64 protein-coding genes and 1 other annotated feature (1 of these 65 running past the window's edge) are annotated in these 57,449 nt (G+C 40.7%); of the genes, 8 read left to right on the top strand and 56 right to left on the bottom strand.

Going from position 1 to position 57,449, the window contains the following annotated elements:
- The 5 genes from gmk to miaA form a co-directional block, all read right to left on the bottom strand.
- Positions 1–75: the 5' end (the start) of a guanylate kinase gene (gene gmk, locus Q3C15_RS04630; RefSeq protein ID WP_057827918.1), read on the bottom strand. The gene continues 552 nt to the left of window position 1, outside the view; the window shows 75 of its 627 coding nt (coding positions 1–75); it begins with the start codon at positions 73–75; the stop codon falls past the left edge of the window.
- Between the two features lie 197 nt (positions 76–272).
- Positions 273–1,616: a type I glutamate--ammonia ligase gene (glnA, locus tag Q3C15_RS04625; protein ID WP_064213210.1), complete on the bottom strand. Its 1,344-nt coding sequence runs from the start codon at positions 1,614–1,616 to the stop codon at positions 273–275.
- Between the two features lie 30 nt (positions 1,617–1,646).
- Positions 1,647–2,036 (bottom strand): MerR family transcriptional regulator, encoded by a 390-nt coding sequence (locus Q3C15_RS04620; protein WP_057827916.1) that lies wholly within the window; start codon positions 2,034–2,036, stop codon positions 1,647–1,649.
- 79 nt (positions 2,037–2,115) lie between these two features.
- Positions 2,116–3,378 carry a methionine gamma-lyase family protein gene (locus Q3C15_RS04615; protein ID WP_302704394.1) on the bottom strand — a complete coding sequence of 421 codons (1,263 nt, stop codon included), beginning with the start codon at positions 3,376–3,378 and terminating at the stop codon, positions 2,116–2,118.
- On the bottom strand, positions 3,378–4,310 hold the full coding sequence (gene miaA, locus Q3C15_RS04610) for a tRNA (adenosine(37)-N6)-dimethylallyltransferase MiaA (protein ID WP_302704392.1): 933 nt from the start codon (positions 4,308–4,310) through the stop codon (positions 3,378–3,380). Before miaA ends, Q3C15_RS04615 begins: the two co-directional genes overlap by 1 nt.
- Before the next feature lie 129 nt (positions 4,311–4,439).
- Here miaA and Q3C15_RS04605 point away from each other — a divergent pair, with 129 nt between their 5' ends.
- Complete coding sequence (locus Q3C15_RS04605; protein WP_064485250.1) at positions 4,440–4,616, top strand: DUF3042 family protein; 177 nt, start codon at positions 4,440–4,442, stop codon at positions 4,614–4,616.
- A 151-nt stretch (positions 4,617–4,767) separates the two neighbouring features.
- On the opposite strand, the gene Q3C15_RS04600 is transcribed toward Q3C15_RS04605, so the two are convergent.
- From Q3C15_RS04600 to Q3C15_RS04575, 6 genes are all read right to left on the bottom strand, one after another.
- Positions 4,768–5,184, bottom strand: a complete 417-nt coding sequence (locus Q3C15_RS04600) for a rhodanese-like domain-containing protein (protein ID WP_278852210.1) — start codon at positions 5,182–5,184, stop codon at positions 4,768–4,770.
- A gap of 28 nt (positions 5,185–5,212) precedes the next feature.
- On the bottom strand, positions 5,213–6,175 hold the full coding sequence (locus Q3C15_RS04595) for an ROK family glucokinase (RefSeq protein WP_302704390.1): 963 nt from the start codon (positions 6,173–6,175) through the stop codon (positions 5,213–5,215).
- 10 nt (positions 6,176–6,185) lie between these two features.
- Positions 6,186–6,404 (bottom strand): YqgQ family protein, encoded by a 219-nt coding sequence (locus Q3C15_RS04590; protein WP_057827912.1) that lies wholly within the window; start codon positions 6,402–6,404, stop codon positions 6,186–6,188.
- A 15-nt stretch (positions 6,405–6,419) separates the two neighbouring features.
- Positions 6,420–7,079 carry a rhomboid family intramembrane serine protease gene (locus tag Q3C15_RS04585; RefSeq protein WP_278852155.1) on the bottom strand — a complete coding sequence of 220 codons (660 nt, stop codon included), beginning with the start codon at positions 7,077–7,079 and terminating at the stop codon, positions 6,420–6,422.
- A gap of 120 nt (positions 7,080–7,199) precedes the next feature.
- Positions 7,200–7,349: a 50S ribosomal protein L33 gene (gene rpmG, locus Q3C15_RS04580; protein ID WP_057827910.1), complete on the bottom strand. Its 150-nt coding sequence runs from the start codon at positions 7,347–7,349 to the stop codon at positions 7,200–7,202.
- A 187-nt stretch (positions 7,350–7,536) separates the two neighbouring features.
- A complete protein-coding gene (locus Q3C15_RS04575; protein ID WP_302704410.1) occupies positions 7,537–9,609 on the bottom strand; it encodes a penicillin-binding protein 2 in 2,073 nt (690 codons plus the stop codon).
- Between the two features lie 175 nt (positions 9,610–9,784).
- On the opposite strand from Q3C15_RS04575, the gene Q3C15_RS04570 reads away from it, so the two are divergent.
- Positions 9,785–10,342 carry a hypothetical protein gene (locus tag Q3C15_RS04570; protein ID WP_278852153.1) on the top strand — a complete coding sequence of 186 codons (558 nt, stop codon included), beginning with the start codon at positions 9,785–9,787 and terminating at the stop codon, positions 10,340–10,342.
- 13 nt (positions 10,343–10,355) lie between these two features.
- Positions 10,356–11,258 carry an FAD:protein FMN transferase gene (locus Q3C15_RS04565; protein ID WP_283596367.1) on the top strand — a complete coding sequence of 301 codons (903 nt, stop codon included), beginning with the start codon at positions 10,356–10,358 and terminating at the stop codon, positions 11,256–11,258.
- Between the two features lie 179 nt (positions 11,259–11,437).
- Here the strand turns inward: Q3C15_RS04565 and Q3C15_RS04560 are convergent, their stop codons facing one another.
- The 12 genes from Q3C15_RS04560 to Q3C15_RS04505 all read right to left on the bottom strand — a co-directional run bounded on the left by Q3C15_RS04560 (position 11,438) and on the right by Q3C15_RS04505 (position 23,615).
- On the bottom strand, positions 11,438–12,478 hold the full coding sequence (locus tag Q3C15_RS04560; protein WP_302704385.1) for a serine hydrolase: 1,041 nt from the start codon (positions 12,476–12,478) through the stop codon (positions 11,438–11,440).
- Positions 12,479–12,559: 81 nt separating this feature from the next.
- On the bottom strand, positions 12,560–13,846 hold the full coding sequence (gene dltD / locus Q3C15_RS04555) for a D-alanyl-lipoteichoic acid biosynthesis protein DltD (protein ID WP_302704384.1): 1,287 nt from the start codon (positions 13,844–13,846) through the stop codon (positions 12,560–12,562).
- Entirely contained in the window at positions 13,846–14,076 is a 231-nt protein-coding gene (dltC, locus tag Q3C15_RS04550) for a D-alanine--poly(phosphoribitol) ligase subunit 2 (protein WP_057827905.1), read from the bottom strand. Before dltC ends, dltD begins: the two co-directional genes overlap by 1 nt.
- A 28-nt stretch (positions 14,077–14,104) precedes the next feature.
- Complete coding sequence (gene dltB, locus Q3C15_RS04545; RefSeq protein ID WP_283596363.1) at positions 14,105–15,304, bottom strand: D-alanyl-lipoteichoic acid biosynthesis protein DltB; 1,200 nt, start codon at positions 15,302–15,304, stop codon at positions 14,105–14,107.
- Positions 15,301–16,836 (bottom strand): D-alanine--poly(phosphoribitol) ligase subunit DltA, encoded by a 1,536-nt coding sequence (gene dltA, locus Q3C15_RS04540; protein ID WP_302704380.1) that lies wholly within the window; start codon positions 16,834–16,836, stop codon positions 15,301–15,303. The genes dltB and dltA overlap by 4 nt, the downstream gene beginning before the upstream one ends.
- A 17-nt stretch (positions 16,837–16,853) precedes the next feature.
- Positions 16,854–17,003, bottom strand: a complete 150-nt coding sequence (locus Q3C15_RS04535) for a teichoic acid D-Ala incorporation-associated protein DltX (protein ID WP_057827902.1) — start codon at positions 17,001–17,003, stop codon at positions 16,854–16,856.
- 85 nt (positions 17,004–17,088) lie between these two features.
- Entirely contained in the window at positions 17,089–17,607 is a 519-nt protein-coding gene (locus tag Q3C15_RS04530) for an adenine phosphoribosyltransferase (RefSeq protein WP_057827901.1), read from the bottom strand.
- A 25-nt stretch (positions 17,608–17,632) separates the two neighbouring features.
- A complete protein-coding gene (recJ, locus tag Q3C15_RS04525; protein WP_302704378.1) occupies positions 17,633–19,960 on the bottom strand; it encodes a single-stranded-DNA-specific exonuclease RecJ in 2,328 nt (775 codons plus the stop codon).
- A 3-nt stretch (positions 19,961–19,963) separates the two neighbouring features.
- The gene (locus tag Q3C15_RS04520; protein WP_204779089.1) at positions 19,964–20,248 is read right to left on the bottom strand and encodes a lipopolysaccharide assembly protein LapA domain-containing protein; all 285 of its coding nucleotides are present in this window, start codon (positions 20,246–20,248) and stop codon (positions 19,964–19,966) included.
- A gap of 27 nt (positions 20,249–20,275) precedes the next feature.
- Positions 20,276–21,085, bottom strand: coding sequence for an SDR family oxidoreductase (locus Q3C15_RS04515; RefSeq protein WP_302704375.1), 810 nt, complete (start codon positions 21,083–21,085; stop codon positions 20,276–20,278).
- Positions 21,085–22,035, bottom strand: a complete 951-nt coding sequence (rnz, locus tag Q3C15_RS04510; RefSeq protein WP_302704374.1) for a ribonuclease Z — start codon at positions 22,033–22,035, stop codon at positions 21,085–21,087. The genes Q3C15_RS04515 and rnz overlap by 1 nt, the downstream gene beginning before the upstream one ends.
- Positions 22,036–22,157: 122 nt before the next feature.
- Positions 22,158–23,615 (bottom strand): NCS2 family permease, encoded by a 1,458-nt coding sequence (locus tag Q3C15_RS04505; RefSeq protein ID WP_204779092.1) that lies wholly within the window; start codon positions 23,613–23,615, stop codon positions 22,158–22,160.
- A gap of 129 nt (positions 23,616–23,744) precedes the next feature.
- Here Q3C15_RS04505 and Q3C15_RS04500 point away from each other — a divergent pair, with 129 nt between their 5' ends.
- Entirely contained in the window at positions 23,745–24,035 is a 291-nt protein-coding gene (locus Q3C15_RS04500) for a hypothetical protein (RefSeq protein WP_204779093.1), read from the top strand.
- Positions 24,036–24,040: 5 nt separating this feature from the next.
- On the opposite strand, the gene obgE is transcribed toward Q3C15_RS04500, so the two are convergent.
- The 3 genes from obgE to uvrC all read right to left on the bottom strand — a co-directional run bounded on the left by obgE (position 24,041) and on the right by uvrC (position 28,820).
- Positions 24,041–25,354 carry a GTPase ObgE gene (gene obgE / locus Q3C15_RS04495; RefSeq protein WP_302704408.1) on the bottom strand — a complete coding sequence of 438 codons (1,314 nt, stop codon included), beginning with the start codon at positions 25,352–25,354 and terminating at the stop codon, positions 24,041–24,043.
- Between the two features lie 139 nt (positions 25,355–25,493).
- Complete coding sequence (locus Q3C15_RS04490) at positions 25,494–26,942, bottom strand: amino acid permease (RefSeq protein WP_064207715.1); 1,449 nt, start codon at positions 26,940–26,942, stop codon at positions 25,494–25,496.
- Between the two features lie 63 nt (positions 26,943–27,005).
- Entirely contained in the window at positions 27,006–28,820 is a 1,815-nt protein-coding gene (uvrC, locus tag Q3C15_RS04485) for an excinuclease ABC subunit UvrC (protein WP_204779094.1), read from the bottom strand.
- Positions 28,821–28,903: 83 nt separating this feature from the next.
- On the opposite strand from uvrC, the gene Q3C15_RS04480 reads away from it, so the two are divergent.
- Positions 28,904–29,050, top strand: a complete 147-nt coding sequence (locus Q3C15_RS04480; protein ID WP_278852122.1) for an SPJ_0845 family protein — start codon at positions 28,904–28,906, stop codon at positions 29,048–29,050.
- Between the two features lie 55 nt (positions 29,051–29,105).
- On the opposite strand, the gene Q3C15_RS04475 is transcribed toward Q3C15_RS04480, so the two are convergent.
- The 30 genes from Q3C15_RS04475 to Q3C15_RS04330 all read right to left on the bottom strand — a co-directional run bounded on the left by Q3C15_RS04475 (position 29,106) and on the right by Q3C15_RS04330 (position 55,565).
- Complete coding sequence (locus tag Q3C15_RS04475; protein ID WP_057828090.1) at positions 29,106–29,405, bottom strand: nucleoside triphosphate pyrophosphohydrolase family protein; 300 nt, start codon at positions 29,403–29,405, stop codon at positions 29,106–29,108.
- Between the two features lie 14 nt (positions 29,406–29,419).
- Positions 29,420–30,004 carry a ribosome biogenesis GTP-binding protein YihA/YsxC gene (gene yihA / locus Q3C15_RS04470; RefSeq protein ID WP_204779096.1) on the bottom strand — a complete coding sequence of 195 codons (585 nt, stop codon included), beginning with the start codon at positions 30,002–30,004 and terminating at the stop codon, positions 29,420–29,422.
- 155 nt (positions 30,005–30,159) lie between these two features.
- Positions 30,160–30,342, bottom strand: coding sequence for a 50S ribosomal protein L32 (gene rpmF, locus Q3C15_RS04465; protein ID WP_081035587.1), 183 nt, complete (start codon positions 30,340–30,342; stop codon positions 30,160–30,162).
- 65 nt (positions 30,343–30,407) lie between these two features.
- Entirely contained in the window at positions 30,408–30,974 is a 567-nt protein-coding gene (locus tag Q3C15_RS04460; RefSeq protein WP_204779097.1) for a DUF177 domain-containing protein, read from the bottom strand.
- A 62-nt stretch (positions 30,975–31,036) separates the two neighbouring features.
- Entirely contained in the window at positions 31,037–32,188 is a 1,152-nt protein-coding gene (locus Q3C15_RS04455; RefSeq protein ID WP_278852116.1) for a nucleotidyltransferase, read from the bottom strand.
- Positions 32,189–32,191: 3 nt separating this feature from the next.
- The gene (gene rsfS / locus Q3C15_RS04450) at positions 32,192–32,548 is read right to left on the bottom strand and encodes a ribosome silencing factor (RefSeq protein ID WP_064215006.1); all 357 of its coding nucleotides are present in this window, start codon (positions 32,546–32,548) and stop codon (positions 32,192–32,194) included.
- 18 nt (positions 32,549–32,566) lie between these two features.
- Positions 32,567–33,166, bottom strand: coding sequence for a bis(5'-nucleosyl)-tetraphosphatase (symmetrical) YqeK (gene yqeK / locus Q3C15_RS04445; protein WP_283573300.1), 600 nt, complete (start codon positions 33,164–33,166; stop codon positions 32,567–32,569).
- Positions 33,159–33,794, bottom strand: coding sequence for a nicotinate-nucleotide adenylyltransferase (locus Q3C15_RS04440; RefSeq protein ID WP_283573301.1), 636 nt, complete (start codon positions 33,792–33,794; stop codon positions 33,159–33,161). Before Q3C15_RS04440 ends, yqeK begins: the two co-directional genes overlap by 8 nt.
- 15 nt (positions 33,795–33,809) lie before the next feature.
- Positions 33,810–34,121, bottom strand: a complete 312-nt coding sequence (gene yhbY / locus Q3C15_RS04435) for a ribosome assembly RNA-binding protein YhbY (RefSeq protein ID WP_057827888.1) — start codon at positions 34,119–34,121, stop codon at positions 33,810–33,812.
- A 10-nt stretch (positions 34,122–34,131) separates the two neighbouring features.
- Positions 34,132–35,244, bottom strand: a complete 1,113-nt coding sequence (yqeH, locus tag Q3C15_RS04430; RefSeq protein WP_289554806.1) for a ribosome biogenesis GTPase YqeH — start codon at positions 35,242–35,244, stop codon at positions 34,132–34,134.
- Complete coding sequence (locus tag Q3C15_RS04425; RefSeq protein WP_283602073.1) at positions 35,237–35,770, bottom strand: YqeG family HAD IIIA-type phosphatase; 534 nt, start codon at positions 35,768–35,770, stop codon at positions 35,237–35,239. The genes yqeH and Q3C15_RS04425 overlap by 8 nt, the downstream gene beginning before the upstream one ends.
- Positions 35,771–35,865: 95 nt before the next feature.
- Complete coding sequence (rplT, locus tag Q3C15_RS04420; protein ID WP_057827885.1) at positions 35,866–36,225, bottom strand: 50S ribosomal protein L20; 360 nt, start codon at positions 36,223–36,225, stop codon at positions 35,866–35,868.
- A 60-nt stretch (positions 36,226–36,285) separates the two neighbouring features.
- Positions 36,286–36,486 carry a 50S ribosomal protein L35 gene (gene rpmI, locus Q3C15_RS04415; RefSeq protein WP_057827884.1) on the bottom strand — a complete coding sequence of 67 codons (201 nt, stop codon included), beginning with the start codon at positions 36,484–36,486 and terminating at the stop codon, positions 36,286–36,288.
- A 29-nt stretch (positions 36,487–36,515) separates the two neighbouring features.
- Complete coding sequence (gene infC, locus Q3C15_RS04410) at positions 36,516–37,016, bottom strand: translation initiation factor IF-3 (RefSeq protein WP_057827883.1); 501 nt, start codon at positions 37,014–37,016, stop codon at positions 36,516–36,518.
- Positions 37,017–37,066: 50 nt separating this feature from the next.
- Positions 37,067–37,201: a sequence feature (ribosomal protein L20 leader region), on the bottom strand.
- Between the two features lie 47 nt (positions 37,202–37,248).
- Positions 37,249–39,189 (bottom strand): threonine--tRNA ligase, encoded by a 1,941-nt coding sequence (thrS, locus tag Q3C15_RS04405; protein ID WP_278852104.1) that lies wholly within the window; start codon positions 39,187–39,189, stop codon positions 37,249–37,251.
- A gap of 277 nt (positions 39,190–39,466) precedes the next feature.
- The gene (gene dnaI / locus Q3C15_RS04400; RefSeq protein ID WP_204779102.1) at positions 39,467–40,399 is read right to left on the bottom strand and encodes a primosomal protein DnaI; all 933 of its coding nucleotides are present in this window, start codon (positions 40,397–40,399) and stop codon (positions 39,467–39,469) included.
- Positions 40,399–41,751, bottom strand: coding sequence for a DnaD domain protein (locus tag Q3C15_RS04395; RefSeq protein WP_302704359.1), 1,353 nt, complete (start codon positions 41,749–41,751; stop codon positions 40,399–40,401). Before Q3C15_RS04395 ends, dnaI begins: the two co-directional genes overlap by 1 nt.
- Before the next feature lie 17 nt (positions 41,752–41,768).
- Complete coding sequence (gene nrdR / locus Q3C15_RS04390; protein ID WP_057827879.1) at positions 41,769–42,233, bottom strand: transcriptional regulator NrdR; 465 nt, start codon at positions 42,231–42,233, stop codon at positions 41,769–41,771.
- Positions 42,234–42,848 carry a dephospho-CoA kinase gene (coaE, locus tag Q3C15_RS04385; RefSeq protein ID WP_283579907.1) on the bottom strand — a complete coding sequence of 205 codons (615 nt, stop codon included), beginning with the start codon at positions 42,846–42,848 and terminating at the stop codon, positions 42,234–42,236.
- Positions 42,848–43,675, bottom strand: coding sequence for a DNA-formamidopyrimidine glycosylase (gene mutM, locus Q3C15_RS04380; protein ID WP_289554808.1), 828 nt, complete (start codon positions 43,673–43,675; stop codon positions 42,848–42,850). Before mutM ends, coaE begins: the two co-directional genes overlap by 1 nt.
- A gap of 12 nt (positions 43,676–43,687) precedes the next feature.
- The gene (polA, locus tag Q3C15_RS04375; protein WP_289554809.1) at positions 43,688–46,354 is read right to left on the bottom strand and encodes a DNA polymerase I; all 2,667 of its coding nucleotides are present in this window, start codon (positions 46,352–46,354) and stop codon (positions 43,688–43,690) included.
- An 87-nt stretch (positions 46,355–46,441) separates the two neighbouring features.
- On the bottom strand, positions 46,442–47,134 hold the full coding sequence (locus Q3C15_RS04370) for a Bax inhibitor-1/YccA family protein (RefSeq protein WP_204779107.1): 693 nt from the start codon (positions 47,132–47,134) through the stop codon (positions 46,442–46,444).
- Between the two features lie 94 nt (positions 47,135–47,228).
- Positions 47,229–48,560, bottom strand: coding sequence for a UDP-N-acetylmuramate--L-alanine ligase (gene murC / locus Q3C15_RS04365; RefSeq protein ID WP_064207732.1), 1,332 nt, complete (start codon positions 48,558–48,560; stop codon positions 47,229–47,231).
- Positions 48,561–48,622: 62 nt separating this feature from the next.
- Complete coding sequence (locus tag Q3C15_RS04360) at positions 48,623–50,962, bottom strand: DNA translocase FtsK (protein WP_289554810.1); 2,340 nt, start codon at positions 50,960–50,962, stop codon at positions 48,623–48,625.
- A gap of 94 nt (positions 50,963–51,056) precedes the next feature.
- On the bottom strand, positions 51,057–51,701 hold the full coding sequence (ytpR, locus tag Q3C15_RS04355) for a YtpR family tRNA-binding protein (protein ID WP_283602078.1): 645 nt from the start codon (positions 51,699–51,701) through the stop codon (positions 51,057–51,059).
- A 13-nt stretch (positions 51,702–51,714) separates the two neighbouring features.
- The gene (locus Q3C15_RS04350; RefSeq protein ID WP_204779111.1) at positions 51,715–52,035 is read right to left on the bottom strand and encodes a thioredoxin family protein; all 321 of its coding nucleotides are present in this window, start codon (positions 52,033–52,035) and stop codon (positions 51,715–51,717) included.
- Positions 52,035–52,691: a tRNA (guanosine(46)-N7)-methyltransferase TrmB gene (gene trmB, locus Q3C15_RS04345; protein ID WP_289554811.1), complete on the bottom strand. Its 657-nt coding sequence runs from the start codon at positions 52,689–52,691 to the stop codon at positions 52,035–52,037. Before trmB ends, Q3C15_RS04350 begins: the two co-directional genes overlap by 1 nt.
- A gap of 60 nt (positions 52,692–52,751) precedes the next feature.
- Positions 52,752–53,555 (bottom strand): phosphotransferase family protein, encoded by an 804-nt coding sequence (locus Q3C15_RS04340; RefSeq protein WP_283580378.1) that lies wholly within the window; start codon positions 53,553–53,555, stop codon positions 52,752–52,754.
- Between the two features lie 65 nt (positions 53,556–53,620).
- Positions 53,621–54,832 carry an ABC transporter permease gene (locus Q3C15_RS04335; protein ID WP_289554812.1) on the bottom strand — a complete coding sequence of 404 codons (1,212 nt, stop codon included), beginning with the start codon at positions 54,830–54,832 and terminating at the stop codon, positions 53,621–53,623.
- Complete coding sequence (locus Q3C15_RS04330) at positions 54,825–55,565, bottom strand: ABC transporter ATP-binding protein (protein ID WP_204779114.1); 741 nt, start codon at positions 55,563–55,565, stop codon at positions 54,825–54,827. The genes Q3C15_RS04335 and Q3C15_RS04330 overlap by 8 nt, the downstream gene beginning before the upstream one ends.
- Positions 55,566–55,652: 87 nt before the next feature.
- Here Q3C15_RS04330 and Q3C15_RS04325 point away from each other — a divergent pair, with 87 nt between their 5' ends.
- From Q3C15_RS04325 to Q3C15_RS04315, 3 genes are all read left to right on the top strand, one after another.
- Complete coding sequence (locus Q3C15_RS04325; protein WP_204779115.1) at positions 55,653–56,084, top strand: HIT family protein; 432 nt, start codon at positions 55,653–55,655, stop codon at positions 56,082–56,084.
- A gap of 2 nt (positions 56,085–56,086) precedes the next feature.
- Positions 56,087–56,389 carry a hypothetical protein gene (locus Q3C15_RS04320; RefSeq protein WP_302704349.1) on the top strand — a complete coding sequence of 101 codons (303 nt, stop codon included), beginning with the start codon at positions 56,087–56,089 and terminating at the stop codon, positions 56,387–56,389.
- A gap of 123 nt (positions 56,390–56,512) precedes the next feature.
- Entirely contained in the window at positions 56,513–57,418 is a 906-nt protein-coding gene (locus Q3C15_RS04315; protein ID WP_064207757.1) for a peptidylprolyl isomerase PrsA, read from the top strand.
- The last annotated feature ends 31 nt before the right edge of the window (positions 57,419–57,449 follow it).

The raw sequence follows: 57,449 nt of genomic DNA, 5'->3' as shown, positions 1-57,449 counted from the left end.
GATTTCCTTTCGTACAGTTCCCTTTCCAACTCCTGATGGTCCTGAAAGAACAATTAACATTCCGCGTTTTGGCATTTTGAATCTCCTCTAGAAACAATTTTAATAACTATTATCCCCTTTGAACGCCTATTTTTCAAGTGATTTCCAAAGGTTTTCAATTTTCTAATGAAGATTTCATTTATTGCTGATCAAAGAGTTTAAAACACGATCATCTGGAGATAACAAAAAGGCTGTGACATCCGTCACAGTCTTTAATCACTTTCAAATTGATTTTAATACAATTCAAGGTATTGGTCGCGTTCCCATTGTGAAACGTCTTGCCGGTATGAATCCCATTCAAGTGTCTTTGCTTCAACGAAATTGTTGAAGAGGTGTTCCCCAAGAGCGCCTTGAATTACTTCATCATTTTTCAATTCTTTAAGGGCATTGTGCAATGTTGATGGCAAATCTTTAATGCCATTTTCACGCCGTTCTTCTTCATCCATTGCATAGATATTCCGGTCAACGGATGCAGCCGGTTCAATCTTATTCCGTAATCCATCAAGGCCGGCTTCCAAAATCGCAGCAATCGCCATGTATGGGTTAGCTGACGGATCAACTGACCGCAATTCAAACCGGGTGCCTTGTTCACGTGCCATTGGAACCCGGATTAATGGTGAGCGATTCCGACCTGACCATGCAACGTAAACCGGAGCTTCAAATCCAGGAACCAACCGTTTGTATGAGTTAACGGTTGGGTTGGTAATTGCCGTAAAACTCCGGGCGTGCTTCAATAATCCGCCTAAGAAGTAGTATGCTTTTTGAGATAACTTTTGGTCGCCATTCTCATCGTAGAAGACATTGCCGTTCTTATCGAAAAGTGACATGTTGATGTGCATTCCAGAGCCGTTAACTTGAGCTAATGGTTTAGGCATGAATGTTGCATGCAAGCCGTGCTTCCGGGCAACGGTCTTAACAACTAACTTAAAGGTTTGAATATTGTCACAAGCATGCAAAGCATCTTCATACTTAAAGTCAACTTCGTGTTGACCAGGAGCAACTTCGTGGTGCGATGCTTCAACATCAAAGCCCATGCGTTCAAGTTCAAGGACGATTTCCCGCCGGCAGTTTTCCCCCATGTCAACCGGAGCAAAGTCAAAGTAGCTGCCGTTGTCGTTCAAATGCATCGTTGGTTTGCCGGTTTCTGGATCAAGTTTGAAAAGGAAGAATTCAGGTTCCGGACCAATGTTAAAGTCGGTGAACCCTTCTGCTTTCATTTCATCCAAGACGCGCATCAAATTATTCCGCGGATCGCCCATGAATGGCTTGCGGTCAGCTGTGTAAACTTCGCAGATGATCCGGGCAACCTTTCCGTGTTCGCTTCCCCATGGAAAAATCATCCAGGTTGACAAGTCTGGATATAACCACATATCACTTTCTTCAATCCGAACAAAGCCGTCAATTGAAGAACCGTCAAACATTAATTTATTATCAAGCAACTTATCTAATTGGCTAATCGGAACTTCCACGTTTTTGATCGTTCCGTAAAGATCAGTAAACATTAACCGCAAAAATTGAACGTTTTCTTCTTTAGCCATCCGCCGAATATCGGCCTTAGTATAATCATGCTTAACCATTATTAATAGGCTCCTTTTAAAATTGATAAATTAGAGCGTCCGATTGTTACGAATCGAAGGTTTGCTATGCCGGTTAAGTCCACCAGCGTTGACAAAGTCATTGCGCAAAATTTTCCGAACAGCGTCATCTGACAAAGACTGAGCCATTTTTTCGCGCCGCCGTTCTTCTTCGGCTGCCTTTTGAGCATAAACCTTCTTAATTGAAGCCATATTATACCCATCTGCAAGGTAATCCTTAATTTCAAGCAACTTATCAATATCGTTTAATGAATACATCCGGCGGTTCCCTTCATTTCGTTCGGGAATCACCAATTCTTGTTCTTCATAGTACCGAATTTGCCGAGCACTTAAATCCGTAAGCTTCATCACCGTTCCAATTGGAAGAACAGCAAGGGAGCGACGTAGTTCCTTTTCTTTCATAACAACCCTCCTCTCATTGGTTCAATCATATCAATCACCTATCAGTCTGTCAATAACTTATGTCACATTTTATAACATCTTACGCTTTATAGTACGTTTCGTTTACCGCATTGGTAATTGCAACCTTCACGTGAGCGTATGATAATCCCCCTTGAATGTACAATGCATACGGTTCGCGCAACGGCCCATCACTTGATAATTCGATCGTTGAACCTTCAACAAAGCTTCCGGATGCCATAATAATTTCATCTTCGTAATTATCCATTTCACTTGGAATCGGATCAACAAACGCATTTAACGGTGAATTATGCTGAATACTTGCACAGAATTTGATCATCGCTTCCCGTTCATGGAAGATCACCGTTTGAACCAAATCGGTCCGCGGAGCATCCCATTTCGGCGATACTTCTGCCCCCATCTTTTCAAGCAATGCGGCGGTAAAGATTGCCCCCTTAACGGCTTCGCCCGTTGTATGCGGAGCAAGGAAAAAGCCGCGATAAAAATCACGTTGATAACCATACGTTGCGCCTTCGCCCTTCCCTGGACCCGGTGCAAATAAGCGTGATGATGCACGCATGATCAAATCATGCCGGCCAACCAAGAAGGCTCCTGATTTGGCCACTCCCGCACCAGCATTTTTGTACATTGAGCCGGCCATTAAGTCCGCGCCGTAAAATGTCGGTTCGTCCTTTTCAGTGAATTCACCATAACAGTTATCGATGAAAATAATTGCTTCCGGAGCAATCGCCTTTACAAATTCAATCATCTCTTTGATTTCAGCAACCGTAAAACTATCCCGGGTAGCATATCCGCGCGAACGTTGAATGGCAACGACCTTGATCGATTTATCCTGCTTTAACTTTGCCCCTACTACATCATAATCGATCTTCCCGTCTTTAAGCGGGGTATAAGCAAACTTGATCCCGTATTCCTTCATTGATCCTGGGTTGTCGCCGACGATTCCAATTACCTGTTGGATCGTATCATACGGCATCCCCGTCATGTAATATAAAGTATCGCCTGGCATTAACGATGCAAACAATGCCGTTGAAATTGCATGCGTTCCAGAAACCATTTGCGGCCGCACAAGGGCATCATCGCATTTAAAGTAATCGGCGAAAATATCTTCCAGTTTATCCCGGCCAAGATCATCATATCCATACCCCGTTGAACCAACGAGATCTTCTTCAGCCACATGATGCTTACGGTACAAATCCAAAATTCGTTGTTGGTTATACAAAACCGTTTCATCAACTGCTGCCAATTGCGGCGCAATCATTTGATCAACTTCAGCAACCTTTTGTTGTAAATCCTGCGGAAACTTTTCAATCCACTTTTCCATTATTTTTTCTCCTTTAACCATTTTTCAACTAATTCAATAATTCGCAGATAATCCATGTTAAAGTTTTGAACAAGATCAAACCAGTGAACATCCATCTTATTGCGAAACCAAGTTAATTGCCGTTTAGCATAATGCCGCGAATTCTGTTTGACTTTTGCGATACATTCTTCAAGGGAAGCCTGATGTTTAAAATATGGATAAAATTCTTTGTAACCAATTCCTTTTCCAGCCGGTAATTTGCTTCCGCCATTTTCATATAAATAGCGAGCTTCATCAAGTACCCCGTCCTTGACCATCAAATCAACACGGTGGTTAATCCGTTCATACAATACCGCCCGTTCCGTATTTAACCCGATGATCAAAAAGTCATAAGTATCATTGGCGTGATCCCTTTGAACCGAAAACTTCTTACCGGTCTTTTCAAAAACTTCCAATGCCCGAATTACCCGGCGTTCATTGGTAACCGGGATTTTGGCAGCTGCCACCGGATCGATTTGATCAAGCCGGTCCCACAGTGCTTGTTGCCCATGTTCTTCGGCGTACTGATGAAGTTGATTTCGCAAATGGTCATCTTGATATTGATCATTTCCAAAATGAAAGTCATCAATAAGCGACTGTAAATAGAAACCAGTTCCGCCAACTAGCATTGGCAGCGCATCTTGAGCCGCGATTTTTGAAATTGCTTTTTTTGTCCGGTCAATAAAATCGGCAACCGAAAAGCGTTGGTCAATTGAAATCTCATCCAATAAATAATGCGGAATTCCCTGCATTTCTTCAGTAGTGACCTTGGCAGTTCCAATGTCCAGCTTTTGATAAACCTGCATTGAATCTCCTGACACAACCTGGCCGTTAAATTTTTGAGCCAGTTTAATTGATAACGTTGTCTTTCCAACCGCCGTTGGCCCAACGATCATTAAAACCTTCTGCGCCACTTTACCACTCCTTTCTCCTTACTTCTCTTGTAATTGTATCATTCAAGTTAAATTTTAACAGTTTTACCTAGCATTTTTTGGCGATTTAATTCATAATGATAATATACCAATAATTGAGGAGGAATTTCCATGAAATCATTTGGTAAGGGATTCTTTACTGGGATCGTAACAACCGTTGGCGTTGTTGCTGGTGCCGTTTATGCATTTAAGAAAACAGTTGTTGAGCCAATGGAAGAACGTGAAGCAATCTTAGAAGAACACCGTCGTCGTGCTCTTCGGAAGAGTCGTTCAGCTCATCAACGTTAATTAAGGTAATAAAAAAGGCTGGGATTTCAATCTCAGCCTTTTTTTCGGGTTCCAAAACAGACGAGCTGCGACGCGAAGTTAGGAAGTTCAAAAATCTCCGAATCTACGCTGCGCGATTCGCTCGTTTTTATTGTTTTGTCATACCTTCTTTTTAATTTTTCTTCTTTTTTCCGTCCCACTTATTGTATCCGTCTTTAAGAACGAAGATCTTATCAAAGCCTTCCTTTTTCAGTATGATCGCACACCGAAGAGCAAGGGCTTTTCCTTGTTCATACAAGTAAACCGGCATGTCCTTCCGAATACCGCCAATGTACATCTTAAATTGCGAAAATGGAATATTCCGCGCACCTAAGATATGTCCAGCCTTAAATGAATCTTCTTCGCGAACATCAATAACTTGAGCGTGGTGCATTGCCTTCTTGAATTCTTCGTTATCGACGATTTTGGCTGCCCGCCGACTGCGAACAAAAATTACAACTTGATTAATTACCATCCATAACAAAATGATAATTAAAATCATATCGACCCAAAATAAAACAGAGTGGGCTTTTCCTAAAAGCAATTCAATTGGCTCCTTTCAAAATAACCAAATAATCTTAGTCCTTAAACTTCAATGCTAATGAAGCAGCGCCAATTACGCCGGCTTCATTTCCTAATTGAGCTAACTTGATTTCAGTTGAACTCCTAATGGTTGGGAATGCATATTCATTAAAGTAGTTTTGAACTTGATCAAGCAAGAATTGACCAGCAGCTGAAACGCCCCCGCCAATTACGATTGCACTTGGGTTTAAGATACTTGCAAAGTTTGCACAAGCTAAACCTAAGTAGTTACATACCCGGTCAACAACCATTTTAGCCAATGGATCATTTTCCTTAGCTAAATCAAAGACTAATTTTGATGTAACTTCTTCGCCATCATCAGTTAATTGTTTAAGTTTTGAATTGCCAGCATATTCTTCCGCCATATCACGAGCAACCCGAACAACCCCAGTTGCTGATGCATAAGCTTCAAGACAACCACGGTTCCCGCATGTACATAAGTAACCGCCTGGGTGAACGTTCATGTGACCAACTTCGCCGCCGGCACCCATTCCGTGAACAAGCTTTCCGTTGGTAATGATTCCACCACCAACACCGGTTCCTAACGTAATGAAGACAACATCGTCGGCATTTTCGCCGGCACCCTTCCACCGTTCACCAAGGGCTGCAACGTTGGCATCGTTATCAACCGCAAACTTGATGTTTGTGCCTTTTTCGATTTCTTCCTTAACGTTTTGAACAGTCTTCCAGTTTAAATTGTAGGCCCCTACAACTGTTCCCTTTTCAAGGTCAACGGTTCCTGGAGTTCCCATTCCAATTCCGATGAATTGTTCTGGCTTCATTCCATACATCTCAAGGTGATGGTTGATTGATTCAATGATATCAGGAACAATGTGGCTTCCTTCATCTAAAATATTGGTTTCAATACTCCACCGTTGTTGAATTTCACCATCTTCAGTTGTAATTGCAAATTTGATCGTTGTCCCTCCAAGGTCAACCCCAATTAATTTTTTATCCATAATGCTCCTCCTAAATGTCTTTTTTCGCCGCTTCGCGTTTTTCTTCTTCGCGATGCTCTTTGTCCAAAATAAGTTTGGCATTGAGGTACGTCTTTTGATCAACAACACCGGCTTTATACAAGTGGTCCAGTTCAATTGCCGTTAATTCAATATCCCACAACCGCTTGCCGACATAGATAAAAACGCCGAACTGCTTTAAAAATTGCTGAACGTCATAATAGTTTTTCAAAATAACATCCCCATCTTAAGCCGTAGCAGTATGTATTCCTCTGACAAAAATTGCTGCAAACAGAAGAACTAAACCAACTAGGGCCAGCCATCTTTTATGCGTTTCAACTTTTCCAATTTGAGGAGCGCCAACAATGTAACCTAATAAGAAGCCACCCATTAGGCCACCAAGGTGTCCCCAAAGATCAATTGACCCGGTCAAATCACTTAACAGATTCAAAACAACTAAAACTAAAAATTGCTTTGCAATCGTTCGAATATACGGATCATTCCGAAATGATTCGCCAAGCATCAGGTATGCGCCAAACAGGCCAAACAATGCTGTACTTGCGCCCGCTGAAATTGCTGGCGTAAATGCAAAGCTTGCAATGTTACCGCAAATTCCGCTTACCAGATAAATAACTAAGAAACGCCACGGGCCAAATAAATATTCGATCTGCATCCCTAAAAAGTAAAGGGTCACCATATTCAGTACAATATGTTGAAACCCAATATGCAAGAACATCGGCGTAAATAACCGCCAAATTTGTCCCGCCGCAATTAACGCATTATCCTTCGCACCAAATTCAATTAAAATATTCGGATTCGTTGAACCGCCTGCAACTGTCATTAATAAATACATCGCGATATTAATGACAATTAACATAATCGTCATCTTTGGTCTTTTCTTGCTCATGCTTTTTCCTTTCAATCACAGCACTAATGACACCGATTACATCAGGATGTGATAAAAAACATCCCTTTTTTAAGGGGATGAGCGTTTTAAAAGAAAAACAACAGGGTTTAATTCCTGTTGTTATTTTGTTTCACGGTGTAAAGTTGCTTTACGACAACGTGGGCAATACTTCTTAAGTTCTAAGCGATCTGGATTGTGACGCTTATTCTTGTTTGTTAAGTATGTTTGTTCGCCACATTCTGTGCATTCTAATGTAATATTAACACGCATCGAAATACCCTCCAACTCTTCATATTCTGTCTAATAAGGCGTTTAAACCTTCAACGTTAATATAATATCATCTTTTAAAAGATATTGCTACCGTTTTTTACTAATTGTTAAGGAAAATTCCTTGACACGGTTTTTAAGATAAAAAAAGAAGGTGATCAATTTCACCTTCTTTTTACCTAATATTGAATTAAAATCCGTCACTTGACTGAACATCTTTCCAGTAAGCTGCATAAATCTGCTTGATTGCATCCAAGTTAACTTTACTTTCTGTATTAGCTGCCATTCCTGGGAATGCAACTGCCACTACAACTTGCGGATTATTATATGGAGCATAACTTACCCCGCTTAACGTTTCAGTCGGATTATTCTTGTAATATGTCTGGGCTGTCCCAGTCTTCCCGGCAATTTCAGGTTTAACACCATTCAAGTACTTCCCAGTAACATATGGATTATTTCCGTGCATTACAAGGTAAAGTCCCTTCTTAACAACATCCCATTGAGCAGCTGTTCCCGGAACAACATTCAAAATGTTTGGCATAAATTGATAAATCGTCTTGCCCATCTTGCCGTCTTTTCCATTATCATGGATCGAATCTAAGACGTGCGGTTGCAACCGATAACCGCCATTCGCAATGGTTGAGATGTACTGTGCCAGTTGCAATGTTGTATATGAATCATAGTTCCCGAATGAAAGGTCAAGAGCTTTCCCAATATCAGCCTTGGCTGAAGGCCCTTCAAATCCGGCTGATTCGCCCGGAAGATCAATGCCGGTCTTAATCCCTAATCCAAACTGATTAAAGTTATCCCGCATCTTAGTGAAAATCGATGGCGACATACTTGCTAATGACATTCCCGGTGTATATTTGAGTCCGGCTTCAAGCATTGCAAGCTGCATCATATACGTGTTTGATGAAACTTCCAGGGCTTCAGGTGCTGTTAACGGCATGTTAGCTGAACCGCTCTTATTAAACCACGATGTCTTCGGTGCCGTTCCGGCTAATTTAATTGGTTGTTCTTCAAGGGTGTTATTCGTTGGTGTAATTACCCCATCTTGAAGAGCTCCCATTACCATTGCACCCTTTACAACTGATCCCATTACAAAGGTCTGATTAATTGCACCAATCGCGTTATCAGTAATCTTCCCGGTTTGAATATCACGACTCACTCCCGCAAGCGCATAAACCGCACCGGTATGTGGATTCATAACCACGGCATAGGCTCCTGGGACATACGGATTTCCGCCAGCAACACTTTGAAGCGAACTCTTCATGATATTTTGCACATCATTTTGGAACTGAGCGTTAATCGTTAGTTGGATATCGTCCCCTGGCTTTCCGCCGTACTGTTTGATTTCCTTCTTGATCTTATTATTTTGGGTTTCAACTTTAATGATTTCGCTGTCACCCTTCAAGGCATCTTCATATTGCGATTCAATGTAACTTGAACCAACACTGTCATTGCGTGAGTAACCTTCTGCAAGCAAGATATTCAATTTGTCACTTGGCAAGCCTTGCTTTTCAGTTGTTACTGTCCCCGCGATTTCTTTGATCGAATCACCGCCTGGATAACTGCGTGACCAACTGGTTCCAATCTTAACTCCTGGCAACTGAGATAAATGCGCCCCAACCTGAGCCATTTCAACGGCTGAAACACCATTGGCTTTTAACATTACGGTTGAAAGCGAATATGCCCCATCCATCTTATTGTACAAAACGGCAGCTTGTTGCTGTTGCGGACTAAGATTGTTAACCAACCCATGATCCTTAACGTATGCCATTTCTTGTTTATAAAGAGCAGAACCGCTTAATGAGTTGGCATCCTTAATATATTTTTGAACTTTTTCCGCATTTGCCGTGCTTCCAAGATAATATGCCTGCTTCATGTTTTCAGTTAACTGTGACGTATCAACGCTGATATACTTTGTTAAATTATTCGCAACGTCATACATTTCTTGGGATGTAACTGAAAGCGGCTTTGTATACGTAATTGCCGTTGCTGCATCATTTGAAACCAGCAATTTACCTGAAGAATCATAGATCATTCCCCGCGGCATATCTTTGGTTTCGGTTTGCATGTTACTGTTTGAAGCATCATAAACATATTTCTTCCCATCAATGATTTGTAAATGGGCTAATTGAATAATCAAAGCTGCAAAAAGTAAGAACACAATTACGAATAAAAAATTTAACCGAAACGGAATACTGTCAGCTTTATGTCCATTTCGATTACTTTTTGATAATTTATGTTGTTTTTTAAAAATTTTCAAAAGATTTCACCGTCACTTAATTACTAAATCAATTAAAATAACATTGATTGAAATTCCTGCTTAATCAGCATATGATAATGCTGAACTATACCTAATACATGGTATCACAAATTAGCAAATCGAACCATCTAAATAAGGTAATCAAATTATAGATTTTTATGGAGAAATTATGAAGAAGACATTTATTAAAAACGATACCCTTTTTTTTGAAAATGGAAATTTAAAAATCAGCGAACTGGTCAATCTTTTAAAGGCGCTTCCCTTCGAAGTTCTTTTTATTGATTCTGCTGGCCGCATCAAATTGATCATTCATCCGCTCGATCCGGATTTAAAACTTAATCAGCGAATCTCATCCCATTTATTTTTTAAAACCATGCCTGCGACCTTTGATTTTCTTGAAAAATTAAAACACGGAAAAAATTCAAAAATTTCGCGGGCATTAAAGGTCAAGGAAGAATACTATAACCTGACCTTCATTGCAATTTATGATGAAAACCAACAATATCTTGGCTGTTTGCAAATTAGCGAAAACATTACTGAAATCATTAAAAAGTACCGGTATGGCGGTTTTATTGAATCCGAATTTCAAAAATCCACGCAACCAGATCATGATTTCCACTACCATGATCAATCATCTGAAACGTACCGGCAGGAAATTGAACAGGATCTGATCGATATTAATACTGACGACGACAGCGACGCCATTTCTGGCGCATCTGAATTATAAGTAGGTGTTAGTGATGCAAAAGTATCAAACCCACTTTAAAGCTTTAGGAACCAAAATTACACTGACCGTTTTCAGTTCATTTGATCAGCAAGTTTTCGCTCCCAGTAAACAGTTAATTGATTACTATGAGAAATTATTTTCAATCTATCTGCCGGATTCTGAAATCAGCCGGATAAATCGTGCTGCGGGTCAAAAAATGGTTGAAGTTTCAACCCCAACGTTTGATCTCGTCAGCCTTGCAAAAAAAATCAGTCTTAAATCATGGGGATTCAATGCGGCAATTGGGCCGCTAGTTAAAGAATGGAACGTGGGGTTTGAAAACGCCCATCGGCCTGACGAAACCCAAATTCGCCAATTATTACACCAGATTGATCCGCAAAAAATTACAACCCAAACTCCCAACCTAATTGGCCTTCAGCAAGCTGGCATGCAACTTGATCTTGGCGGAATCGCCAAGGGTTACATCGCTGACCGGCTCAAAGATCTTTGGGCAGCCTTCGGAGTTCGAACGGGAATCATTGATCTTGGCGGGAACCTGTTAACAATTGGAAACAGTCCGCTGCACCCTGATCAAAAATGGCGGATTGGAATTCAAGATCCGTGGAATCCACGGGGGAAGGCCCTGCGAGTCGTTCGAATGCCAGCATGTTCCGCGGTCACTTCCGGAATTTATGAACGCAATTTTACGGAAAACCACCACTTTTACCATCATATTCTTGATCCGCGAACTGGGTACCCATTAAAAACACAACTAATGGGAGTAACGGTCTTTACTGATCAATCAGTTTGGGGCGAAATTGAGTCGACCCGTTTGTTTTTTAATCCTGAAATTCCAGTTGACAAGTTAAAAAAAGACCGCCATTTTATGGCAGCCGTTTTTGTGTATCAAAATCATGAAATTCGAATTCTTAAATAAAGAAGGTGTGACAAAACATCAAAACGAGCGAGGTGGAAGCAGAAAAACGAACGAATCGCGCAGCAAAGATTCGGAGATTGTCGAATTAGCTTCGCGTCACCACACAGATCGTTTGTTTTGGAACCCGATTATGCGGATATAGCAAAGAGGTTGCGATTTGTATCACAACCTCTTGCCATTTATAAACAAATATTTGATAACTGTTCCCGCAAATTCAACATCTGCCCGAACGTAATATTATTTGAAAAGAAGATAAATGCCTGATTCGTTCGATAATTAGCAATAAAACAGCTTTGGTAGCCATTAATTGAGCCGTCAGCGTGAATAATTCCATCTCCAAGATAAACCCCATCATAATAATTATATGGATTCGAAATGATATTATTTAACGGCACATATTTTCCCGCAACTAAGCCGCTAATGAAGTTCCAGTAATCTTGCGCGCTGCTAAACACCTCGCCGGCACCAAGTTCGCCAGACATTCCGGTTTTCAATTCTTCGAAATTTAAATGATTATTTTGCGCATTTCCCGATCCCTTCGCGTTCGTAATTTGCGAAGCATTCGTTACCTGATTATAAAACTTGATGTTTTTTAAATTATTCGGCTTGAAAAGATTCGTTGATAAATATTTTTCATAACTTTGTCCCGTAACCTTCGAAATGATGCCGGCAAGCAATGCATAATCACTGTTCGAATAGTTCCAAATCCCAGTCTTCCCCGTTGAATTAAGATTCTTTTGGGCAAATTTCATTTGGGCCTTTTGATTTTTCAATAAATCAGTTGGACCGCTTGTCCGATCTTTAATCCCTGAACGGTGGGTCAACAAATTTTCAATGGTGATTTTTGACGCATTGGGAATAGATGGATAAAATTGACTGATTTTGGTATTCAGTGATAATTTCCTCTCATCGATCAATTTTTGAATTGCAATTCCCGTATAAACCTTTTGCAATGACGCAATTGGATATAGACCCGTAGCCGTGATCACGTCATTTTGCTTCATTCCCGGCTGGTTACATTCGACCACGGTTGGATTCGTTGCCAAATCACCAAATAAAACGACGCCGTTGACCTTATTATTTTCTAAGAGACTGTTTACGGCATCGCGTTTAGCAACCGGTGAATCATTGACCGGGGCCGCATTACAATGACCAAAATTCAAAAATAGAAATGTCAAAAGAATTCCGAAAATTACTTTTACAGAGAATTTACGTTTCAAAGATAATCTTCCTTACCATTATTCTGATAGTTTCTATGTTATAAAAAATGAGGCTGTAACTCAAGTTACAGCCTCACCGTTTTAATTTGCTTGATGCGTTTGCAAATATTGTTTTAATTTCTTTCCTTGCATCATTTGCCAATTCTTATTGTAGAAGTAATTGTCAATATGATATTCTGGCGCTGGTTGATCGTTTGATAAGAATGGATCAACTGCTTGGTCCATCTTCAACCATCCGCGCCATCCAAGGTGAATCGTATCTTGCATAAAGTATGGTTCTTTTCCATCGTTGGTTAAATCAACAATGTTATTGAATCCTTGTTTCTGCAATTGATACTTGATCTTTTGATTAAATTCATTGATCATTGACATTCTTAAACCAGTATACTTTGCCCACCGTGCATTAATTGGCGGAATGACAAATAAAACATTAGTATGATCCTTTGCGAATTGATTTAAGACTAATTGGAAATCACCAAATTCAGGTGATGAAACATAGTCAAATTTGGCCTGTTCGCCATGTAATTTTGGAACCTGGCTCTTTAAACGATTATTCCAAAAGGCATTATCAACCCGGAATGGATTATTTGTCGTATTCTTTGCCCCTAATTGATAAGCAAGTGAATCCAGCTTTTGATAATTATATTGCTGTGGTAATTTACTTGCTTCACGGTCAATTTTGGCAACTCGATCGTTCATCCCAATCGTTGAGAATAACTGATCTTCATGAATCAATTCATTATATTTCAAATCTAAGTATATTTTTTCAGCCTTATTCAACTTTTGACCAGCTGCGACCTGTAATAAGCACTGTTCAATCATCTTATCAGAATGCGATGACGGCATATCAAGCAAACGCCGTGCAGCATAACGATCCATTAAGGTATTCTTGGCTGTCTTCAACCACGTTACGGCTTGTAAATTTGAATAGTACAATGCAAAGGCATTTTTGTTAATTCCGCGTTTAACAAACCATTGCGGCGAAATAATAAAGACAACCTTTTTTCCCTTCAACTGGTTATTGATTCCTTGCATTCCCCAAAATTGTGATAAGGATTGCGAACCCGCAGCTCCCAAAAGGAATGGCCGGTAGTTCCGATCATACTTTTGAGCCAAAACTGACGGGTGCATTGGATCCATCCGTGATAATTCTGATGAACCCATAAATGGAACATAACCTTCTTCAAGCGCCTTTTGCTTAACAACCGTTCCCTTAAAAATATTAGTTGATTGGGAAACAGCTGCCTCACGAATCGTTTTCGAATTAAAGCTTCGGAAATTAAAAGGTGAAACTAAAATCGCAATTAAGATGACCGCTGCACAAACAACTGGTCCAAAAATCTCAAACAGTTTCTTCTTTAATTTCATTATTTCATGCTTTCAACTTTCGCAATAATTTTGTTTGGTGTGTCCCATTCAGAACGATCAAATTCTGAAACTGGAACATCAACTCCAAGTTGGTTTTGGAATTCAAGTAACAATTGAACTGTTCCCATTGAATCTAAAAGTCCTGTTTCAAAAATGTTAACGTCTAAATCTTTCTTAACTTCATCGCTACCTGTAATATCAGCTAAAATATCTAAAATTTGATCTTTCATTGTTAAAACCTCACTTTTTAATTATTGATTAGTGTACAAAAAATATTGTATTTAGGAATCCTGAGAAAATCAAGAGACTGAAGCACATCACGTTAAACGTTAAGAAAACCGCAAATGCTTCGGTAAACTTGTTGTGTGGGATCATCTCCCGGTGTTTCTTCTTGAACCGTTGCCATGCATCACAGACGATCATTGCAATTGCTTGGAATAACCCATATGCAATGTAGTACCATGTTTCACCATGCCAGAAGCCCATGATCAAGAATAATGTTAAGTAACCGATATTTGCCATTGCGATCCGGCTCTTTAACCATTTCTTCTTCATCATAAAGAAAACTAACCGCATGTAGATGTAGTCACGGAACCAGAATGAAAGCGTCATGTGCCATCTATTCCAGAAATCCTTTACGTTGTGTGAAATCCATGGTTTGTTGAAGTTCATTGGGGTTTCGATTCCCATTACGTAACTGGTTGCAACGGCAAACAAACTGTATCCAGCAAAGTCGAAGAACAAGTCCATCGCATAAACGTAACCATGTAAGAATACCCACACTGACCAACCGCCGTGCGCAATTGCCAATGCATCAACTTTTGGCATCAAGTATTGGCCAAAGAAGTATGCAATTACAAACTTGTACAAGAACCCAAGGAAAAGATAGTGGACTGCCTTTTCAAGCATCTTGACGTACTTTTCTCGGTCAGGAACATTGTTATAATCCTTTTCAAACCGACGATAACGATCGATCGGGCCAGATGAAATTGTTGGGAAGAAAATGATAAATTGCAATGTCGTCCACGGATGAAATTCTTTGATCATTCCATCCCGGATTTCCATGATCATCCCAACGACCCGGAACGTTAAGTAACTGATTCCAAGGAACCCAATAATCGATTCTTTGCCAAAGTCAAACAATGGCGTTAATTTAACGATCACTAGCGGAACGATTGCGAGAATCACCGCTAAACAGAAGACCCATGATTTATTATGCTTTTGCCGATAATTGAAATACCATCCGATCAAAAGCAGTTCAAAAATCACGTAACCGATCAGCGCGATTCCTTGATGCCACTTAACTCCACCAAACGTCAAAACTAAGAACGCAATTGAAATCAATGTTTCATAAGTTCTGAAACGCCGGCCATACAATAATCCAATCATAATTGGAAGCAATCCAATTACTAAGAGAATGAAATATTCAGGATTTTGATACGGTTGAATATTGATCATTCGTTATTAACCTCTTTCATTAATGATTTGCGGTCAATTTTTCCATTCGGAGTTAATGGTAATGAATCAACGTAAACAAAACGTTGTGGCATCATATAAGCCATCATAATTTCCTGAAGTTCTTTCTTAATTGCCTGAGTCAACTTAAACTCATCTTCGTAATCATTGTCTTCAGGAACAATGTAAGCAATTAATTGACTGACTTTGTGGTTTTTATCATATTTTGGAACGGTTGTTGCTTGCGAAATCAAGCTAACTTGACCTAAATGGTGATCAACATCTTCCAATTCGATTCGGAAACCGTGAACCTTAACTTGGAAGTCCATCCGTCCTTTATAAAGCAGCTGGCCATTTTCATCAAATTGACCTAAATCACCTGTCCGGTATGCCGGGGTTCCTTCAATTTCCAAGAACGCCTTAGCTGTCTTTTCAGGGTTATTGATATAGCCCTTTGAAACGCTCGGACCAGCAATTACGATTTCACCTTCATCGTGATCGCCAACTTGGTGAACATCATCATCAACTAAAATGATTCGGGTGTCCGCTTTCGGGGTCCCGATTGGAAGCCGCTTATAATTTGCCAAGACTTCATCCGTAATCTCCACTTGAGTAACTGCAACGGTCGTTTCAGTTGGACCATACGTATTGAAGATTCGGGCATGCGGGAACCGTTTCTTTAAGTTGGCTGCCGTAGTGTGAGTTAACTCTTCTCCACAGAATAAGAAATGAGTTAATTCAGGCATATGCTTTTCATCAAATGTTGGTTGAAGCAAGCAAATATCCATAAATGATGGGGTTGAAACCCATTCATTGATGTGAAGTTTCGGTAAAACTTCAAACAATTCCTTAAAGTTATCGGTTGTCTTCTTTGGCAAAACTGCAAGTTTGCCACCCGCTGTCAACGTTGGATATAAGTCCATAACTGAAAGGTCAAACGAGTATGGTGCTTGTGAAAGGCAGATTCCATCGGCTTTGATTCCAAAGTCATCGGAATGCATCCAGTTAACATAACTCTTCAAATTATCGTGGCTAATTTGAACGCCCTTAGGTTTCCCTGTTGTTCCAGACGTAAAGATGATATAGAACGTATCATCCCCATCAACAAACGATGTTGAATTAATTTCATCTGAAAATTCACCGTGAGTATAAATATCATTTAACTCTGCCTTGGTGATTGATTTAACCGCCGGCATATCAGCTGGTAAATCTTCAACTTGAATATACAATGCCGGTTTCCCAATCTCATTGATTGATTCCAACCGTGATAACGATGAATTAACATCGACTGGAACATATGAATGACCTGATTTAACAACTCCTAAAAAAGCTGCGATCATTTCAAAAGTTTGTCCCCCAAATACTACAATCGGTGCTTTTGCTGGCAAATCCATTTTTAAAATATAGTCTGCAAGTGCATCCGAATACTTCTTCAGATCACCATAGGTATTTTCGGTCCCAAGGTAATCGTAAGCAGACTTATCCGGATGGCTAACTGCAAACTGGTCAATTTGAGCAATCAAATTTGCTTCCATCTCAACATCTCTCCTGTTTAAAATTCGTTATAAATAAAGTGTGGCTGTGTAAGTCCACTGTAACTAAACATGTATACTAGAGCAAACAAAACGACAAAGTAAAAGACAGTCCGTGCAATGAAACGGACCCAATCTTTTTGCCAGAATGCACGCAACTTCTCTTTCATCGCAATCCTCCTTGCTTCAACATTGCCACGATTATATCCTAAATGATTTAAAAAATAAAGATATATCAATCAGGATAAATCAATTTTAATATTCCATTAAACTTAACATATCATAACCTTTAATTTTATCGCGGCCATGAAGATCCTTTAACTCAATAATGAATGCACACCCAACAACGATTCCGCCTAATTGTTCAACCAAGTCGATTGTTGCACTGATCGTTCCGCCAGTTGCCAAAAGATCATCGGTAACTAAAACCTTTTGCCCCGGCTTGATTGCATCCTTGTGCATGTAAAGAGCTGATTTTCCATATTCAAGTGAATATTCAGCCTTAACGGTTTCCCGCGGTAATTTACCTTTTTTCCGGGCAGGTGCAAAGCCGACCCCTAATTCGAATGCAACCGGGCAACCGACGATGAATCCCCGGGCTTCAGGTCCAACAATCATTTCAACTCCTTTATCGCGAGCAAACTGAACGATTTGATCAGTTGCTTGATGATAAGCTTCACCATCGGCCATCAATGGTGAAATGTCACGGAATAATACACCCTTTTCAGGGTAATCTGGGATACTTGCCACATAATCATGTAAATCTAATGTCATTATGTTTCTCCTTAAATCAAAATACTTATATTGTTAAATTCAATCGCTTTAGCAAATCCGCTGTTTTTGAATTTAAAAATAATTGTTGTGCCTGTATTTCGGCAACGCGTGCTTGATAACGCTTTGTCTTGGTCAATTCAATTCGTTGATTGGATGGTGTTCCGGTTAACAGACCATTCTTAATTTTAACAAATTTAGCCTCAGAAAACACCTGAATCATGAAAACAAGTGATTCTTTGTCAAAATTCAAATAATTTGCTAACTTTTCTAAATCTTTTCTTAAATCAACATCGTGATGCGTACTTGTAAAACGATATAGTTTTCCAAAATCCTGTCGACTTGGCAACGGCTTGGAAGCAATATTATGTTGCGTATAACATTTTAATACAATCTGCTTGACTTGCAACCGGTCAACTAAACTTTCAAACGCTGAAATCGATGGCGGACAGTCAACAATCACTAATGTGTTACCCACGATTGGCTCCTGATCAGTCAACGAAATCAATTTAATGTTTGAAGCTACCTGAGCTGCAACCCGCTTCAATAATTTCAAATTGAAAAAGCCGTATACAAATTCTGAATTAAATTTATTCGGCGAACTTGTAAAGCGGTGATCGATCACCTTTATCTTTGAGCTGATTTCATTTTCAGCTTCGGTCCTCAAATCACAAATTTGAATTTGTGGAGTCGTCCGGCCTTGCCACCGGTTCACTGTTAATTCACCGGCAATTTCAACTCTATTAAGGGAGGCAGCTTGCAGTTGGTGAACTTCAGCCGGGGAAGCGTTAAATTTTACCCCGGCTAAGCTGCCATGACCGCTTTGAAAGTTAATTCGAAAATGCTGTCCTTGATCCCCCATAACTTTTAACTGGGGATTTTGAATTCCGGTAATCTTAAACACCGGCCGCGGATTATCACATCCAAATGGAGCTAATAAATTCAATTCATTGATCAAATCAAGCGAAATTGAAGCTGCTGGAAGTTCTTCATTGATTTCAAGCACTGGGCACTCATTGCCGTTAAAATGTTGATTTTCTGCTTCTTGATCGGCAATCACTTGAAAACCAGCAAGGTTATCCGGCTTGATCGAAAGACCACACGCTTGTGCATGTCCGCCGAAACTTTCAAACAGTTTCCGGTGCGGATCAAATGCATCAAAAAGATTAAATCCCTCAACTGACCGGCCTGAGCCTTTATACAAATTGTCCTCAGTTAACGTTAAAACGATCGTCGGCCGCTTCGTTTCTTCCGTAATCCGACTTGCAACAATTCCGAGAACACCTTCATGCCAGTTCTGACCAGCAATTACATTTACTAAATGCGGTTGTTCAGTCTGACTTAAAATCTGCTCGGCTTCCTTGGTGATGGTTGCAACCAAATCTTGACGCTGCTGATTTAAATCATGGGTATGCTGTGCCAGTTGGGTAGCTTCATTCTCATTAAGCGTTGTCAGTAATTTTACCCCTTGCGCGGCATTTTCAAGTCTTCCAAGCGAATTGAGCCGGGGCGCAATGGTAAATCCGATCGTATCGCTATCAATTTCATCCGGCTTGGTTTTCGTAACTTCAAGCAATGCGCTTAACCCCGGACGCATTGTTGTTTTCAGTTCTTCAATTCCAAATGAAACCAAATCCCGGTTCTCATCCGTCAGCGACATTACATCCGCAACCGTCCCAATTGCAACCAGGTCAAGCTCTTCTTGCGGAATATCATCAAGAAGGGCACACGCAACCTTGAACGCAACCCCAACGCCGGCAAGACCTTTAAACGGGTAATTACCCTTCGGATGCATTGGATGCACGATTGCATATGCCGGCGGAAGTTTTTCCGGCAATTCATGGTGATCCGTGATGATGACATCAATGCCTTTATCCATCAAATATTGAACTTCATCATATCCAGAAACCCCATTATCAACGGTGATCAGCAACTGCATTCCCTGTTTTTCAAGATTCTGATATTCTGCTAAGTTCGGCCCATATCCATCCTTAAACCGGTCGGGAACAAAATATTGAACATCCGCCCCCAACTGAAGCAGTGTTTCATACATTACAGCCGTACTGGTAATTCCGTCCGCATCATAGTCACCATAAATAAAAATTTTCTGATTTTCAATGATCGCCTGTTGGATCCGGTCAATTGCCTTTTCCATATCACAAAGCAAATACGGATCGTGAACATATTGTCCCTGCGGCTCTAAAAAATCTTTAATTTGATTTGCGTTTTCCATTCCGCGCTGAGCTAAAATTTTAATCAGCAGCGGCGAATGATGCAAGGTTTGAGCAAGCTCATTGATTTGCTGATCATCAAGCTTGGAAACCGCCATTTTCCAATCATAATTTGAAGTAATCAAATCTTATTCCTCTTTATTATCTGACTTTCCTGCAACCTGTTCCTGTAAATCTTTTACTTGACTGTTCAAGTTCTTGATTTGCTTCTTGTGCTTAAATGATGAGGATACTGAGAACAGCATCGCAATGATCACTCCAATTAAAATTGAAATGATGATTAAAATCACAAGGGGAATTTTAACCTTGGCCACAAAAAAGTTTACAGAAACACTTTGCATATTTGAGATTGAAAAAATTGCCACAACTAACAGTAAGACAATAACTCCAATCAAACTTAATTTCTTTTTCAATCTAACCTCTCCTAAATATTAACCGACTTACTTTTGATTAAAGATCCCCGCTGCCAAAAAATCGCCCAGCCGCGGAAACAGGGTATACCCAACATTTGCAATATTAAAGAAAAATGGAAGGTTAAGTTCCCGTTTCGCAGTTCCAATCGAATGAACGATCTTTTCAGCAACCAATTCTGGATTTAAAACAATGCCGTTGATTTTTTCCAAGTAATTGCCACTTTTATCAGCTTTATCGAAGAATTTCGTTCGAATTGGTCCGGGATTAACCGTCATTACGCTAATTCCAAGTGGCTTCAATTCGAGCCGTAAAGCATCTGAATACCCTAAAACTGCGGCCTTTGTTGCCGAGTAAACAGATGATTTCGGAGTTGCAATCTTCCCTGCCATTGAAGCAATGTTAATGATTGCCCCGCGTTTGCGAGCTGCCATCTGTAAAGCGGTAAATTTCGATAAGTAGATTGTTCCTAAAACATTGACCCGGAACATTTTTTCCGCAACTTGCATATCAAAATCAAGGGCATTTTGCATTAAGCCAAAGCCCGCATCGTTTACTAGAACATCAATTGGGCCGACTTCATTTTCAACCTGCTGAACGACCTTTTCAATTCGGTCTGGATCAGCCACATCCATCTGAACGGCATATGCCTTCTTACCACGAAATTCAGCACATGCTTTGGCAACTTCTTTTAATCGATCTAAGTTCCGAGCGCATGCAACCACGATGGCTCCCTTTTGAGCTAACTGGTAAGCGATTTGTTCACCCAGCCCCGATGAAGCTCCGGTCACCAAAACGACCCGGTCCTCTAAATTTTTTAAATCACGATATCCACCCATTATTTTTCCCTTCTTTCTGGAAAAGGAACATTATACGTATCAAAATCCCGGACAACCCGTGTATTCGGGAAAATCTCCCGGGCATCCGTCTGCAATTTCTTAACCATTGGTCCGACATACCGGGCTGAAATATGGGTCAATAATAGCTTCTTAACGTGATCCCGCTGAGCAGTCTGGGCTGCTTGAATACATGTTGAATGGTAATAATTGCGCGCAAGTTTTGCCTCGCCCTTTCCAAAAGTACTTTCATGAACAAGGACATCCGCATTGAGCGCCAGCTTATCAATTCCAGCCGTCTTCCGGGTATCACCTAAGATTGCAACTGTCCGGCCCTTCTTCGGTGCTCCAATAAAATCTTTGCCATTTAACTGCGTTCCATCATCAAGCGTAACAACTTGCCCCGCCTTGATTTGCCCGTAAATCGGTCCTGGTCGAACACCGACTTCCTGTAATTTTTCAACCATCAATTCGCCCGGATAATCTTTCTCTTCGACCCGATAACCGACACATTTGATTCGGTGGTCAAGGCCGGCATAAGAAACCTTAAACCGATCATTTTCAAAAAGGACGCCCTCTTCATCATCGAGTTCAACGTATTTAATTGGATATGCTAAATGAGTTTGCGAAATCCGCATTGAAGTTTCAACAAATTGTTTGATTCCCCGCGGTCCGTAAATCGTTAACGGAGTCGCTGCTTCTGCTCCTTGAAATGAGCGGCTGCTTAAGAATCCCGGAAGCCCGAAAATATGATCACCATGAAGATGGGTAATAAAAATTTTCGTTACTTTCCGGGGACGAATCGTCGTTCGCAAAATTTGGTGCTGGGTGCCTTCGCCGACATCAAAAAGCCAAACTTCATTAATTTCATCAAGCAATTTCAACGCAAGAGCCGTCACATTTCGAAATTTCGACGGTGATCCTGCACTGGTTCCTAAAAATTCAAGTTCCATGAAATCGACCCTATCTATTTTTTATTTCTCTCAAAAAATAATAGTCCACTATAATTAGTGAACTACTATACCATTGTTAATTTTACTATCATTCAATCTAAAATACAAAATGCATTTTAAAGTTAAATGAATGCCAAAACAACAAAATTCAAAATAAAGAGAATCGTGCAGATCACAAGCATTGGATGAATTTCGTTGAATTTCTTCTTGCAGATCTTAACTAACAAGTAGAAGATGAAACCGGCAGCGATTCCGTATGAAATGCTGTAACAAATCGCCATAAAGACGGATGCAAAGAATGCGGGGATCGCATCTTCAAGGTTTGACCAGTTAATATCTTTAAATGAACTCATCATCATGATTCCAACAATGATCAATGCTGGTGCCGTTGCTTGAGTTGGGATAATTGCAATTACCGGTGCTAATAAACTGCTTAAAGCAAACATTACGGCGGCGGTCAAACTTGTTAATCCGGTTCGGCCACCCGCGCCGATTCCAGATGCACTTTCAACAAAGGTCGTAACGTTTGATGTCCCACAAACCGCAGCAACAATTGAGCCGGCAGCATCTGAGAACAATGACCGGTCCATCTTTGATTTGAATCCTTTTCCGTTAAAAAATTCTTTTTCATCGGCTTGAGAGAAAATTCCTGATTTTTTCCCCGTTCCAATAAAGGTTCCAATCGTATCAAAAATATCAGTCAATGAGAACGCAAAGATCGTCATAATAGCTAACAATAGCCGGCCTGGATGGTCAAATAACGCCACCATTCCGTGCGGGCCAAACGCAGCCCCCATCGTTACCCCAAGTTCTTTAAATGATTCAGCTAATGACGGGGCATGGGCAAGGCTTAAATGGGTGACCCCAAATGGAATCCCAATTAACGTTGTTAAAATAATTCCAATCAAAATTCCACCGCGCACATTCTTGATCATCAAGAATGCCATGATCAATAACCCGATCAAAGCGACCAGTGCACCCGCTTGATTAAAATTGATCAATGCCGGAGTAATGCCGCTTCCCGAAACAATTGATTGAATTCCGTGTGAAAAGTGAGTCGTTGCTTGATTAAATGGATGATTGTTAACTGTTAAAATATCGCTTGAATCAGTGGTAAACTTAAGAAAACCTGCATTTTTAATTCCGATATAGGCAACAAACATTCCAATTCCACCACTAATGGCGTGTTGTAAAACTTCAGGAATTGATTTGATGATCATTTTCCGAATCTTGGTTAACGTGATCGTAACGTTGATCACCCCGCAAAGAAAGACCAATGCCAAGGCTTCCTGCCAACTAAATCCAAGTTGTAAAACAACGGTATACGTAAAGAACGTTGCCAATCCCAGCCCAGGAGCTTGAACATATGGAACATTGGCAAACAAGGCCATGATCAAGGTACTAACAACTGACGCAATAATTGTTGCTAAAAAGATTCCTTGAGTCGGCATCCCGGTCTTGCCAAGGATGTTCGGGGCAACAAAAAGAATATACGACATTGCAAAAAAGGTGGTTAACCCTGCAGTAATTTCGGTTGAGACGCTTGTATTATTTTCTTTCAATTTAAAAAAGCGTGTCATCAATCAATCCCTCTTTCAAAATAAATTACCTGCATTATAGCAGAAATTATTCGGAGTTAAAAGATAATCATCAATAAAAAATTATTTTTAATTTAATAATTCATCTTATGACGAACAAAGGAGTTTAAAATGAGAATTCAAACATTTCGCGAAGCAACCCAGGGATTTAATCCTCAATACCAGTGTTACTGGGAAAACGGAACTCATGTAGTCGCAATTTCCGATTTCGATTTTGATAAACAGACCAACGCTCTTTACCTTCTGCCCTATCATGATCATCCGCTTCAATTTAAAGCCTTAGAAGTGATTGCGAATGCCCTGAGTGCCGATGTTAAAATTCAGCTTAAAACAAAAAGCGGGAAAAAGTTCCCGCTCTTTGGCTTTCGGATCGTTGATCAATCCAAAATTCTATTTTCATAAATTTACTATGCATAAAATTCAAATACAAAGTCATCGATCCGGACAAGATCGCCATCTTTGGCTCCCCGTTCTCGCAGGGCATCATCAACGCCCATGCCCCGCAACTGCCGGGTAAACCGCAACAGACTTTCATCGTGATCCAAGTTCGTCATCTTAAAGAGCTTTTCAAGCTTATCACCTGAAAGAACCCAGGTTGCGTCCGGATCACGCGAAATTGTAAATGCAGGGGTATTCTCATCGTCATCAAACCGGTATTCAGATCGGTTAGCAGCCATTTCCTTTTCTGCTTTGGTTTCAAAGTGCGGCGTCTTATCAAGTAAGTCCGCTGTTGCCTGCATCAGATCTTGCAATCCTTCATGGGTAATTGATGAAATTGCCATTACTTGCGGTGCTTGAGCTAACGGAGCGTAGTCCTGTTCAATCCTGGCCTTAAACTTCGCTAAGTTTTCAGCTGCATCCGGCATATCCATTTTCGAACCAACGATAATTTGCGGCCGTTTTAACAGATCTGGATCATACTTCTTTAATTCATCATTGATCTTTAAAAAGTCTTCGTACGGATCCCGTTCTTCGACTCCTGACATATCGATCAGGTGCAAAATAACCCGTGTCCGTTCGACATGGCGCAAGAATTGAATTCCAAGGCCAATTCCTTGTGAAGCCCCTTCAATCAATCCTGGCAAGTCAGCCATTACAAAATCGCGGCCATCATCAAGTTGAACCATTCCCAGGTTCGGAACTAACGTTGTGAAATGGTATTCAGCAATTTTGGGTTTTGCACTTGTAACCGTTGAAAGAAGCGTTGACTTTCCAACCGATGGAAAGCCCACCAATCCAACATCGGCTAAAACCTTTAATTCCAAATTCAAATTCCGTTCTTCACCTGGTTCACCATTTTCGGCAATTTCAGGAGCCGGATTTTTCGGACTGGCAAAGTGGATATTGCCGCGGCCGCCACGACCACCGTGAGCAACAATCAATTCCTGATTGGCCTCCGTTAAATCGCCTAATACTTCGCCGGTATCGGCATCCGTAACCGTTGTTCCTTCAGGGACATCGATATACAAGTTTTCAGCTGCCCGGCCGTATTTTCCCTTGACCATCCCGTTTTGGCCAGCCTTCGCTTTGAAGATCCGGTGATAACGGAAATCCATCAAGGTCCGCAGTCCCTTATTGACCTTTAAAATAATACTTCCGCCGTGACCACCGTCGCCACCGGCCGGACCACCATTCGGAACATATTTTTCACGCCGAAAAGCGACCATTCCGTCGCCGCCTTTTCCAGCTTTAACTTGAATTTTAATTTGATCAACAAACATTGACATTGTCTTTTTGTTCCTCTTTCTACAATTTATTTAATCGATCCAGTCTCTCTAACTGGCATATTTTACTCGCTATAACTATATCAAGTTTTGATTAAAAATAAAAGCACGACCGGTTCGCCGTGCTTCATTGATTTTAATCGTTAATTTTATTTGTCCGTCTTGCAATTGCTGGAAGGATCAATCCTAACGCAATCAAAATGATTGGGGTAACAACGTTCATTGCAATTTGGAACCACCATGAACTTGTTCCGAATGCAGCCATGTTAGCTTTCGGAACCATTCCCATAATACATGCAAATGCAGTAAAGACAAACGTCCAAATTCCAAATGCGTAACCAACTGGTTTACTCTTCACGAAGACATAGTCTGACTTGTACTTGTCCATGTACTTAACAAGCATAATGTATGCTAAGAATACCCAGAGGTAACGCATCGGCATACAAATTGAATTCAAGTTCAAAAGCCAATTGTACAAGTTTGACATTCCCTTAATTCCAAGGGCTGGGACAATGATCAAAATTGAAACTAAAACTGTAACCATCTTGTAACCGTTAATAAAGACTCCGTGCTTGTTCTTCTTTAAAAGAACCTTTGGAATAAAGCGTTCATCGGCTTCATCCAACAACATCCGTAACGGCGCATCGATTGAGACTGCCAAAGCGGTTGCTGAACCTAATGTATTGGTAATTGCAAAGATCCACATAAAGAGATCACCAACATGGTAATACCGTCCAAGAATTTGGAATGCTTCATATGCCCCGTTTGACATCAAGTCATTTGGAATGTGGTGCGCGTTAATTACGATTCCCATTCCAATTGATCCTAAAATTGCTGATAAGGCAACGATGATTGCTAACACAAGCATGCCCTTTGGAAATTCGCGGGATGCGTTGTGCGTTTTATTAACGTATGGTGAAATTTTTTCACAACCACCGACCGCAAAAATCAACATTGAAAGGGTCGTTAAGTATTGGAAACTGAATTTTGGCACATAATCATGCAAGCTGCCCATATTAGGCGTTGCAACGTGCGTATGCAGAATAAACGGTGCACTGATTCCAAGAATAATGAACAGAAATGACATAATCAGCAACAAGATTCCCGCAATGTTCCCTAATTTCTTCAGCGCATTCAATCCTTTAGTTGCAAGCCATACAAATCCTAAGAAGAGAACTAAACTAAGCAATTGAACGACAATCGGCTTGGTATCATTAACAAAGGTCCCATTGCCGCGGAAAAGCCAGCTTAAACTGATCATAATAATTTGTGGTTTTTGAGCTAAATACGGAACGTGAACGACCCAGTAAGTCCAAGCAGCTAAGTAAGCCCACTTACTTCCGAGTAATTCGTTGATCCATGAACTGACCCCTGCTCCTGAATTCTGAAATGCTGATCCTAACTGCCCAACCATTAAGGTATACGGGATAAAGTAAAGGAACATAATCAAAATCCATGAGAAGACAACGGTTAGTCCTTGATTAGCAAAGTTATTGACGACATTTGTGAATCCCCAAACGACGGTAAATGCCAGTAAGGCAATGTTATACCAGCGCAGTTTTGAGGACTGACTTGTATTTTCCAATGAAATTCACTCCGTCCATTGATTAGTTATCAAAATTAACGGTTAAAATTGTAGCATACATTTTTAATTTTTTCTAATCAATCTTGTATCCTGCCGGCCTTCTTCAATCGAACCCGCACTTAAATGAATCGTTTGCGCAACCTTCTTCGAAATTCCCAATTTTTGAATTTCCTCAACCGATGCTTCAGCAATTTTCTTAATTGAGTGGAAATTCCGCAAAAGTTTGGTTCGCGTTTTCGGGCCCACGCCTGGAATTTGTTCAAGCCGGGATGACAGTGAATTCTTTGAGTGCAACTGCCGGTGATAAGTAATCGCAAACCGGTGCACTTCATCTTGAATTCGTTGCAACAAATAGAAACCCTGACTTTTCGGATCAAGTTCAAGTTTGATTCCGTTTTGGTTCATTAAATCCGCTGTTTTGTGATGATCATTTTTAACCATTCCGGCAACGGGAATGTCAATTCCCAATTGATTGTGCAAAACATCAACGGCAGCGTCAATTTGAATTTCCGCCCCATCCATTAAAATCAAGTCTGGAAGTTGGGCATGCTCCTTAAGCAATCGGCTGTACCGGCGATAAATGACCTCTCGGGTACTTGCCGCTTCATCCGCATGATTAACCGTCTTCAATTTATATTTACGATACTCATTTTTATTCGGCTGACCATCAATAAAACAAACCATTGCGGAAACCAGGTCCTGGCCTTGGATATGCGAATGGTCAAACGCTTCGATTCGGTGACCATGTGGCAACTTGAGTGCATCCATAATTTCGTTCATGGCGCCGGTTGTTTTCCGGTTATCAAGTTCAAGCAGCCGGAACTTTTCTTCAAGGACAAGGCGGGAATTCTTTTGAGCCATTTTCAATAAGTCGCGTTTCTGTCCCCGTTGCGGTGTCCGGACTGGAATTCCTAAAATATCACTTAAAATCTGATGATCGATATTTTGCGGAACAAGAACTTCATGCGGTTTAACAACGTTTTTCTGATTATAATATTGCAGAATAAATGAGGTAAACTCGGCTTCGGGTTCGTCAATACATGGGAAAAGCCGTTTGACCCGCTTCATTAACCGGGCTTGACGGATACAAAAGACCTGAATTGAAATCCAGCCTTTATCCATGTAGTACGCAAAAATATCGCGGGTCGTATAATCATTTGAAATAATTTTCTGCTTTTCAACGGTCATTGCAATATAGCGGATCTGATCGCGATATTCCGCCGCCCGTTCAAATTCCATTTTAGCCGAAGCCTCTTCCATCTTCCGTTTCAATTCATTTTTGATTGGGGCAACATTGCCGTTTAAAAACGACTTGATCTTCTCAATTTGAGCATCATATTTTTCCTTAGGAACTTCTTTGAAACATGCTCCTAAACACTGGCCCATATGATAATACAAACACGGTCGTTTTTGCGGGCCGTTACATCTTCGAAGCGGATATACCTTTTGAAGAAGCTGCAACGTTTCTTGAGCAGCGTAAACATTTGGATATGGTCCAAAATAATACCCGCCGTCTTTTTTGACCTTACTTACAAGCTTCAATTGCGGATCGCGTTCATTCGTAATCTTGATGTACGGATAGCCCGTTCCACGTTTTAATTTTGTATTGTAATACGGTTGATGCTTTTGAATCAACGTAATTTCCAACAAGAAAGCTTCCTTATCGGTTGACGTGATGATCGTTTCAAAATCCCGAATTTCCGCAACCAGTTGAGCCCGCTTTCCGACCTGCTTGCTTTTGAAATATGACCGCACCCGGTTCTTCAAATTTTTAGCTTTTCCAACGTAAATAATATGACCGTTAACATCTTTCATCAGGTAACACCCCGGTAAATCCGGAAGTAATTTTAATTTTCGTTCAATGTGTTCCGTTGCCATTTTGATGGTCCCCCTTTCTTAGAATTGAAAACTTAAATAAAAACTGGTACGCTAAAAGAAAAATAGCAGAAGGAAGTCGAATTATGAGTTTAAAGATCAACCGGCAAACAAATCTTGAAAAATTATTTGATGAATTTGCAATCGACCCGACTAACACATCAAATAATAAACCAAAGGATCCCGAAAAGGACTCCTCAAAGAAAAACGATTCCCAAAAGAAAGAAAAATAATATTTAAATGAGGCTGCGATTCAATCACAGCCTCATTTTTCCTTCTCGCATTTCACTAATTTTCGCTCTTAAATCCATTTGGATAACGTTTATTCAACGTTTCAATGTTTTCCTTCGCAACTTCATCAAACGGAATTCCTGCCCATTCAGCGATTTGAGACAAGTACCAAAGAACATCTCCCATTTCATGAGTTAATTGCTTTTTATCTAATTTTTGGCCTTTAAACGTATATGCCTTTACAAGGTCGATTACTTGGCCGCTTTCACCTGCTAACCCTAACGCACAGTTAGTTAAAACCTGTTCTGTTCCGTAAAGGGTCCGGTTTGCTGCTTCTTGATACTCATTAAATTCCATTTGATTTTCCTTCCTTACATTGTATGCTTTTCGATCCAATCCCAAACCTCTTCTTTACCGTAGCGGGTTTGAGATGAGAATAATTGTAATTGATCATCGCCGCTTAAATGCAATCCTTTACGAATTTGGCTTTCGGCTTTATTCCATTTACTTTTCGGAACTTTATCGATTTTTGTTCCAACAACTAATAACGGCAATTCGTAATAATGGATAAAGTTGATCATCTGTTGATCAAGCTTCGTTGGCGCATGCCGCGCATCAACAAGTGAAACAACCCCACATGTTTCTTCGCGTTGAGCAAAGTAGGTTTCAATCATTTCAGCCCACTTTTCACGGTTCTTTTGTGAAACCTTGGCGTATCCGTATCCCGGAACATCAACAAAATACATTGCATCTTCGATCCGGTAGAAATTCAACGTTTGTGTTTTCCCAGGCTGGCTTGACGTATGGGCGAGCTTCTTCCGATTGATCAACGTATTGATCAACGATGATTTGCCGACATTTGACCGGCCGGTTAACGTGATTTCCGGTAATCCATCTTTTGGATATTGATCTGGGCGAACTGCACTGATCGTGAGTTCAACGTTATGCACATCCATGTGTTAATTCCTTTCTTCTGATAATATCTGTTTTCCATTCTAGCATAGGAATTTAATCAATGGTAAAAAAATAGCACTTCAGTTCACACTGATGTGCCGCAAAAAGATTGAGGGCCATGGTCCCATCGATCTTTTTATTCTTCAATTTTAAAAAATTAGTTGTTCTTTACTTTAACAACTTCGCGATCACCATAGTAACCACAACTTGGGCATACACGGTGTGAACGACGTAATTCACCACAATTTGGGCATGCGCTCATACCAGGTACTGACAATTTGTAGTTTGTCCGACGTAATCTCTTACGTGTCTTTGATGTTTTACGTGCTGGTACTGCCATTGAGAGCCACCTCCTTCAAAATAATCGACAAGAACAATTATACTTGCAAATCTTAAATTTGACAACTACTCATCCGAATTCTTCTGATCGTCGTTTTTGAAAAAATCTTTTAATTTTGCCATCCGCGGATCAATTTGATCTTTTCGGTGAGCGTTATTTTTCAACTGATCTTCAGTCAAAACACCCCAGCTCTTCCCTTGCGGCATCTCGCTGAATTCTGCATGTTGTTCTTTTTCACTCAGAACTTGCATTGGAATTTGAACAAGAATATTGTCAATAATCACATCTTCAAGTGCTAACACATCATTTTCAAGCACAATTACCACGTCTAAGTCATCAAATTGCGATAGATCATTTTGATGATGGCTGACATAGTATTCTGAAAAGTCAAAGTCGAGTGGAATTGTTACCGGTTCAAACGTCCGAGTTGATGGAACCTGAATTTTAGTTTTCACATTAAAACTTCCTAAAATTCCCCGTTGATCAACCGTAAAGACGCCTTCAACTTGGACCGGAGTAGCCGAAATCAAATCATTCCGCCGCTCCTTTAATGCTGCTTCCAGATCAAGGGTTGTATCAAACTCAATGGGCGTTTCCTTTGCCTGACGCAATTCGTTTAATGACCACTTCATTTTCTTGCCTCCTAATGCAACACGTCGATTATACTTGGAATCCAAATCACTGTCAAGCTGATTTACTTGACAGTCATAATCGGAGCATGTTTTAAATCCTGTTCATTCCCGCACACTGCCTGGTAAACCTTTCCGGCGCGGTAATCAATTCTTAAAATTCCCTTTTTCTCATCTTGAGAAACGTTTGTAATAATCGGATAATCGCAACTCTTTTTGGCAGCATGTAAAACTGCCTGTCCCTTCTTGGAAAACCCTAGTACCCGCAAATATGGCTGGGCTTCAAATGAAGCAACATCGTCCCAGGTAATGTGCAACAGCGTCATCGTTGCCAGCCGGCTTAACCTGGTGTATGTGAACCGTTTATTTTTAACCGCTTTGATCCATGAATCAAAGTCCCCAGCAAATTCACTTCGCTGAGCCATCGCAATCATCCGATATTGAATTCCTTCAGCCATTCCGTAAATTTTTTCCAATTCTTGCGGTAAATGGGTCAATAATTCCATCTTAAGATGGATCCAAAAATCATCCCATGATACTAATGGTTGTTTTTTTAAATCTTGAGCGGTTTGGTGCGGCACAAATTTTTCAAAATCCTGATTTTGATGATGCAAGGCTTCGCGAATCGCCGATGCACTTGCAATCGTTCCCGCATCGTTCAACTCAATATCATGGTAATTGGCATTTTTCCGCTGAATCGGATGAAGGCTAATACCAGCCTTCAGCTTTAAATTGGCCTTCGCATATGCCAATCCCAGCAGGTCATTCGGCTGATCGACTTGATGACCAACCTTTTCGGTAATTACCTGTTGATAAGTCTTCGCAAACGACTCATGGTACTTGTTAAAGTTTCCGGTAATTTCCATTGCTTTTTGGGCATCATGCATAAAGTCAAACGTGGCATGCTCCGCACCGAAAAACAAGTCCGTCACGCCCATCTGAGCAAGCGTCCACACCCCATAATATGCAAACCGGTCTGCAGGTTGAACGGCCGCCATTAACGGCAGTTCCATTACTAAATCTGCGCCATTCGCCAAACATTCAGCCGCCCGGTGCCACTTATCAATGATTGCCGGTTCCCCGCGCTGTAAAAAATTTCCGCTCATTGCAATTACTAACGGGGCATCCGGAAATTGCTTTTTAACCTGCTGGATCTGATAAAGGTGACCGTTATGAAACGGGTTATACTCAGTAATTATTCCTATGATTTGTTGCATTGACTACTTGATCCATGCTGAAATATCAACGTCATCGGCATCTGCCCATAACTTTTCAAGGTTATAGAATTTCCGGGTTTCAGCTTTAAATACGTGGGCAACAACATCGCCAAGGTCGATCAAAACCCAGTTCGCACCGCTCTTTCCTTCAACATCAAGCACATCATAGCCTTTTTCTTCGGCTTGTTCTTCAATATTTTCGGCGATCGCCTTTACTTGCCGGTCTGAGTCAGCTTGCATGATTACAAAATAATCCGCTAATAAACTGATATTTTGAACATCTAATGCAATAATATCTTCTGCCCGCTTATTGTCGGCCGCTTCAACAACTGTTTTTAATAATTCTTTACTTTCGTTCATTTAAATTCCACCTCTTCATCAATTTTCAGCGTTCCACTGGTTATACGTTAAAATTGCAGCCGGGTAAATCTTTTGATTATTCTCTAACAAATACTGCAACGTATGCTGGGTTTCATAACGTACCCCATCATCCAAATCAGCAAACGCTACTTCGCGTGCATAATTTGCTCCTGGAAAATCACGCCCGGGTTCAACGTAATCGGCAACGTAAACGATCTTGTCAAGCGTTGTCATTTGAACTGCACCAATCGTATGGCGCCGCACCGCATTTAAAATCTCTTCATCCGTAATTTTTAATTCATCCTGAATGATTTCAGCACCAACTTCACCGTGCCAAATGAAATTACCCCAGTTTAATAAATCTGGGTCCATCTTTTTGGCAATGATCACCCGTTTGAATTCTTCCGCTGAGCGTTCCTTGGCATAATCATGAATCAGCCCGGCAACCGCCGCCTTTTCAACGTCTTCATGGTTTAGTTTTGCAAGCTGGATTGCCGTTTGTTCGACCCGTAAACAATGTTCAAATCGCGATTGCTTATTTAACGAGTCTTTTAGTTTCTTAACTAATTCGGAACGCGAACCAGGATAATAATGTTTTTGATACTCAATTTCAGTCACGATATAGGTTCTCCTCGTTAATGTACTGTTCAACTGCATCCGGGACAAGATATTTGATCGAACATCCGTTTTTGACCTTTTGCCGAATCAACGTTGAACTGATCTCTGTTTCCGGAACATCGACCCACAGAATTGGATATTGACTGCGTTTATGAAATCCTGGACGGCCAACGCCGACAAACTGAACAAGCTTGACTAACTCGTCAATTTCCCGCCATTTCGGTAAATATTCTACCATATCGCCGCCAATTATAAAGTAATATTGATTTTCAGGATGTTGCTTGGTCAATGCTTTCATCGTATCAATGCTATAACTGACCCCACCGCGCTTGATCTCATAATCTTCAATTCCAAATTTGGGATTATCATCAACACATAAATGCAACATCTTAAGCCGATGGCGGGCATCAATTGCATCTTTATGATCAACATGCGGCGGAATGTTATCCGGCATAAATAACACCTGATCAAGCCCCAGCTGACTTTGAACCTGATCAGCAATCATCAAATGACCAAAATGCGGTGGATTAAACGTTCCGCCCAAAATGCCAACTCTTTTTTGCGGAGTATCAAATTCAACCTTGCTAAAAACTTGAACTTCAGGCGTGATCACCCGTTGTTTCTCCATTCCAAAGCATCCTTTCTAAATCCGCGCAACTTCTTCGGAATAGTGACGGTGCTCCGGTTTTTGAGCGCGTTTAAATAAAACAAGGGTATGCCCAATGACTTGAACTACTTGAATATCAGAATTTTGTTCAATGTATTCCTGAACTTCATCAGTTTCTAACAATGAATTATTTAAAATGTTAACTTTGATCAATTCACGCTTTTCGAGGGCATTTTTAACCTGTTTAAGCCATTCTTTATCAATTCCGTCCTTTCCGATTTGGAAAAGCGGCCGCATTGAATGGGCTTGACTTCTTAAATACCGTTTTTGTTTTCCACGTAATTTCATTTTTTCACCTCTAAATCATTGCTTTGCGAATCGTGACGCCAACTCCATCTGGGGCCCAGCCGGCAATAATACTGTTCTTCGGCACCGTAACCCAACCAAGGCCAGCAAAAACAAGGTCGCTTTTTTCCGTTGTCTTAAATTCATACCGAACAAGTTTCGGGAAAGTCGTTTCCAACTCTTTCTTAGTTGGCGGTTGCAATATCTCACCAGCATGGTTGACATAAAACTGATCAGCGTTGGTCAATTTTGTCCGGTGCACCTTTAAATTATTATCAAGGTAAATTGCAATTCCATTTCGTTCTTTAGGTCCTTTTATAAAATCAAACCGTGCTAAAGCACTCAAAAAGAGGGTTTGCCCTGCTTGCAACTGGTATGTCTTCGGCTTGATTTCCTTTTGCGGCGTCGCAAGCCTTAATTCCTTTGGTGAAAGGTAGTGTGCCATTTGATTCCGGTGAATAATCCCTGGGGTATCAATTAAGAAATGCCCATCATCCAATGGAATTTCAATTCGATCCAAGGTTGTTCCGGGAAACTTCGACGTGGTGATCAATTCCTGAACTCCCGTTAACTGGCTGATGATTCGATTGATCAACGTTGACTTTCCAACATTCGTAACCCCAACCATATAAACATCGCGGCCTTCACGGTATTTTTCAATTGCAGCCAATAATTCGTTAACTTGACCACCCTTCTTGGCACTCGTCAAGAAAACATCGATTGGACGCAATCCTGCCTTGTTAGCTGATTGCCGCATCCAATCCTTGATCTTTGAGCGCTTTAATGACCGCGGAAGCAGGTCTTCCTTATTTCCAACCAGTAAGATTGGGTTATTGCCGACAAACCGTTGCAATCCTGGAATCAATGAACCGGTAAAATCAAAGATATCGATCACGTTAACGATCAATGCTTCCTTATCGCTTAATTGATTCAAGAAACGCAAAAAGTCATCATCACTATAATCAACATCCGCGATTTCATTATAGTGTCTCAGCCGGAAACAACGTTGGCAATATACCTCATCTTTTTGTTTGTTTAACGCAGATTGCGGTGTATATCCAGCCTTATCCGGATCAGTCGTTTGAATCACCGCACCGCATCCAATGCATCTTAATTCATCAGTCATCGAGATGGTTCCTCCATTGAATTTCAAAATTTTCTTTTTTTGCTAATTGAGTTTGAATTTTGCGTTCCATTAACCGGTTGATCCGGGTATTCCAAGCATCCGTCTGCATTAACGGCTTAACTAAAATACTGCGAATGTTCATCCGGTTGGCTGCGAGGACATCCGTCAGCATTTGATCGCCAACCATTACCACTTCATCTGGTTGAAGCTGATATTCCTTCAAAGCCTTTTTGATTCCCGTTTTAAACGGCTTTAATGCCCGGGCAACAAACGGTAAATCAAAGCGCTGAACCGCTTTTTCCACCCGTTCATGGTTATTATTTGAAACCACGATCACCGGGATTTGATTTGTTTTCATTTGATTTAACCATTGTCGGAGTTCTTGGGTTCCGCTCGGATTATTCCAGGCAATCAACGTATTATCCAAATCCGTTAAAATCGCCTTAATGCCATTTGCTTTAAGTTCATCTGGCGTAAGATTATAAATCGATTCGATCATCCATGTAGGTTTAAATTGATTTAACATTCAACTGCTCCTATTTTTAATAATTCGATATTAAAAATTATAAAATAACAAAGAGGCTGCGACAAGCGTCACAGCCTCTATCATTTAAAGATCAATTATTTTGCTAAAGCTTTCTTAGCTTCGTCAACAAGTGCCTTGAATGCATCTGCATCGCTAACGGCTAAGTCAGCAAGCATCTTGCGGTTAACTTCGATTTCAGCTAACTTCAAACCGTGCATTAACTTGCTGTAGCTGATTCCGTTCATCCGGGCTGCAGCATTGATCCGTGCGATCCATAATTTACGGAAGTTTGATTTTGTCTTCCGACGATCACGGAATGCATATTGGTATGACTTCATTACTTGTTGCTTAGCAACTTTAAATTGAATGTGCTTTGAACCGCGGTAACCCTTGGCTAATTTGATCATTTTTTTACGACGTTGGCGTGTAACTGTTCCACCTTTAACACGTGGCATGAAAATTCCTCCTCTAAGTTAGAACCGATTTGGTCCTGTCAAAAATTTAATTCGTAATAATTATTTCATTTGTGAAAGCATTTGCTTGATTCGCTTCATATCTGATGAAGATACCATGCCTGCTTTCCGTAATTGACGACGTTGCTTGATCGTCTTACCGTGGAAACGGTGTGATGTATATGCGTGATGACGCTTTAAACCGCCCTTTCCTGTACGCTTAAAACGTTTTGCTGATGCGCGGTGTGTTTTCATTTTTGGCATAATCAAAATCCTCCTATTAATCTACTCACCTATTTTTCAGTTTTAGGTGCAAGCATTAAAAACATGCTTCTTCCATCCATCTTTGCCTTTGATTCAACGGATGCAACATCCTTTGTTTCTTCAGCAAAGCGACTCAGAACTTCACGTCCGATGTCTTTATGTGTAATGGCACGTCCTCTGAAGCGAATTGAAACCTTAACTTTGTCTCCCTTCGCAAGGAACTTCCGTGCGTTCTTCATCTTAGTATTAAAGTCATTCGTGTCAATCGTTGGACTTAACCGAACTTCCTTAACATTAACGGTCTTTTGTTTCTTCCGGGCTTCGCGTTGCTTCTTTTGTAATTCAAAACGGTATTTCCCGTAATCCATTACCTTTGCAACCGGCGGCTTTGCCTTCGGAGCAACTAAAACCAAGTCAAGATTTTCCTGTTCAGCGATTTGTAAAGCTTCGCGCTTTGATTTAACTCCAAGCTGATCACCATTACTGCTGATCAAACGAACTTCACGAGCACGAATGCCGTCATTAACCATCTTGTCTACTGCTATGATACTTCACCTCCAAATAAATTCAGAGAGAAAATGCAGATAAAAAAACCTCCGTTTGAATACTTCAAACAGAGGTCATTAAAGCCGCTTTTAACGGAATTAATTTCTTAATTTCTGCCCGGAGACTTTCTTGTCTGCTAGGCGAGAAGCTTTTGCCTCTGCTTTTTTCTCAACTTTAAGTAGTTTACCAGTTTAAAACTACCCTGTCAAGCTTAAATTAATCTTCGCGACTGTATGTTTCAATATCATGATTGATCATTGTTACAAATTCATCAAACGCCATGGTTGTTTGTTCGTCTTCACCGTATTTCCGAACCGTAACCGTGCCGTTTGCCTTTTCATTATCACCAACAACCAATGTGTATGGAATCTTGTTGACTTGGGCTTGACGAATCTTGTAGCCCATCTTTTCGTTTCGGTCATCCATCTTAATCCGAATGTTGTGGGCAACTAACTTGCTAGCCAATTCCTTCGCATAGTCAAGGTGAAGGTCGTTCTTAACCGGAATAATTGCAACTTGTTCCGGAGCAAGCCATGTTGGGAATGCTCCCTTGTAAATTTCAGTTAAGTAGGCAGTGAACCGTTCCATTGTTCCGACAACTCCACGGTGGATCATGATCGGCCGGTGTTCTTCACCGTCAGTTCCCGTGTACTTCAGGTCAAAGCGTTCTGGAAGTAAGAAGTCAAGTTGGATCGTTGACATTGTTTCTTCCGTTCCAAGGGCCGTCTTCGTTTGAATATCCAATTTAGGACCATAGAATGCAGCTTCGCCTTCTGCTTCATAGTATTCCAAACCAAGGTCATCCATGGCACCCTTCAACATCTTTTGTGACTTTTCCCACATTTCATCGTCATCGAAGTACTTTTCAGTGTTCTTCGGATCACGGTAACTCAACCGGAATGAGTAATCTGTAATGTTAAAGTCTTTGTAAACATCCATGATCAACCGCAAAATCTTTGCAAATTCATCTTGAATTTGATCCAATGCAACGAATGTGTGTCCATCGTTTAATTCCATTTCACGAACCCGTTGTAAACCTGAAAGAGCTCCTGATTTTTCATAACGGTGCATCATTCCGATTTCAGCGATCCGCAATGGTAATTCACGGTATGAACGCTTGTGGTGCTTGTAAATTTGAATATGTGACGGGCAGTTCATTGGCCGTAATTCAAGGAATTCGCCATCGCCCATGTCCATTGGTGGGAACATGTCATCATGATAGTGATCCCAGTGACCTGATTGCTTGTAAGCATTCAAGTTCATCAAAACTGGAGTATAAACGTGTTGGTATCCATCGGCAACTTCCTTGTCAATGATGTACCGTTCGATCGTCCGCCGAATCGTAGCACCCTTTGGCATCCAGTATGGTAAGCCGGCACCGACTTTAGGATCAACAAAGAATAAGTCTAACTTGTTTCCGATTACCCGGTGATCCCGTTCTTGAGCTTCTTTCCGCCGTTCCAATTCAGCATCCAAATCTTTTTGCTTGTAAAAGGCTGTTCCGTATACCCGTTGAAGCATTGGGTTGCTTGAAGCGCCTTTCCAGTATGCTCCGGCAACTGATAAGATTTGGAAGACCTTAACTGCTCCGGTTGCTGGTAATTGAACGCCACCTAAGTACTTGAAATCGCCTTGTTGATACATTTCAACTTGACCGTCAACGTCATTTTCATTGATCAAGGCTGTTTGATATTCATCGCCTTCAGCCATTGATAATGCTTCATCAACTGGAACCATAATCTTTTCAATTGCAATGTTTTGCTTGATCAACTTGTTCATTTCAGCAGTGATCTTGTCGAATTCATCTTCTGAAATTTGGCCGTCAGCATTATCTGTATCTAAACAGAAACCATGTTCAGTTGCTGAACTTTCACCGAACTTCATCTTTGGATACATGTTATGTAATGCGTGTTTCAAAATTTGAGCAACGGTATTCCAAAGAACAACCAATCCATCTTCGCTGTCTTTCGTAATGATTTCAATTGAACCGTCTTGTTCAAGAGCATCGTGATAACCAACCAACTTGCCGTCAAATTTACCGGCAACGGCCTTTTTAGCCAAGCTGATGCTGATTGACTTGGCAATTTCTTCAACCGTTACGCCCTTTTCAAATTGTTTAACCGTTCCGTCTGGGAACTGAATGTTGACTTCTGCCATTTTTCTTCCTCCTTCAAAGTCGGACAAACAAAAAAACGCCCCAATACTGACTTTTCAGTATTGGGACGTTCGTTAACGTGGTTCCACCCAGTTTTAGGTATTAAAAATACCCCTCATTTTGCTTTAACGCGCAACACGCTCACGATTAAGTGAGAAAACTGAAAGTGGTAAGCTCGTTAGTTAGGAGACTTTCAGTCACGATCTCCTTCCCTGAAGTTAACGATCCGTTTGTCTTTCTTGACTACATTGAACCATAAATCTTTTCATTTGGCAATAGTTATTCTGGATTTCTTCGGTTTGGACCGACCATTTGATATTCAGTTGCCAAAAACTTAATGCGTTCCATGATCCGCATTGCCTTCAACGGTTCGCTGTCCCCGCGATTGTTGTACGTTAAATATTGTTCTTGTAAGTCTTTCATCGAAAGATTAGAACTAAATAACGTCGGCAATTCGTTTTGCATTCGATATTCTAAAATGATTCCCAAAACGTCGTCCCGCATCCAGCTTGTCAGCCGGGTTGCTCCAATATCATCAAGCATCAAAACCGGAACCTGTTTAATCTGATTCAAAATCTGATTTGGATTTCCATTTTGGATTGCGCCCGTCATCTCGACACTAAATGACGGGAAATGAATCATCATTGATTGAATTCCATTTTCAGCTAACTTATTCGCAATTGCAGCTAATAAATAGGTTTTCCCAACCCCTAGACTGCCAGATAAATAAAGGCCTTTTGGAAAATTACCATTTTTTTGATAATCAATGCACTCGTCAATGAACGTTAATGCTGCCCGCAACGGTTCCTCACGGCCGCTAATATCATAATCTTCAATCCGGGCATTTCGTAACCCCTTTGGCAGGTTGATCATTCCAACCATTTTTTGCCGTTGTTGCGCCTGTTGCTGTTCAACCATTTTGGCCGTTGGATGATACACAACTTCGATATGGTGGTCGCTGACAATCAGTTGCGGCTCATATCCTGGAGCAAAGGTCTGTTTACCTGCAGCAAGTTCTTTGCGTAAATTTACAAATTCATACAATTTGCTGAAACCCGTAATGATGTCCTGCTTTGATAACCGTTCCTGATTATCTTTCAGAAACTGAGCAACCGCTGGATCCTTAACGACATCATCAAACAGCTTAAGGTATTGTTCCCGCATCTTCGGGTCGCGAAAGCGGCGTTTTAATCCATCACTGATATTATCCATTAACGTTCATCTCCTTTCGGGGTCTTCTGATTGATCCGTTGCATTAACCGGGAAATGTCCTGATTAACATTTGCAGATTGACCTTTAGTTTGATTTTGATTTTTAATCGTTGATTGATTCTTTTTCTTTTGCGCCCATGCCGGCAATTTTTCTGCATACTGAGAGCGGCGCGCATACCGGGAAGCTTGCTGTGGTTGCTGCCGTTTCTTTTGCCATTCACGCACATAAGCGATTGCCTTTTCCGGCGTATTCACCTTATTTTTCAACCAATTATTCGCTGTGCGTTCAAAATATTTCTGATTTAACGAATCCATATTTTCATTAACCAGCATATAATGGGTCAACACGTTAATGACCGCGGGGGCAAGCCGTTGCGCTTCAACTGCTCGTTGAATCGTGATCTGTTCTTCATGCGTTACCGTTTGCCCCTGCTCGTCCTTCAACGCCGTTAAAAACTCCATCGGGGCATACTGTTCACAAGCCGCAATCAGGTCTTGATCAGCAGTCCTTACCGGCTGACTTGGTTGTTGAATTTCCACATTCGAATCAGAATCATCACTTTTACCCGGCTTCATTGTAAATTCATACTGCTGGCTTGCCAATGCGCGGAATCGATTCCAATTGACATCATCTTGATGATTAACATCAACCGCTTCTTCCAGCAAACGAACAAGCTGGACTTCATCAAGGCCATACATTACGGCAACCGTGTTCACCGTTTGTAAATTCTGCGCAACTGATTGCTGGTTAACAAAGGTCTTTGTCAGCAACTGTTTTAACAGTTGAACATTGATCTTCATCTTCAAATCGGCCACCGGCGTTGATTGAACCGGCACATCAGTTATTGAAGCGGAGCCCTTTATCCGGAAAACATCCGTCAATTTTTTCGAAACATCTTGAAACGCATGCCGATTCCAATGGTTGCCTTCAAAGAAGTTCAACAATTGAGCAAACTGCTGCTCCCCGACATATTCCATCAGCAACCCGCTTAAAACCGGATCTTCAAAGAATGCACTTCCGCTTTTTGCCGGAAGCATTTCATACAAAAAACAATGCTTTTGCGCGTTAAACTGCGTGCGCATCAAGCCGACCGCTTCAAGCTTTTCTTTGGCAGCCGTAAATTGCTGCATGCTAATTCCAAGGCGAACCAAAAGCTGTTCGTGATTCCATTCCGGAAGCTGATCCCAGTCGCCCGTTTGAACCTCAGCAATCAGCGACATGTAAAGAGCGACCGCCGTTTCGCCGATAAATGGCTGGTATAATTTCGTAAGCGTTTGAAATTGAAATTCTTGAGGAAGTGCCTTGGAAACAACCTTAAATTTATCAGTTGCTAAAATATGAATTTGATTCAAGTTCCTTCCTCCTTAATTTATTTCTGCTTATTCCGTTTCATTAATTCCTGCAATTCATCTGCAAATGATTGCATATCCTTGAATTCATGGTAAACACTTGCAAAACGGATGTAGGTAACATCATCAACATCCGCCAAAATGTTCATCACGTATTCGCCAATCAATTGACTTGAAACTTCGGTCCCGCCGACTGCGCGGATTTTGCGTTCAACTTCATCAACGATATCGGTAATTTTATCCATACTAACGGGACGCTTTTCTGCCGCGCGCATAATTCCGTGTAAAATCTTATCGCGGTTAAACTCTTCCCGATTTCCGTTTTTCTTAATTACTAATAATGGAGTTGCTTCGATCCGTTCAAACGTTGTGAACCGGTAGCCGCATTTTTCACATTCCCGCCGCCGTCGAATGGCATTTCCGTTGTCAGCAGGACGACTATCAACAACCCGTGAACTATTATTGTGACATTGCGGACATAACATTTACTCCACCTCGCTTCCCAATAAATGCTTTGATGTCAACCATTTTATCATTTTTAGCTTTAATTCTTCAACTGACCCGTTATTGGTAATCACTTCATCAACATACTTTGCCCGTTCACAGTTGCTCATTTGAGCATTGATCCGCGCTTGCGCCTGGGCTTTTGATAAATGATTCCGATTCATTAAATTCGAAAGCTGCTTTGCGCTTGTCGTTTCGATCATCATCGTACTGGTACACAAATCTAAGTAATGCCCTTCAATGAGCAGTGCAATATCGATGACTGCCAATTTGACCTTGGCTTTCTTGGCCTGGTTCACCCGTTCAATAATTTGCTGATGAATCAGCGGCCGCATAATGTGATTTAATTTTGCCAATTCTGCAGGGTCATTAAATACTAAATCACCAAGTTTCGTTCGGTTAAGACTACCATCTGCATTCAAATACTCTTTGCCAAATTGAAGTTCGATTTGACGTAATCCTTCTTCGCCCGGTTGCTGTAACCGGCGGGCAATTACGTCGCCGTCAATGATTTCGGCTCCATATGATGCCAAAATCTTGCTGACCGTCGACTTTCCAGAAGCAATTCCGCCAGTCAATCCTAAAACATATGTCATTATTTGATTTTCTGCTCCTTTGGACAAATATGGGTCCCCCGTTGACCAACAACTAACCGTTCAATTGGCGTGTGGCACCGTTCACACGGTTCGCCTGTCTTCCGGTATACGTGTAATTGATCCTGGAATTGTCCTGCGTGATTGTACGCGTTTTTAAATGAGAAAACCGTTGTTCCTTGAGCATCAATTGCGAGATTTAATTCCTTGATGATGTTATCATGCAATTTTTGCACATCACTCCGGGTCAAATGATTAGCCGGCGTTTGCGGGTGAATTTTACTCATCCATAGAACCTCATCAACATAAATATTTCCCAACCCCGTAACGACCGTTTGATCAAGGAGGGCCGGTTTGATCATTTTTTTCTTTTTCTGGAGGCGCTCGTAAAAATCATCAACCGTAAAATCAGCACTTAACGGTTCCGGACCGAGTTTTTTAATTCCCGGAAATTCAAGTTCTTCGCCCGTTTGCATAAGTTGCATCCGGCCAAATTTGCGGGAATCGTTATAGCGCAAATCACGTCCATCCGCGAGCTCAAAAATTACATGACTATGTTTTTCCATTGGTGCATTGTGATTTTCAATGATGTATTTGCCTTCCATCCGAAGATGGGAAACCATCGTTAAGTTTCCGGTAAACCGAAAAAGCAAATACTTCCCCCGCCGGTCGATCCGGGTAATCTTTTGCCCCGTTAATTTCTTTTTAAAATCATCAACATCGTTATTGATCATTTTTTCGTAATTAACATCAATTTTCTTAATCGGAACGTTTAAAACCTGGGATGAAACTCCCCGACGAACCGTTTCAACTTCTGGTAATTCCGGCATTTCTCTCACCTCTTATTTTTTTGCATCAAACCACGTATCGCCTGAAGCACTTTCAACTTTCAACGGAACGGCCAAATCAACTGCTGAATCCATCACTTTCGGAACGAGTTCTTTAAGCACCGGAATCTCTTCTTTCGGCGCTTCAAAAATCAGTTCATCATGAACCTGAAGCAGCATTTGAGCCTTTAATCCCTTTTCACGTAACATTTTTTGCATCCGAATCATCGCAATCTTAATAATGTCCGCTGCACTGCCTTGAATTGGCGAATTCATTGCCGTCCGTTCAGCGAATGACCGCAAATTATAATTTTTACTATTGATTTCTGGTAAATAACGACGCCGGTGGAACAAGGTTTCAACGTAACCCTGCTTCTTTGCAAGCTCGACAATCCCCGTCATGTACTTATGAACTCCTGGGAATGATTCAAAATACGTTTCAATAAATTTCTTGGCTGCTTTGCGGGTAATTCCAATATTTTGGGCTAAGCCAAAATCGCTGATTCCGTAAACAATTCCGAAGTTTACGGCTTTGGCTTGGCGCCGCATATTCGGTGTAACCTCATCTGGACTATCCAAATTAAAAATCTTCATCGCGGTACTTGCGTGAATATCTGCCCCGGTTTTGAACGCTTCCTGCATGTTTTCGTCACCTGAAATGTGAGCTAAGACCCGCAATTCAATTTGGGAATAATCCGATGAAAAAATCTGCCATCCTGAATGACTTGGAACAAATGCTTGGCGAATTTTCCGTCCTTCTTCAAGGCGAACCGGAATATTTTGCAAGTTCGGGTCAACCGATGACAACCGTCCCGTTGATGTCAACGTTTGGGTATACCGGGTGTGGACCTTGCTATCTTCCTTAAAGACAACTTTTAATAAGCCTTCAACATAGGTTGATTGAAGCTTTGAAAGCTGCCGGTACAGCAAAATATTGTCAATAATCGGATTTAATCCTTGCAATTTCTCAAGAACGCTGACTGCCGTTGAATACCCGGTCTTGGTTTTCTTAATAACTGGTAATTTTAACTTTTCAAACAAAATTACTCCTAATTGTTTAGGTGACCCGATATTAAATTCTTCGCCGGCTTCTTGATAAATCTGCTGCTCGATTTCAGCTAACCGTTCTTTAAACTCGCTGCGCATCTGCATTAACCGGTCAATGTCGACCTTAATTCCCGCAATTTCCATTTGAGCAAGAACAATCGACAATGGCCGTTCAATCGTTTCATATAATTCAGTCTGTTCATGGGCATCCAGTTCATCCATTAATTGGGATTTCAAATCATGAATTGCTTGGACTTTATGAGCCAAATGTTGCAAGAATTCTGGTTGATCAACTGGAACTGACCGCTTGGCGCCTTTACCGTACACATCTTCATCGCTTTGAACCTGATAATATTGATGCTCATGGGCAAGTTTTCCAAGATCATCACTGTTATCAGTATTATTTAACAAGTATGAAACTAACAATAAATCAAAATCAACGGGAGCCATTTGAATCCCAAGGCGATTTAATCCAACGTAATTTCGTTTGGCGTTAAAGACATCCATGGTTGTCTTTTCAAGCAGTTCTTTCAGAACGGGTTCTTTTAATAATTGGGGCTGATTTGAAACAAAGTATTTGTCGTCCTTCAAAATTGCAAACCCAATGATCGGCGCTTTATGATAATTTTCCCCGTCCATTTCAAGATGGAACGTGATTGAAGAATCATCTGGCTTTCCTAATTTCTTAAGGTTAGCCGCAGTTAATTCAGTATAATCGATTGCCGCGCTTTCTGAATTTGCCGCTCCCTGATTTTGATGAAGTTCACTCAAGAAACGGTTAAAGTCCATCTGTTGATAGAAACTTTCTAATTTTTCGTAATCAATTCCAGACCATTCAGTATCCTTAATGCCCACTTCGATTGGAGCATCTTGCCGAATTCGAGCAAGGTCCTTACTCATAAAGGCTTGTTCCTTATCCTCGATCAAATGTTCCTTCATCTTCGATTGCCGCATCTCGTCAATTTGGTCATAAATGCCCTCAATTGAACCATACTTTTTCAGCAACTTAATTGCGGTCTTTTCACCGACCTTCGTTACTCCGGGATAATTATCAGAAGTATCCCCCACAAGTCCTTTCATATCAATAATTTGCCGCGGATTTAATCCAAATTTTTCTTCAATGTGTTCCGGAGTGTACTCTTCAATTTCAGAAACCCCTTTTTTGGTAATTGCAACCGTTGTTTGATCCGTTGCAAGCTGAGTCAAATCCCGATCCCCAGTTACGATCGTAATTTGAAAGCCTTCACCCTCAGCTTCTTTAGCAAGGGTCCCAATAATATCATCGGCTTCATAATTCTTTAGATCATAACTTTTGATTCCGTAGTCTGTGAGCATTTCACGCAAAAACGGAAATTGTTCTGAAAGTTCTTGGGGCGTTTTACTTCGCTGGCCCTTATAGTCAGCATACTTTTCAGTTCGAAACGTTGTTCTTCCGGCATCGAACGCAACCAAAATATTTGTTGGATCAATTTGTTTCAGTAACTTATCCAACATAATTTTAAAACTGTAAATTGCATTTGTATGCAAGCCGTCATGGTTCGTAAACTTTTCAACTTGATTATAAAGTGCATAGAATGCGCGAAAAGCAACACTATTTCCATCAATTAATAATAATTTTTTCGTTGAATCTGTCATTAACCTTTTCCTCGTTCTTATTATTACCCTTATTCTACCAAATCATTCGTGCAAAATAAAAATCGCGGAAATTCCGCGACTTTCATTTTAGTTTTGATTATCGTTGTGGCCAAAGATCTGAACAAGGTAGATAAACATGTTGATGAAGTCAAGGTAAAGTTGCAAAGCACCATTGACTGCCAAACCGTTAACTTCATACTGATCACCATATTGAAGATAAATGTTCTTCATGTTTTGCGTATCCCATGCAGTTAAAATCGTAAAGATCACAACCCCAACATATGAGAAGATGTATTCAATCGCTGCACTGTGCAAGAACAGGTTGATCACTGAAACAATTAACAAGGCGATCAATGCAGCAAATGCCTGGCGTCCAAAACGGGATAAGTCTTTCTTAGTATTTAACCCGAACAGACTTAAAACAACAAAGACAACGGCTGCCGAAACAAATGCCATTGTAATGTTCTTCATTGTATAAACCGCCAAAATCGATGAGAAGAAAATTCCTTCAATTGCCGCATATCCAAAAAGCATTAAGATACTTGCAGCCGCCGACCGGTTAGGATTATATGACAATGAGAACACCATCACGATCGAAACGATTCCTAAAACAATCATCATTACTGGGCTGCTGAAAATCGTATATTGTAAATATTTAACCGTAATAAATGCCATAATGGCCGAAATTGCGATTGCCCCTGCCATGTAGCCATACATCCGTGACAGGAACCGGTTCAAGCCCTGCATGTTGACTGAGCTTTGTTGATCAAAATTATCCATAAAAACTCTCCTTCTAATTCATTGTAGGGAAGATTATAGCACACAAAAAAGGCTTTTTCCTAACATAATCCATTAGAAAAAGCCTTGTTTAACCTTAATTTTTGTTTAAGCTTAATTCACTAAGCAATTGTTCATAAACGCGTTCATACTTTTGAATATCGCCGGCTCCCATGAAAATCACAACGGCATCATGATAATCCAAAAGTGGTGACATGTTGTCAAGTTTCAAAACTTCGCCACCCTTAGTGATCTTCTTCCCAAGGTCAGCTGATGAAACATTGCCGCTATTTTCACGAATCGAACCAAAAATATCAGTTAAGTATACTTGATCAGCGATGTTCAGGCTCTTAGCAAAGTCATCCATCAATGCGATCGTCCGCGTAAAGGTATGCGGTTGGAAAACAGCAATTAACTTTTTATTCGGATATTGCTGCCGGGCTGCATCCAATGTTGCCCGAATTTCATGTGGGTGGTGGGCATAATCGTCAATGATGACCATATCAGCAACCGTTTTTTCAGTAAAGCGACGTTTAACCCCTTTAAAGGTCAATAATTCTTGTTTGACCTTGCCGAGGTCGATCTTTTCAAAGTAGCTGACCGCAATCACTGCCAACGTATTCAAAACGTTGTGTTCACCGAACAAGTGAGTTTCAAAGTTCCCTAAGAATTGATCGTGGAAGTAAACATCAAAACTTGAGCCGGTTGTTGTCCGTTTAATATTTTTGGCAACGAAATCATCGTTATCTTCTGTCCCGTAATAATAAATCGGAACATTGGCATTTAATTTCCGTAAGTTCTTGTCTTCGCCCCATGCAAAGATTCCCTTCTTAGTTTGCCGTGCAAGGGTTTCAAAGGCATCACACACATCATCGATTCCCGTAAAGTAATCCGGGTGATCAAAATCGATGTTCGTCATGATCGTATAATCTGGGTGATATGCAACAAAGTGCCGCCGGTACTCATCAGCTTCAAAAACAAAGAAGCGGGCATCCGGCGTCCCCTTTCCAGAACCATCCCCAACTAAGTAGCTTGTTGGTGAAACCCCACTCATTACATGTGCAAGGAGGCCGGTTGTACTTGTCTTTCCGTGAGCACCAGCAACGCCGATACTTGTTGTTTCTTCAATGATCATTTCGACAACTTCAGGGTAACGCATTACCTTTAAGCCCATTTCCTTTGCCTTCGCAATTTCTTCTTGATCATCGTTAAATGCGTTGCCGGCAACAATGATCATTCCTGGTTTAATATTGTCAGCATTGAAAGGTAAAATTTTGATTCCTGCTTGTTCAAGTCCACGTTGAGTAAAAGTATACTTGTCAATGTCTGAACCCATCACTTTACATCCCTTGTCATGTAAGATCAATGCAAGCGAACTCATTCCTGTTCCTTTAATTCCCACAAAAAAGTATGTTGCATCCATGTCCATTAGAAAAAATCCTCTCTTATCATGTCTTATCCATAGTCTATCATATGTTCAGTTAAAATTATTTATTCATTTTGCATTTTGTCTAATTCTTCTTCAGTTAAAAAGACTTTCCGCGGCTTTGAACCATGCGCTGGTGAAATGTACTGCTTTTTCTCCAACTCTTCAATGATCCGCGCAGCCCGGTTATAACCAATTGAAAATACCCGTTGAAGTTTTGAAGTTGACGTTGTTTCTTCGTTAACGATGTATTCGAGAACCCGTGGAAGCAACTCATCTTCGTTTTCGTGATTCAATTCTTTTTTCTTCAGGTTATCCGGATCAAATGCATAATGCGGCTTACCCTGCTTCTTAACAAAATCAACGATTTCATCAATTTTATCGTCATTGATATATGTTCCTTGAAGCCGAACTGGTTGGCTCTTCCCATTTCCAAGATAAAGCATATCACCTCGGCCAAGAAGCTTTTCAGCACCGGCAGAATCAATAATCGTGCGCGAATCAACTTGACTTGAAACCATAAATGCGATCCGAGTCGGAATGTTATTCTTCATCGTTCCGGTAATCACATCAACACTTGGCCGTTGAGTAGCGACCAGCAAATGAATTCCACATGCCCGTGCCTTCGCTGTAATTTGACCAATATAATCGGCAATTTCTGCCGAAGCGGTCATCATCAAATCGGCTAATTCGTCGATGATAATCACAATATATGGCATGTGAAGGCCGTATTCGCCGGTTTCCTCAACTTTCGCGTTAAAACTATCAATATCGCGAACCCCGGCAGCTGCTAACTTTTCATACCGGTTATTCATTTCTTCAACAGCCCACTTCAATGATGCCGTTGCTGCCTGCGGATCTGAAATTACCGGAGCAAGCAAGTGTGGTAATTCAGAGTACGGCGCTAATTCGACCGTCTTCGGATCGATCAACAGCAATTTAACCTGTTCAGGAGTTGCCTTATACAGAAGTGAGATCAGCAAACTATTAATAAAAACTGACTTTCCCGATCCGGTTGCGCCCGCAATCAATCCGTGCGGCATATCATGGATATTCGTCACTTGCGGAATTCCAAACAGGTCAACCCCTAACGCAACCGTCAATGGCGACCGTGCATTCTTAAACTGCGGCGAATTCAAGACCTCTGACAGCATGACCGGCCGCGAGAATTTATTCGGAATTTCGATTCCGACACTGCTCTTACCAGCAATTGGCGCTTCAATTCGGATATCCTTTGCAGCCAATGCCAGCTTCAAATCATCAGCTAAGTTCGTAATCTTGCTTACTTTTACCCCAAGGGCCAGCGTAACTTCAAATTGGGTAACGGTTGGGCCCACTGTCCAGTCTTTGACCTGCGCATCGACATTAAAGGCCTTAAACGTTTCATTCAAAATATCAGCTTGATTCAAAGCCCATTCTTCAGTCTGCTCGCTATCCTCCCCTACTGGTTCTGGAAGAAGCGATAACGGCGGTAACTGATATCCACGACCATGATTATCGACACAACTGTTAGTTACTGAAACCGGTTCCGGTTTCGGTGAGTCAAAAATCTTTAAATTCCGTTGCGCATTATTTTCTTCATTCATAATGTCGCCAAGCGATTTGCTCAACGCATGGCCTGATAAGTCATCGTTTTGGCTCTCAATTGGCGATTGAGAAGGTGCTGATTCAGTAGTTGCAGCTTCTGGAAGATGGTCTTCTGTATCGGCTGGTTTCTGCCCTGGTTCTTCAATCACAGGTTCAGCTTTCATTGAGCCATCCACCGAAGAATCCGTTTCAGGTGTCGATTTATCAGTATCATTTTCAGAACTGTTATCCGCTTCATCCATTTCAAGCTCTTCATCCGGTTCGCTCTCAGTCTCAGTTGCTGAAGCTTCATCAGCCTCTGGTTTAACCTGCTCAAATTCGTCATCATCAATTTGATGATCCGGAGCTTGAACATCTTCACTTGAATTCAAAGTTTCAGATTCATCGCTTGATGAAGACTCGAGCTGATGTTCAGCAACTTCATTTTCGTTCTTTTCAAGAGGACTTTCAGCCAAACTCGATTTCATCGGCTCCAGATTCGCTTGAGATGAGACCTGTTCTTCTTTTTGCGGTTCATCATCAACCGCTGATTCAGGTGTAAAATGAAGCAGATCAACAACATCAATTGAATTGACCGCATCATCAAACAACAGATAATCTTCATCTGCTTTCGTAATTTCAGTTACTAATTGGCGATACTTTTCTTTTAAGTTTTTTGAACCCAGCGTTAAAACTGAAGGCGGAATATAGCTAGGATGAAATTCCCGATGGCTATCTTCCGTTTGGCGTAATCCTTCAGCTGAGTGGTTATTTATTTTTTTCCGTGGCTTTTCGACTGGTTGACGCCGAAAAAAAGCCGGTCCATCATAATGTTCCATATTTTGTCATCCTAACTAAAAAAATTGGGCCAGAACCCAATTACGTCTAAAGGTTACCTAGCCCATTTTATCATAGATCACGCGAATTTTGCGCTTAATTTTTAGTAAATAATGTTGCTGCCTTATCAAAGTCGAATTCATCACCAACATGATATTCATCAGTTGGCAAAACCAAAATCCCACGCTTTTGCGGTGCATTTGGCAACCCTAATTCGCGGGCTGAACAAATCATTCCATCACTTTCAACCCCACGAAGTTTGCCATTCCAAATCATTGCGCCCGTTGGCATCATTGCGCCTTCCTTGGCAACCACAACGGTTTGGCCCTGTTCAATGTTGGGTGCTCCGCAAACGATTTGCAAAACTTGGTCATTATCAACGCGGGTCTTCGTTACGTGCAGGTGATCCGAATCCGGATGAGCTTCCATTTCCTCAACGTATCCGACAACAAATTTTGGTGTTTGATCTTCTTCTAAGAGATCTTCAAAGCCAACCTTCGTCAATAATTCGTTTAATAATTTAACTTGATCAGCAGTTAACAAAACTTGTCCCTGACCATTTAATCCGGTCAACGTTTGGGACACATCAAAAAAGTTGTAACCAAGTGTTTCATTCGTCTCACGGTTAAAAATGCGAACTACATTTTCCTTCTTTTCAGAAGATTGCTTGGCCGCATCCGGCTTGATCATCGTAATCAAGACATCGCCTAAATGTTTTGGATTATAACTTGAAATTAACATCGTCAACACACCCCTATTTAATATTCTTCAAAAAGTTTTCGACTTCTTCTTTCGTTTTCCGATCTTTGCTTACAAAGCGGTCGGCTTCCTGACCATCCCGGTACACAATAAAGCTTGGAATTCCCATTACATCAAGCGCTTGGCAAAGATCAATGTTTTCATCACGGTCAATTTTCAAAAATGTATATTCAGGAAAATCAGCTTCGATTTCCGGCATAAATGGTTTAATAAACCGGCAATCACCGCACCATGTTGCCGTGAAAAACAAAACATAATTTCCGGATGCAATCTTTTGCTTGAGTTCATCCATCGTCATCTTTGGTAGTTTTTCCATTACTCATTTTCCCCTTTCCGTTTGAAATGGACCTTTAACTTATAAATCGGGCCCTTTTTACTGAACTTTTCTTCGTATTCAGTCATCACGTTATCTTCAAGGTCTTCGCTTTGATGAAGATCAAGCCAAACCTGATCAAACCGCATTCCAAAGTTATTCATTGATGTTAGCGAATATTCAAATAATCCACGATTATCGGTTTTAAATTCAATATTTCCGCTGTTTTTCATCACGATTTGGTACTGCTTTAAAAATGTCGGGTACGTTAACCGCCGCTTAGCTTGACGTTTTTTCGGCCATGGATCAGAAAAATTAAGGTAGATTCCGTCAACTTCATCTTCTTCAAAGTATTCGGTCAATCCGGATCCGTCTGCCCGAACAAGCTGCAAATTCGGCAATTTGCGTTCTAATTGCTTCTTCAATGCCATTCCGGTAGCAACGGTCTGTAATTCCATTCCAATATAGTTATTTTCCGGATGACGCGCAGCCATTTCAACGATAAACTGTCCCTTTCCCATTCCGACTTCCACGAAAAGCGGTGCTGGTTTTTCAAACCGCGTCTGCCATTTTCCTTTAAACTGTTGCGGTTCAGTCACCACATATTGCGGATTTTCTTCAATTAAAGGTTTCGCCCACGGACGATTTCGAAGTCTCATTCAAATTTCCTCTCTAAAAAATCAGGAGGCTGTGCCACCGCCCAGCCTCTCAATCATTTATTAATCAATTTTATAATAGTCTTGTTCATTTACAATTGCTGCTAACTTAACGATGTCTTGGTTCATTTCATGGAAACGACCACGCCGGTGATGGTCCTCAATTGTTTCAATCATGTTTTCCATTGCGTACCAAACGATTCGCTTTTGCGTCTCGTCGCTTGGTTGACGACCGAAATATTGAGTCAACCATTGATTCCACTTCAAACGTGGGACATACTGGCACATTAACATGCTTAAATCCAATGCCGGATCAGCTAACTTAGCTGAATCCCAATCAACAAGATAAAGCTTATCTTCATCGGATAAGAGCCAGTTTTTGTGATTTAAATCGCCATGACATACTTCGTAATTCGAGCGTCCCAATTGCGGTTGATTACCCTTCAATGCTTTTAAGACTTTCGAAATTAAAGGATGATTTCGTAAATCCGGTGCTAATTCAAGATAACACTTATCGATCAAATCGGCAGGAGTCAGGGTCCGTCCACCAACTTGTTTCCACATCTTCTTTAATAATGAAGAATGATGAACCCGCCACAGTAAATCAGAAACACGCTTTTCCCGCATTTCTTCGCGTTTGAGGTTCCGTCCATTTAACCATTCCTGAGCGGTCAGGGTATCTCCTGACGTCATTCGTTTTGTCCATACCAAGCGCGGCGTAATTTCTTCAATCGAGAGCGCCGCCAAAAATGGTGATGTATTCCGTTTTAAAAATAAGCGTTTATCATTATTGACACCCATATAAGCCATTCCGGTGTCACCGTTAACTGGGAGAATGCGCCAACCAGACTTTTGATTGGATTCCATTTTGTCACTCTCCTCCTACACATATCGATAACTAATTAAAGTCTACAAAATACCTGCAAATAATGTCAAGCACCTTTATTAAATCTTTTATTAAGGCTGAAATGGGCAAGCAAAAGTTCAATTCCAACTGCCCCCATCACCAACCCAGCCGCTGCAGTCAATGAATGAGTTGCAATTAACAATGCTACGGTAAAAATCACAGCTTGAACAGCCGTTAATGCGCCGAGAATTTTCCGAAAACTTGCAAGTTGCTGGCTGAGCTTTACCGGATAAAGATGTGTAAAAACAATATCATAAAATTGGTTTGCAAGCGGAATCAATTGGAAACTGGTTAAGTAGATAAATAATAATCCGATCAGAAGACTTACCCACTTTAAATTGATGAACAACATCAACAAAATCCCAATGATCGTTAGCCGCATAAATAATCCACTATATTCCGAATTGCGCCAAAACCCACGCCAGTATAAATACTTATATGTTTGGTGTGAATCTTGCTGAATGCGCGGTAACAGCCAGTCCAAATAACGCCGCCGTTTGATTTTTTGATGGACTTCCGGAACATCCGTAAACAAACTGAAAAATTTGTAGGTCCGCATGACCCGTTTATCTTCGGCGGCAATTGCATCTTTCCATTTGAAGACGTGATAGCTCGCCTTTTTTCGCAATTGAAACATGCTGCCCCAACCAATCACCGCAATTCCTAAACTTAACCATGGACTAAGCAGGATTCCGCCCGCAATTCCAATCAGTGGAAGGCCCTGCTTTAAAAGTTGCATTTGACTTGAATTCCATCTTTGATCAAACAAACCAGTTTCTTCAAAAAGAAGCTGCATCCATTTAAAAAGAACCTGACTGATAAGTAAAACTGCCCAATCAAGCCATTTAAAATGAAGAACCCGAACTAAGAACGGGACCGTGATCAATCCACAGCCAATTTGAATTAATGCGGTCATCGTCATGCTGTGATGCCGGGCTTTGATCAAATAATTGTTAATGCGGTAATCATTTGGCAGTAAGAAAACAATATCCGGCTTTTGAAGAAGCGTTGCAAACTTTCCAATCTGTAAAATAACCATTAATGCGATGATTGCAACGAACCAATCAAGAAGTATCAGTGGATGAACGTAATGATCAATAAAATTGAAGTAGCCATAGCAAACGGCCCCAAAAACAAAAAAGAGCGCAATTACAAAATGGTCATTAAAAACATAACGCAAATATTTCAATAATTTTTGCTGATATTGACTGAGACGTTGATTCCAAATTTTATTCATTAGCCGACTCCCCTTGTGTCATTTCTAAATAAATATCTGATAAATCAGCATCTTGCTTATTCATTTGATCTTGAAGATCGCTCAAATCACCTTGAGCTTCAACTTGACCATGATTAAGCATCACAAACCGGTCGCAGATTTTTTGCGCAGTTTCAAGCACGTGCGTCGACATCAAGACAGCTGCTCCCCGAGCCTTAACTTCATCAATTAGGGACGTTAAATCCCGAATTGCAAGCGGATCAAGACCGTAAAACGGTTCATCAATAATAAAAATTTCGGCATTGGTAATAAACGCACAGGTGATCATTACTTTTTGGCGCATTCCCTTTGAAAAGTTTGCTGGGAACCAATCAAGTTTCTTATCTAACCGGAACATTTTTAACAACCGGTTCGCCTTGTTCCACGCTTCATCACGGTCAAGGTTATAGGCCATCATTGTTAATTCAAGGTGTTCTTTCAACGTTAATTCATCATATAAGATTGGCGTTTCCGGAATGTATGCCAACTTTGTTTTATATTTTTCAGGGTCATCAAATAAAGTGACCCCATCAATCGTAATCTCGCCCTTTTGCGGTTCAAGCAGGCCAATAATATGTTTGATTGTCGTTGACTTTCCGGCCCCGTTCAGTCCGATCAAGCCAACCAATTCGCCGGGGTGAACTTCAAACGAAACATCCTTAAGGACTGGGATTTGAGAATATCCCCCAACTAAATGACTCACTTTTAATGTCATATTCTTCGTTCCCTTCTACTATCCGTTGTTAGTAAAAATTATATCATGTATACTTGATTGTGAACGATAAATGAAAGAAGGATTATTATGGCTGACAATTGTGTTTTTTGTAAAATCATCAGTGGTGAAATTCCAAGTACAACGGTTTATGAAGATGAAGATGTGAAGGCATTTCTTGATATTTCGCAAGCAACGCCTGGACATACGCTTTTAGTTCCTAAAAAGCATGTTCAAGATATCTTTGAATACGATGATGATCTTGCTCAAAAAGTCTTAACTAAAATTCCAATGATTGCGCGGGCCGTTCGCAACTTTGATCCTGCAATTCAAGGATTAAACATCGTCAATAACAACGGGGAAGTTGCATACCAGTCAGTCTTTCATTCCCATATTCACTTTATTCCGCGGTATTCTGCAGATGAAGGGTTCTCAATGAATTTTGCTGATAATACTGCAAACTATAACGCCAATCAATTAGAAGAAATTGCTGCCCGAATCCGGACTAAATTGGAGAAATAATTATGAGAAAATTTCTTTTGCGTTTCATCTTAATTTCAGGAGCTTTAGCTGGAATTGCCTATTGGAAAAAAGATCAAATTCTGGACGCATTGATCCAACATTCGATCGATGTTGATCACATCAACGGATCAGTTGATAATGTCATTGATAAGGCTGAAATTGTTAAGCAAAAAGTTTCAGAAGCCAAACAAGTCTTTAATGATTCTAAAGATGTGATTCAAGATTTAGAATCAGATATTACCAAGTATTCAACCGATATTCAGCCGTTAATCGGCAACATCAAAAACGAACTCAAAGATAGGTAGATTAAAAACAGAATAATATATGAAAATTTACTGAATTTTATTCCGCCCTGCCTTTTTTATGGTATAGTTAGGAATGTTATTAAAAAAGAATAGAAATGGATGTGTTTATTTCTTATGAAGAAAATGAAAAAACTGCTTGTTGCAGCTTTAGGGGTTTTAATGGCATTCAGTTTAGCTGCATGTTCAAAGACCGTTGCCACAACTTCAGGTGGTAAGATCACTGAAAGCGAATATTACAACAAGATGAAGGAAACTCAAAGCGGTAAGCAAGTCCTTCAACAAATGATTTTAGACAAAGTGCTTGAAAAAGACTACGGTAGCAAGGTTTCAAGCAAAGATGTCGACAAGCAATACAATGCATTGAAGAGTCAATACGGTGCTCAATTCTCAACTGCATTGCAACAAAATAATTTGACTCCTTCAACATTAAAGGATCAAATTCGGGATAACTTGTTACTTAAGCAAGCTGTAATTGCAAACACAAAGATTACCAACAAGATGCTCCAACAACAATGGAAGAGCTTCGAACCAAAGATCACGGTTGCTCACATCTTAGTTCAAAAAGAATCTGATGCTCAAAATGTCATCAACCAACTTAAGCAAAACGGCAGTTACGACAACTTCAAGCAATTAGCTAAGAAGTATTCAGAAGATACTGCTACAAAGAACAAAGGTGGCAAGCTTCCTTCATTTGACGGAACAGACACTCAATTAGATAACTCATTCAAGCAAGCCGCATTCAAGTTAAAGACTGGTCAATTCACTGAAACCCCAGTTAAGACTCCATATGGTTACCAAGTTATCTACTGCATCAAGAACCCTGGCAAGGGTCAAATGAAAGACCACATCAAGCAATTGAAAGATCAAATCATCAATGAAGAAATGAATGATCAAGCAACATTGCAAAAGGTTGTATCTAAGGTATTGAAGAACGGTGACGTTTCAATCAAAGATAAAGATTTACAAAACATCTTAGCAAACTACACTGGTTCAGGTAACAATACAGGTGCAGCTCAAAACAATAAATAAGATTAGTTAAATAAAAGCCCTGCAGCGATTG

It is taken from the genome of Ligilactobacillus sp. 110_WCHN, from assembly GCF_030518115.1.
Taxonomy (GTDB): domain Bacteria; phylum Bacillota; class Bacilli; order Lactobacillales; family Lactobacillaceae; genus Ligilactobacillus; species Ligilactobacillus aviarius_C.
This window is presented reverse-complemented; position numbering and strand designations above follow the sequence as displayed.

Coding starts and splice junctions, on each gene's coding strand:
- dltC (WP_057827905.1), bottom strand. CDS start 14,076: ATGAAAGATCAAATTTTAGATATTTTAGCTGATATTACAGGTAGCGAT.
- rpmF (WP_081035587.1), bottom strand. CDS start 30,342: ATGGCAGTACCAGCACGTAAAACATCAAAGACACGTAAGAGATTACGT.
- murC (WP_064207732.1), bottom strand. CDS start 48,560: ATGGACATGGATGCAACATACTTTTTTGTGGGAATTAAAGGAACAGGA.
- Q3C15_RS04315 (WP_064207757.1), top strand. CDS start 56,513: ATGAAAAAACTGCTTGTTGCAGCTTTAGGGGTTTTAATGGCATTCAGT.
- polA (WP_289554809.1), bottom strand. CDS start 46,354: ATGACAGATTCAACGAAAAAATTATTATTAATTGATGGAAATAGTGTT.
- Q3C15_RS04370 (WP_204779107.1), bottom strand. CDS start 47,134: ATGGATAATTTTGATCAACAAAGCTCAGTCAACATGCAGGGCTTGAAC.
- Q3C15_RS04460 (WP_204779097.1), bottom strand. CDS start 30,974: ATGAAGTGGTCATTAAACGAATTGCGTCAGGCAAAGGAAACGCCCATT.
- Q3C15_RS04570 (WP_278852153.1), top strand. CDS start 9,785: ATGAAGAAGACATTTATTAAAAACGATACCCTTTTTTTTGAAAATGGA.
- Q3C15_RS04605 (WP_064485250.1), top strand. CDS start 4,440: ATGAAATCATTTGGTAAGGGATTCTTTACTGGGATCGTAACAACCGTT.
- Q3C15_RS04350 (WP_204779111.1), bottom strand. CDS start 52,035: ATGGAAAAACTACCAAAGATGACGATGGATGAACTCAAGCAAAAGATT.
- Q3C15_RS04330 (WP_204779114.1), bottom strand. CDS start 55,565: ATGACATTAAAAGTGAGTCATTTAGTTGGGGGATATTCTCAAATCCCA.
- mutM (WP_289554808.1), bottom strand. CDS start 43,675: ATGCCGGAATTACCAGAAGTTGAAACGGTTCGTCGGGGAGTTTCATCC.
- rpmI (WP_057827884.1), bottom strand. CDS start 36,486: ATGCCAAAAATGAAAACACACCGCGCATCAGCAAAACGTTTTAAGCGT.
- obgE (WP_302704408.1), bottom strand. CDS start 25,354: ATGTTTGTTGATCAAATTAAAATTCAAGTTAAAGCTGGAAAAGGCGGC.
- dltA (WP_302704380.1), bottom strand. CDS start 16,836: ATGGAAGCAAATTTGATTGCTCAAATTGACCAGTTTGCAGTTAGCCAT.
- rplT (WP_057827885.1), bottom strand. CDS start 36,225: ATGCCACGTGTTAAAGGTGGAACAGTTACACGCCAACGTCGTAAAAAA.
- Q3C15_RS04320 (WP_302704349.1), top strand. CDS start 56,087: ATGAGAAAATTTCTTTTGCGTTTCATCTTAATTTCAGGAGCTTTAGCT.
- rsfS (WP_064215006.1), bottom strand. CDS start 32,548: ATGAACGAAAGTAAAGAATTATTAAAAACAGTTGTTGAAGCGGCCGAC.
- coaE (WP_283579907.1), bottom strand. CDS start 42,848: ATGACATATGTTTTAGGATTGACTGGCGGAATTGCTTCTGGAAAGTCG.
- thrS (WP_278852104.1), bottom strand. CDS start 39,189: ATGGCAGAAGTCAACATTCAGTTCCCAGACGGAACGGTTAAACAATTT.
- nrdR (WP_057827879.1), bottom strand. CDS start 42,233: ATGTTATGTCCGCAATGTCACAATAATAGTTCACGGGTTGTTGATAGT.
- dltB (WP_283596363.1), bottom strand. CDS start 15,304: ATGATCAATATTCAACCGTATCAAAATCCTGAATATTTCATTCTCTTA.
- glnA (WP_064213210.1), bottom strand. CDS start 1,616: ATGGTTAAGCATGATTATACTAAGGCCGATATTCGGCGGATGGCTAAA.
- ytpR (WP_283602078.1), bottom strand. CDS start 51,701: ATGTTAATTTCAAGTTATAATCCAAAACATTTAGGCGATGTCTTGATT.
- yihA (WP_204779096.1), bottom strand. CDS start 30,004: ATGGATGTGCATAACGTTGAACTCACGATCAGTGCAGTTCGCCCAGAT.
- Q3C15_RS04505 (WP_204779092.1), bottom strand. CDS start 23,615: ATGACACGCTTTTTTAAATTGAAAGAAAATAATACAAGCGTCTCAACC.
- Q3C15_RS04565 (WP_283596367.1), top strand. CDS start 10,356: ATGCAAAAGTATCAAACCCACTTTAAAGCTTTAGGAACCAAAATTACA.
- Q3C15_RS04440 (WP_283573301.1), bottom strand. CDS start 33,794: ATGGAGAAACAACGGGTGATCACGCCTGAAGTTCAAGTTTTTAGCAAG.
- Q3C15_RS04530 (WP_057827901.1), bottom strand. CDS start 17,607: ATGACATTAGATTTACATGATTATGTGGCAAGTATCCCAGATTACCCT.
- uvrC (WP_204779094.1), bottom strand. CDS start 28,820: ATGGCAACGGAACACATTGAACGAAAATTAAAATTACTTCCGGATTTA.
- Q3C15_RS04535 (WP_057827902.1), bottom strand. CDS start 17,003: ATGAAAGAGAAGTTGCGTGCATTCTGGCAAAAAGATTGGGTCCGTTTC.
- trmB (WP_289554811.1), bottom strand. CDS start 52,691: ATGAGACTTCGAAATCGTCCGTGGGCGAAACCTTTAATTGAAGAAAAT.
- Q3C15_RS04585 (WP_278852155.1), bottom strand. CDS start 7,079: ATGAGCAAGAAAAGACCAAAGATGACGATTATGTTAATTGTCATTAAT.
- yqeH (WP_289554806.1), bottom strand. CDS start 35,244: ATGACTGATGAATTAAGATGCATTGGATGCGGTGCGGTGATTCAAACG.
- Q3C15_RS04620 (WP_057827916.1), bottom strand. CDS start 2,036: ATGAAAGAAAAGGAACTACGTCGCTCCCTTGCTGTTCTTCCAATTGGA.
- dnaI (WP_204779102.1), bottom strand. CDS start 40,399: ATGGATAATATCAGTGATGGATTAAAACGCCGCTTTCGCGACCCGAAG.
- Q3C15_RS04515 (WP_302704375.1), bottom strand. CDS start 21,085: ATGGGTGGATATCGTGATTTAAAAAATTTAGAGGACCGGGTCGTTTTG.
- Q3C15_RS04325 (WP_204779115.1), top strand. CDS start 55,653: ATGGCTGACAATTGTGTTTTTTGTAAAATCATCAGTGGTGAAATTCCA.
- rpmG (WP_057827910.1), bottom strand. CDS start 7,349: ATGCGTGTTAATATTACATTAGAATGCACAGAATGTGGCGAACAAACA.
- dltD (WP_302704384.1), bottom strand. CDS start 13,846: ATGAAATTAAAGAAGAAACTGTTTGAGATTTTTGGACCAGTTGTTTGT.
- infC (WP_057827883.1), bottom strand. CDS start 37,016: ATGGTTAATGACGGCATTCGTGCTCGTGAAGTTCGTTTGATCAGCAGT.
- Q3C15_RS04500 (WP_204779093.1), top strand. CDS start 23,745: ATGAGAATTCAAACATTTCGCGAAGCAACCCAGGGATTTAATCCTCAA.
- Q3C15_RS04340 (WP_283580378.1), bottom strand. CDS start 53,555: ATGGAATCCAATCAAAAGTCTGGTTGGCGCATTCTCCCAGTTAACGGT.
- Q3C15_RS04480 (WP_278852122.1), top strand. CDS start 28,904: ATGAGTTTAAAGATCAACCGGCAAACAAATCTTGAAAAATTATTTGAT.
- Q3C15_RS04360 (WP_289554810.1), bottom strand. CDS start 50,962: ATGGAACATTATGATGGACCGGCTTTTTTTCGGCGTCAACCAGTCGAA.
- Q3C15_RS04615 (WP_302704394.1), bottom strand. CDS start 3,378: ATGGAAAAGTGGATTGAAAAGTTTCCGCAGGATTTACAACAAAAGGTT.
- Q3C15_RS04455 (WP_278852116.1), bottom strand. CDS start 32,188: ATGCAACAAATCATAGGAATAATTACTGAGTATAACCCGTTTCATAAC.
- Q3C15_RS04335 (WP_289554812.1), bottom strand. CDS start 54,832: ATGAATAAAATTTGGAATCAACGTCTCAGTCAATATCAGCAAAAATTA.
- Q3C15_RS04425 (WP_283602073.1), bottom strand. CDS start 35,770: ATGTTAAATCAATTTAAACCTACATGGATGATCGAATCGATTTATAAT.
- Q3C15_RS04475 (WP_057828090.1), bottom strand. CDS start 29,405: ATGGAATTTAATGAGTATCAAGAAGCAGCAAACCGGACCCTTTACGGA.
- Q3C15_RS04595 (WP_302704390.1), bottom strand. CDS start 6,175: ATGGATAAAAAATTAATTGGGGTTGACCTTGGAGGGACAACGATCAAA.
- rnz (WP_302704374.1), bottom strand. CDS start 22,035: ATGGAACTTGAATTTTTAGGAACCAGTGCAGGATCACCGTCGAAATTT.
- yhbY (WP_057827888.1), bottom strand. CDS start 34,121: ATGAAATTACGTGGAAAACAAAAACGGTATTTAAGAAGTCAAGCCCAT.